Origin of the sequence: Gordonia effusa NBRC 100432, from assembly GCF_000241305.1 — a bacterium.
Taxonomy (GTDB): Bacteria; Actinomycetota; Actinomycetes; order Mycobacteriales; family Mycobacteriaceae; genus Gordonia; species Gordonia effusa.
The window spans coordinates 1-43,708 of sequence record NZ_BAEH01000069.1 but is presented as its reverse complement, the minus strand read 5'-3'; the positions used below and the strand labels follow the sequence as shown (position 1 = coordinate 43,708).

The 43,708-nt window shown below is 63.0% G+C and carries 41 protein-coding genes and 1 pseudogene; 24 read left to right on the top strand and 18 right to left on the bottom strand.

Annotated elements, in window-relative coordinates; all coding sequences use genetic code 11:
• The first annotated feature begins 160 nt into the window (after positions 1-160).
• From hsaA to GOEFS_RS12325, 9 genes are read left to right on the top strand one after another with little or no spacing between them, the layout of a single operon-like run.
• Positions 161-1,351 (top strand): 3-hydroxy-9,10-secoandrosta-1,3,5(10)-triene-9,17-dione monooxygenase oxygenase subunit, encoded by a 1,191-nt coding sequence (gene hsaA, locus GOEFS_RS12365; RefSeq protein ID WP_007318252.1) that lies wholly within the window; start codon positions 161-163, stop codon positions 1,349-1,351.
• A 51-nt stretch (positions 1,352-1,402) separates the two neighbouring features.
• A complete protein-coding gene (gene hsaC / locus GOEFS_RS12360; RefSeq protein WP_007318251.1) occupies positions 1,403-2,320 on the top strand; it encodes an iron-dependent extradiol dioxygenase HsaC in 918 nt (305 codons plus the stop codon).
• Positions 2,317-2,922: a 3-hydroxy-9,10-secoandrosta-1,3,5(10)-triene-9,17-dione monooxygenase reductase subunit gene (gene hsaB, locus GOEFS_RS12355; RefSeq protein ID WP_007318250.1), complete on the top strand. Its 606-nt coding sequence runs from the start codon at positions 2,317-2,319 to the stop codon at positions 2,920-2,922. Before hsaC ends, hsaB begins: the two co-directional genes overlap by 4 nt.
• Positions 2,913-4,139, top strand: coding sequence for a hypothetical protein (locus tag GOEFS_RS12350; RefSeq protein WP_007318249.1), 1,227 nt, complete (start codon positions 2,913-2,915; stop codon positions 4,137-4,139). Before hsaB ends, GOEFS_RS12350 begins: the two co-directional genes overlap by 10 nt.
• 15 nt (positions 4,140-4,154) lie before the next feature.
• A complete protein-coding gene (locus GOEFS_RS12345) occupies positions 4,155-4,934 on the top strand; it encodes an SDR family oxidoreductase (RefSeq protein WP_007318248.1) in 780 nt (259 codons plus the stop codon).
• Complete coding sequence (locus tag GOEFS_RS12340; RefSeq protein WP_040525041.1) at positions 4,927-6,075, top strand: sulfotransferase family protein; 1,149 nt, start codon at positions 4,927-4,929, stop codon at positions 6,073-6,075. The genes GOEFS_RS12345 and GOEFS_RS12340 overlap by 8 nt, the downstream gene beginning before the upstream one ends.
• A 59-nt stretch (positions 6,076-6,134) precedes the next feature.
• A complete protein-coding gene (locus GOEFS_RS12335) occupies positions 6,135-6,512 on the top strand; it encodes a YbaB/EbfC family nucleoid-associated protein (protein ID WP_040525046.1) in 378 nt (125 codons plus the stop codon).
• 12 nt (positions 6,513-6,524) lie between these two features.
• Positions 6,525-7,136, top strand: a complete 612-nt coding sequence (gene recR / locus GOEFS_RS12330; protein WP_007318245.1) for a recombination mediator RecR — start codon at positions 6,525-6,527, stop codon at positions 7,134-7,136.
• 4 nt (positions 7,137-7,140) lie between these two features.
• The gene (locus GOEFS_RS12325; RefSeq protein ID WP_040525040.1) at positions 7,141-7,683 is read left to right on the top strand and encodes a uridine kinase family protein; all 543 of its coding nucleotides are present in this window, start codon (positions 7,141-7,143) and stop codon (positions 7,681-7,683) included.
• 350 nt (positions 7,684-8,033) lie between these two features.
• Here GOEFS_RS12325 and GOEFS_RS12315 read toward each other — a convergent pair whose 3' ends face one another.
• The 3 genes from GOEFS_RS12315 to GOEFS_RS12305 all read right to left on the bottom strand — a co-directional run bounded on the left by GOEFS_RS12315 (position 8,034) and on the right by GOEFS_RS12305 (position 10,634).
• On the bottom strand, positions 8,034-8,762 hold the full coding sequence (locus tag GOEFS_RS12315) for a type 1 glutamine amidotransferase (protein ID WP_007318243.1): 729 nt from the start codon (positions 8,760-8,762) through the stop codon (positions 8,034-8,036).
• The gene (locus tag GOEFS_RS12310) at positions 8,759-10,045 is read right to left on the bottom strand and encodes a Mur ligase family protein (RefSeq protein ID WP_040525038.1); all 1,287 of its coding nucleotides are present in this window, start codon (positions 10,043-10,045) and stop codon (positions 8,759-8,761) included. Before GOEFS_RS12310 ends, GOEFS_RS12315 begins: the two co-directional genes overlap by 4 nt.
• A gap of 190 nt (positions 10,046-10,235) precedes the next feature.
• On the bottom strand, positions 10,236-10,634 hold the full coding sequence (locus tag GOEFS_RS12305; RefSeq protein WP_007318241.1) for a RidA family protein: 399 nt from the start codon (positions 10,632-10,634) through the stop codon (positions 10,236-10,238).
• A gap of 130 nt (positions 10,635-10,764) precedes the next feature.
• On the opposite strand from GOEFS_RS12305, the gene GOEFS_RS22910 reads away from it, so the two are divergent.
• Together GOEFS_RS22910 and GOEFS_RS12295 are read left to right on the top strand one after the other, a co-directional pair.
• Positions 10,765-11,232, top strand: a complete 468-nt coding sequence (locus GOEFS_RS22910) for a LuxR C-terminal-related transcriptional regulator (RefSeq protein WP_245549832.1) — start codon at positions 10,765-10,767, stop codon at positions 11,230-11,232.
• A 4-nt stretch (positions 11,233-11,236) separates the two neighbouring features.
• On the top strand, positions 11,237-12,022 hold the full coding sequence (locus tag GOEFS_RS12295; RefSeq protein WP_007318239.1) for a tetraspanin family protein: 786 nt from the start codon (positions 11,237-11,239) through the stop codon (positions 12,020-12,022).
• 4 nt (positions 12,023-12,026) lie between these two features.
• Here the strand turns inward: GOEFS_RS12295 and GOEFS_RS12290 are convergent, their stop codons facing one another.
• Complete coding sequence (locus GOEFS_RS12290; protein WP_007318238.1) at positions 12,027-12,440, bottom strand: helix-turn-helix transcriptional regulator; 414 nt, start codon at positions 12,438-12,440, stop codon at positions 12,027-12,029.
• 97 nt (positions 12,441-12,537) lie between these two features.
• Here GOEFS_RS12290 and GOEFS_RS12285 point away from each other — a divergent pair, with 97 nt between their 5' ends.
• From GOEFS_RS12285 to GOEFS_RS22905, 3 genes and pseudogenes are all read left to right on the top strand, one after another.
• On the top strand, positions 12,538-13,047 hold the full coding sequence (locus GOEFS_RS12285; RefSeq protein WP_007318237.1) for a hypothetical protein: 510 nt from the start codon (positions 12,538-12,540) through the stop codon (positions 13,045-13,047).
• Positions 13,048-14,112: a hypothetical protein gene (locus tag GOEFS_RS12280; RefSeq protein WP_007318236.1), complete on the top strand. Its 1,065-nt coding sequence runs from the start codon at positions 13,048-13,050 to the stop codon at positions 14,110-14,112.
• A 148-nt stretch (positions 14,113-14,260) separates the two neighbouring features.
• Positions 14,261-15,121: pseudogene (locus GOEFS_RS22905) on the top strand (alpha/beta hydrolase); the annotation flags it as partial.
• On the opposite strand, the gene GOEFS_RS12265 reads toward GOEFS_RS22905, so the two are convergent.
• Positions 15,017-16,120 (bottom strand): EamA family transporter, encoded by a 1,104-nt coding sequence (locus GOEFS_RS12265; protein WP_007318234.1) that lies wholly within the window; start codon positions 16,118-16,120, stop codon positions 15,017-15,019. The pseudogene GOEFS_RS22905 and the gene GOEFS_RS12265 sit on opposite strands and share 105 nt — an antisense overlap.
• 200 nt (positions 16,121-16,320) lie before the next feature.
• Positions 16,321-17,799, bottom strand: coding sequence for an MFS transporter (locus GOEFS_RS12260; protein WP_007318233.1), 1,479 nt, complete (start codon positions 17,797-17,799; stop codon positions 16,321-16,323).
• Positions 17,800-17,920: 121 nt separating this feature from the next.
• On the opposite strand from GOEFS_RS12260, the gene GOEFS_RS22510 reads away from it, so the two are divergent.
• Complete coding sequence (locus tag GOEFS_RS22510; RefSeq protein WP_007318232.1) at positions 17,921-19,051, top strand: helix-turn-helix transcriptional regulator; 1,131 nt, start codon at positions 17,921-17,923, stop codon at positions 19,049-19,051.
• Positions 19,052-19,160: 109 nt separating this feature from the next.
• Here the strand turns inward: GOEFS_RS22510 and GOEFS_RS12250 are convergent, their stop codons facing one another.
• On the bottom strand, positions 19,161-19,775 hold the full coding sequence (locus tag GOEFS_RS12250) for an ASCH domain-containing protein (protein WP_007318231.1): 615 nt from the start codon (positions 19,773-19,775) through the stop codon (positions 19,161-19,163).
• Between the two features lie 36 nt (positions 19,776-19,811).
• On the opposite strand from GOEFS_RS12250, the gene GOEFS_RS12245 reads away from it, so the two are divergent.
• A complete protein-coding gene (locus tag GOEFS_RS12245; RefSeq protein WP_007318230.1) occupies positions 19,812-20,681 on the top strand; it encodes a LysR family transcriptional regulator in 870 nt (289 codons plus the stop codon).
• Between the two features lie 69 nt (positions 20,682-20,750).
• On the opposite strand, the gene GOEFS_RS12240 is transcribed toward GOEFS_RS12245, so the two are convergent.
• From GOEFS_RS12240 to GOEFS_RS12220, 5 genes are all read right to left on the bottom strand, one after another.
• Positions 20,751-21,152, bottom strand: coding sequence for a YchJ family protein (locus GOEFS_RS12240; protein WP_040525033.1), 402 nt, complete (start codon positions 21,150-21,152; stop codon positions 20,751-20,753).
• On the bottom strand, positions 21,149-23,002 hold the full coding sequence (gene leuA, locus GOEFS_RS12235) for a 2-isopropylmalate synthase (protein ID WP_040525032.1): 1,854 nt from the start codon (positions 23,000-23,002) through the stop codon (positions 21,149-21,151). Before leuA ends, GOEFS_RS12240 begins: the two co-directional genes overlap by 4 nt.
• A 263-nt stretch (positions 23,003-23,265) precedes the next feature.
• Positions 23,266-24,669 (bottom strand): condensation domain-containing protein, encoded by a 1,404-nt coding sequence (locus tag GOEFS_RS12230; RefSeq protein WP_007318227.1) that lies wholly within the window; start codon positions 24,667-24,669, stop codon positions 23,266-23,268.
• Entirely contained in the window at positions 24,666-26,126 is a 1,461-nt protein-coding gene (locus GOEFS_RS12225; RefSeq protein ID WP_007318226.1) for a condensation domain-containing protein, read from the bottom strand. Before GOEFS_RS12225 ends, GOEFS_RS12230 begins: the two co-directional genes overlap by 4 nt.
• Positions 26,127-26,379: 253 nt before the next feature.
• Positions 26,380-27,675 (bottom strand): hypothetical protein, encoded by a 1,296-nt coding sequence (locus GOEFS_RS12220; protein ID WP_007318225.1) that lies wholly within the window; start codon positions 27,673-27,675, stop codon positions 26,380-26,382.
• Between the two features lie 259 nt (positions 27,676-27,934).
• On the opposite strand from GOEFS_RS12220, the gene GOEFS_RS12215 reads away from it, so the two are divergent.
• Positions 27,935-28,375, top strand: coding sequence for a hemophore-related protein (locus tag GOEFS_RS12215; protein WP_007318224.1), 441 nt, complete (start codon positions 27,935-27,937; stop codon positions 28,373-28,375).
• 35 nt (positions 28,376-28,410) lie between these two features.
• Here GOEFS_RS12215 and GOEFS_RS12210 read toward each other — a convergent pair whose 3' ends face one another.
• Positions 28,411-30,057 carry an FUSC family protein gene (locus GOEFS_RS12210; RefSeq protein ID WP_007318223.1) on the bottom strand — a complete coding sequence of 549 codons (1,647 nt, stop codon included), beginning with the start codon at positions 30,055-30,057 and terminating at the stop codon, positions 28,411-28,413.
• A 4-nt stretch (positions 30,058-30,061) separates the two neighbouring features.
• Positions 30,062-31,552 (bottom strand): MFS transporter, encoded by a 1,491-nt coding sequence (locus tag GOEFS_RS12205; protein WP_007318222.1) that lies wholly within the window; start codon positions 31,550-31,552, stop codon positions 30,062-30,064.
• A gap of 120 nt (positions 31,553-31,672) precedes the next feature.
• On the opposite strand from GOEFS_RS12205, the gene GOEFS_RS12200 reads away from it, so the two are divergent.
• A complete protein-coding gene (locus tag GOEFS_RS12200) occupies positions 31,673-32,251 on the top strand; it encodes a TetR/AcrR family transcriptional regulator (RefSeq protein WP_007318221.1) in 579 nt (192 codons plus the stop codon).
• Positions 32,252-32,745: 494 nt separating this feature from the next.
• Here GOEFS_RS12200 and GOEFS_RS12195 read toward each other — a convergent pair whose 3' ends face one another.
• Positions 32,746-33,960 (bottom strand): glycosyltransferase 87 family protein, encoded by a 1,215-nt coding sequence (locus GOEFS_RS12195; RefSeq protein WP_007318220.1) that lies wholly within the window; start codon positions 33,958-33,960, stop codon positions 32,746-32,748.
• 224 nt (positions 33,961-34,184) lie between these two features.
• On the opposite strand from GOEFS_RS12195, the gene GOEFS_RS12190 reads away from it, so the two are divergent.
• Both GOEFS_RS12190 and GOEFS_RS12185 read left to right on the top strand, forming a co-directional pair.
• Complete coding sequence (locus tag GOEFS_RS12190; protein ID WP_007318219.1) at positions 34,185-35,450, top strand: aspartate kinase; 1,266 nt, start codon at positions 34,185-34,187, stop codon at positions 35,448-35,450.
• Entirely contained in the window at positions 35,450-36,475 is a 1,026-nt protein-coding gene (locus GOEFS_RS12185; protein WP_007318218.1) for an aspartate-semialdehyde dehydrogenase, read from the top strand. The genes GOEFS_RS12190 and GOEFS_RS12185 overlap by 1 nt, the downstream gene beginning before the upstream one ends.
• A gap of 311 nt (positions 36,476-36,786) precedes the next feature.
• Here GOEFS_RS12185 and GOEFS_RS12180 read toward each other — a convergent pair whose 3' ends face one another.
• Positions 36,787-37,674: a formylglycine-generating enzyme family protein gene (locus GOEFS_RS12180; protein ID WP_040525031.1), complete on the bottom strand. Its 888-nt coding sequence runs from the start codon at positions 37,672-37,674 to the stop codon at positions 36,787-36,789.
• Between the two features lie 117 nt (positions 37,675-37,791).
• Here GOEFS_RS12180 and GOEFS_RS12175 point away from each other — a divergent pair, with 117 nt between their 5' ends.
• Together GOEFS_RS12175 and GOEFS_RS12170 are read left to right on the top strand one after the other, a co-directional pair.
• Positions 37,792-39,066, top strand: coding sequence for a lipase family protein (locus GOEFS_RS12175; protein WP_007318216.1), 1,275 nt, complete (start codon positions 37,792-37,794; stop codon positions 39,064-39,066).
• A 129-nt stretch (positions 39,067-39,195) separates the two neighbouring features.
• Positions 39,196-40,590, top strand: coding sequence for a hypothetical protein (locus GOEFS_RS12170; protein ID WP_138917991.1), 1,395 nt, complete (start codon positions 39,196-39,198; stop codon positions 40,588-40,590).
• A gap of 13 nt (positions 40,591-40,603) precedes the next feature.
• Here the strand turns inward: GOEFS_RS12170 and GOEFS_RS22505 are convergent, their stop codons facing one another.
• Positions 40,604-41,254, bottom strand: a complete 651-nt coding sequence (locus GOEFS_RS22505) for a TetR family transcriptional regulator (RefSeq protein ID WP_007318214.1) — start codon at positions 41,252-41,254, stop codon at positions 40,604-40,606.
• Positions 41,255-41,432: 178 nt separating this feature from the next.
• On the opposite strand from GOEFS_RS22505, the gene GOEFS_RS12160 reads away from it, so the two are divergent.
• Together GOEFS_RS12160 and GOEFS_RS12155 are read left to right on the top strand one after the other, a co-directional pair.
• Positions 41,433-41,840 carry a DUF5360 family protein gene (locus tag GOEFS_RS12160; RefSeq protein WP_007318213.1) on the top strand — a complete coding sequence of 136 codons (408 nt, stop codon included), beginning with the start codon at positions 41,433-41,435 and terminating at the stop codon, positions 41,838-41,840.
• A gap of 64 nt (positions 41,841-41,904) precedes the next feature.
• Complete coding sequence (locus GOEFS_RS12155; protein ID WP_007318212.1) at positions 41,905-42,576, top strand: hypothetical protein; 672 nt, start codon at positions 41,905-41,907, stop codon at positions 42,574-42,576.
• A 238-nt stretch (positions 42,577-42,814) separates the two neighbouring features.
• Here GOEFS_RS12155 and GOEFS_RS12150 read toward each other — a convergent pair.
• A partial coding sequence (locus GOEFS_RS12150) for an aldehyde dehydrogenase family protein (protein ID WP_007318211.1) occupies positions 42,815-43,708 on the bottom strand: 894 nt, incomplete at its 5' end.

The following is a 43,708-nucleotide window of genomic DNA, read 5'->3' as shown; positions in this document are numbered from 1 at the left end:
GCCGCAGCGTCGTGGCGGTAACCTGCGGTTTCGCCGAGTGCTCGACAGAAATAAGAACGTGTTCTAATCTTAGCCACAGGCCAGTTCACGCTGGCGTCGAGTATGTGACGCGTCGAAGCGTCGTAGAGGCCAGTTGTAACAGGGACAAGGAGCGAGACGGATGTCCGAATTCGTGAGTGCGTCGGAGCAGGGACAAGCTGTTCTGGAGAAGATCAATGCGCTGCTGCCCGAACTTGAGCAGCGTGCGCAGGAGACTGAAGACGCGCGCCGCGTGTCCGACGAAACCGCGAGCAGCCTCGACGGCGCCGGATTCTTCAAACTCATGCAGCCCGAGCAGTGGGGCGGATTTCAAGTCGACCCGGTGACCTTCTATGAGGCGGTCCGTCGTATTTCCACCGCCTGCGGCTCGACCGGTTGGGTCTCGGGCATCGTCGGCATCCACAACTGGCATCTGGCGCTCTTCGACCAGCAAGCACAGGAAGATGTGTGGGGCGCCGATCCGTCGGTGCGCATCTCGTCGTCCTACGCGCCGATGGGGATGGGTGAGGTTGTCGACGGTGGCTACAAGGTCAATGGTTCGTGGGCGTGGTCGTCGGGCAGCAATCTCGCCGACTGGGTCGTGGTGGGCGGGCCGGTCATCAAGAACGGCAAGCCCGTCGATTTCGTGAGCTTCCTGATTCCGCGTTCGGACTACAACATCAAGGACGTGTGGAACGTCGTCGGACTGCGTGGCACCAGCTCTAATACCATCGAGGTCAAAGATGCGTTCGTGCCGCGTCATCGCATGCTCTCGTTCCGAACCATGAGCGTCGGCGAAGCGCCGGGCCTCGAGCGCAATACCGCGCCGGTATACAAAATGCCATGGGGCACAATCCATCCCAGTACCATTTCGGCCCCGATCGTCGGGATGGCCTACGGCGCCTACAAGGCGCATGTCGAACATCAGGGCAAGCGAGTCCGCGCGGCCTATGCCGGCGAGAAGGCGAAGGACGATCCATTCGCCAAGGTTCGTATCGCCGAGGCGTCCAGCGACATCGACGCCGCGTGGCGTCAACTGTCGGGCAACCTGCAGGATGAGTACGACTTGATCGTGGCCGGCCGCGAGGTCCCGATGGAACTGCGTCTGGCCGCTCGCCGCGATCAGGTGCGGGCGACGGGACGTTCCATCTCCGCCATCGACCGTCTCTTCGAGAACTCTGGAGCTCATGCGCTGGAGAACGGCACCCCGATCCAGCGCTTCTGGCGTGACGCCCACGCCGGTCGGGTCCATGCCGCCAACGACGCCGAACGAGCGTATGTCGCCTACGGAAACGGCGAATTCGGCATTCCCATCGGCGACACGATGGTCTGATCTGAGTAACGCCTGACGAGATCAACTCCAGCCCCAGAGGAATTACCTTCGATGACTTCAGAATTCGGGCCGATCCGGTCCCTCGGCTATATGCGGATCGACGCTACCGATATGGCCGCCTGGCGTGAGTACGGGCTCAAGGTGCTCGGCATGATCGAGGGAACGGGTAAGACTGATGGCGCGCTCTATCTGCGGATGGACGACTTTCCGGCGAGGCTGGTGATCGTGCCGTCCGATCGCGATCATCTCGCGTCCTCTGGCTGGGAGTGCGCGAATGCCGCTGGCCTGCAAGAGGTTCGGGACCGGCTTGAAGGTGCGGGAGTCTCGTTCCGGGAGGGCACCGCCGCGGAGAAGACCGACCGTTGTGTCGACGAACTCATCGTATTCTCCGATCCCACCGGTAATGTGCTGGAGGCGTTTCACGGTGCGGCACTTCAACATCGACGGATCGTAAGTCCGTACGGACACAAGTTCGTGACCGGCGAACAGGGCCTCGGACACGTGGTTCTTACCACCGATGACGATGCCGCGTCGCTGAAGTTTTACCGCGACGTGCTGGGCTTCCGGTTACGGGACTCGATGAAGTTGCCGCCCCAACTGGTCGGGCGCGAGGAGGGCGACGACCCGCCGTGGTTGCGATTCTTCGGCTGCAATCCCCGCCATCATTCGTTGGCATTCCTGCCGATTCCTAACAGCACCGGGATTGTGCATCTCATGGTCGAAGTGGAAAACTCCGACGATGTCGGGCTGGCCCATGATCGCGCCCTACGCAAGAAGGTGCCAATGTCGGCGACGCTCGGTCGCCATGTCAACGACCTCATGCTCTCCTTCTATATGAAGACACCGGGCGGATTCGACGTCGAATTTGGTTGCGAGGGAAGAACTGTCGACGATCACGAGTGGATCGCTCGCGAGTCGACCGCGGTGAGTCTCTGGGGCCACGACTTCTCCATCGGGTTCAAAGGATGAGCGTCAACGGTCAGCCCCGTCCGTCCGGAGTGCCCGGCGGGCCTTACGGCACAAGCGATTTCGACTCACGGCAGTTCCGCACCGCGATGGGGCAGTTCTGCACCGGGGTCACGGTCATCACCACACTCGACGCAGACGGAACGCCCGCGGGTTTCGCCTGTCAGTCGTTCGCGGCGCTGTCGCTGGAACCGCCGCTGGTCCTGTTCTGCCCGATGAAGAAGTCGCGCAGCTGGCCGATCATCGAGGCGCACGGCAAGTTTGTGGTGAATGTGTTGTCGAATCGGCAGCAAGATGTCTCGGCGACCTTCGGGGCGCCGGGTGACGACAAATTCCGTTCGGTCATCTGGGACCCGTCACCGGGTGGCCTGCCGGTCATTCGACACAGCCTGACCTGGGTCGAGTGTGAGATCGAGAATGTCATCGACTCCGGCGATCATTTCATCGTCGTGGGCCGGGCCCTGACATTAGGTGATGTCCTGCAAGACAAACCGCTGCTGTTCTATCGGGGCGGCTACCTGTCCACCGAACATCCACGGGTGACGCCGGCTCAGGCCGAACTCGACAACTTCCTGACCTATACCGGAGGTGACACGTGGCTGTGACTGACGAACGTTCCGATCCGGCGGCTGAACAGGGGCAGCGTCCGTTGCTGACGAAGCCGTTTACCGATGCGGTTGCCGAAGCCGAAAAGCTCATCGCGTCAGCAGAATTCATCGAAACTGACGCGGACCTGGCCGAGGGCTACGACTATTTGGCCGGTAGCGTGTCGGCGATCTTGCAGTTGTCGCGAGCCCACAGCAAGAGTCACCCCTATTTCGTCACCTCTACCGGTCCGTACGCGAAGATGGGCTTGGACAATCCCGATACCCTCTACTACCACGCCACCGTCGAGCCCGACGCGACCTATATTGTGCGTGGAAAGCGCGGCAGCACAGTCGATCTCAGCTTCCAGGTGCTGCGCGGTGACTATACGCCGAGTGAGGTGCCCGGCGGCGACGATGCCTTCGACGATCGCCGACTGACGATCGCCTACGACGGCTCGTTTGAATTGACCTTCGGTCCCGCACTCGACGGAACGCCTCCGCCGAACTATTTCGTGCTGGGTGATGGCGCGTCGATGCTCGCGGTACGCGAGGTCTATAGCGACTGGCCGAGTGAAACCAAGGGGTCGGTCACCATCGAACGAGTCGATTCGGTCGGCACCGCGCCGACCGAACCCGACGTCGCGCGGATGGCGAAACGCTATGCGATCGCCGCGAAAATGCTTATGGCACGGGTCCATACGTGGTTCAACTTTCCCAAGTGGTTCTACCTCGACGAACCGGTGAATACCTTCACCACGCCGCGTCGCACTCCCGGTGGGTTGTCGACGCAGTACTCCTCGGTCGGGCATTTTCGACTTGCCGACAACGAGGCCATGGTGATCACCGTCCCGAAATCTGCTGCGCCCTATCAGGGATTCCAACTCGGGAGTATGTGGTACATCTCGCTCGACTACGTTAACCACCAGACAAGCCTGAATTCTGCTCAGGCACAGGTGGATCCAGACGGCATGATCCGCCTGGTGGTGGCTAACGAAAACCCTGGCGTCGCCAATTGGGTTGAGACGACCGGACGTCGCAGCGGCATCCTGCAATTTCGTTGGCAGCGAACAGATGAGGCGATCGGCCCCGAGTTGGGCCCGACGGCGCAGGTGATCGATATCGGTGATGTGGAAGCGCATCTGCCGTACTACGGCGAGAACAAGATCGATGCCGCTGGCTGGCGAAATCGGATCGCGGTGCGCCAGAGAGCATTCGCGCAGCGCATGCTCGGCTGAGGAAAGGAATATCCCGTGGGGATTCTCTCGGACAAAGTTGTCGTCGTATCCGGCGTCGGGCCGGGTCTCGGACGCTCGATCTGTCTGCGCGCCGCGGCAGCCGGAGCAACCGTTGTGCTCGCCGCCCGTACCGAATCGAGATTGCAAGAGGTCGCGGCGCAGGTACAGGCTCTTGGCGGGAAGACGTTGGTGGTGCCCACCGACATCACCGATGACGCCGCCGTGGACAACCTCGTCGCACAGACCATCGGCGAACTCGGTCACGTCGACGTGGTGGTGAATAACGCTTTCGCGCTGCCGTCGATGAAACCCTTGGGCCGCACGGACTTCGACCAGATCACCGCCAGCATCGAGTTGACCGTACTGGGCACCTTGCGGGTGATCAAAGGCTTCACCGAATCGCTCGCCGAGAGTAAGGGGGCGATCGTCAACATCAATTCGATGGTGATCCGTCACTCCGAACCGCGGTACGGCAGTTACAAACTCACCAAGTCGGCATTGTTGGCGATGTCTCAATCGTTGGCTACCGAGTTGGGGGACAAAGGGATTCGCGTCAATAGCGTTGCCCCGGGGTATATCTGGGACGATCAGCTCAAGTGGTATTTCGGAGAGGTCGCCAAGAAGTACGGCATCACCCCCGAACAGGTTTACGAGCAGACGGCCAGTAAGTCCGACCTCAAGCGTCTGCCCGAGCCCGATGAGATCGCCGAAGCCGTAGTCTTCCTCGGATCGTCGATGGCGAGCGCGATTACCGGCCACACCCTTGATGTGAACTGCGGTGAGTACCATGACTGACACCAGCTTGCGGACATCCGTGGGGAGCGTCGACGAACTCCACGAATCAGCCACGCGCGCAACTGGATTGAGCGACTTCGGCGGCGACGATTACCGTGAGCCGTTGGAGATTTTGCTCCAGTCCTATCGGGACGATGCCGAACTCACGCCGTTGGGTTCCAAGATGTTTCGCTACTTCCTCAAGGGTGCATTGGTCGCCCGTCTTCTGAGTGAGGCGTCGTGGCAGGCGAATCCCGGCTATGTCGACGTGGAGGTCACTCGGCCGATCTTCGTGACCGGGTTGCCACGGACGGGGACCACCGCGTTGCATCGGCTGTTGACCGCGGACCCGGGCCATCAGGGGTTGGAGATGTGGCTGGCCGAGTTCCCGCAGCCGCGACCGCCGCGCGAAACCTGGTCGGAAAACCCGGTATATCAGCAGATCAACTCGGGACTCGAACTCCATCACGTGGAGAACCCGGAGTTCATGGGGCTGCACTATATGGACGCGGGCGAGGTCGAAGAATGCTGGCAGTTGTTGCGGCAGAACGTCATGTCGATTTCGTACGAGTCGTTGGCTTACCTGCCAACGTATTCGCGATGGCTCGCTGCCCAGGATTGGACACCGGCTTACGCACGGCACCGTCGAAACTTGCAGCTGATCGGGATGAATGATCCCGGAAAGCGTTGGGTGCTCAAGAATCCCAGCCATCTGTTCGCGCTGGATGCGCTGATGGCGACGTATCCGGATGCTTTGGTGATTCAGACTCATCGCGCGCCGGAGACGATTATCGCGTCGATGTGCAGTCTCGCCGAACATGCGACACCGGGGTGGTCGACAAAGTTCACCGGTCCGGCCGTGGGTGAGACACAGTTGGAGTTGTGGTCGCGGGGATTGCGGGCATTCGAGGAAGCCCGAGCCAACTACGATCCCGCGCAGTTCGTCGACGTCGACTTCAAAGACTTGCGCACCGACCCGTTCGGAACCGTCGAGCGGGTGTACCAGGCACTTGGTGCCGACCTGTCCGACGCCGCTCGCAACGAGATGGTGCGGCTCGACGAAGAAAGTCGCAGCGGTGACCGAAAGCCGCAGCACAAATACGAACTGAGCGACTATGGTTTGACCGCGCAGCAGGTCGCGGCGGCGTTTGGAACCGCTTAAGCAGCTATCCGCGCATGTCGATCGGCCGATCAGATGCGGCCGCCACTATCCTGGGTGCTGTGAACCAACCTTTTGATCCTTCCGAGCTGTTCGGCGGCGGCGCTGGCGGCGATAATCCGATGGCGGGTCTGCTAGCTCAGGCGCAGCAGATGCAGGAGCAGCTACTCGCGGCTCAGAACGAGCTGACCGCCGCAGAGGTCACCGGTACCGCGGGCAATGGCCTGGTGACCGTGACCGGTACCGGTGGTGGTGACATCACCGCGATCACCATCGACCCCAAGGTCATCGATCCCGACGATGTCGAGACCCTGCAGGATCTGGTGCTCGGAGCCCTCGGCGACCTGGCGGCAAAGCGAGACGCGCTCGCCCAAGAGAAGATGGGGCCGCTCGCCGGCGGGCTCGACGGTCTCGGTGGCGGATTGCCGGGACTGGGATAGCAGTATTCAACGATGTACGAGGGACCGATTCAGGATTTGATCGACGAACTGGCTAAGCAGCCAGGTCTCGGTCCCAAGGGTGCCCAGCGGATCGCCTTTGCGCTCTTGGCAGGCGAGAACGCGCAGATCGATCGGCTGATCGCGGCGTTGGGGCAGGTGCGGGACAATGTCACGTTCTGCGCTGAATGCGGCAACGTGTCGGCCGATCGACTATGCCGCATCTGCTCTGACGCGCGTCGGGACGCCACCAAGATCTGCGTCGTCGAAGAGCCCAAGGATGTGCACGCCATCGAGCGCACCAAGGAGTTCAATGGTCGTTACCATGTGCTCGGCGGTGCGTTAGATCCGTTGTCGGGTATTGGCCCCGATCAGCTGCGCATCCGAGAATTGTTGCGACGCTTGGCAAATCAGGACGACGGGGTGGACGTCAGCGAGGTGATTGTCGCGACCGATCCGAATACCGAGGGGGAGGCCACCGCGACCTACCTCTTGCGGATGCTCAAGGATTTTCCCGGCCTGTCAGTGACGCGGCTTGCCTCCGGCCTGCCGATGGGTGGCGATTTGGAATTCGCCGACGAGCTCACTCTGGGTCGTGCGCTGTCGGGTCGACGAGTGCTTGCTTAGCCCGATGAAACCGCGTGACGCCGCCGAAGTTATCGCGACGGAGATCGGGGCGGGGATCGTTGCCATCGACGGCCCGTCGGGTAGCGGGAAATCTACCTTTGCCGACGGCGTGGTGTCGGAGCTGGGGCGGCGTGGGGTATCCACGATGCTGATCCGCACCGATGACTTCGCGACCTGGGATAATCCGGTGGCGTGGTGGGACGAGCTGGAAAGCGATGTGCTGCACGCTTTTTCACGCGGGCGTGATGTAGAGTATCGGCCGCGGCAGTGGGCCGACGGCGTCGCGCGGCCCGGGCCGCTGGTGTGGCTCCGCTGGCAGCCGCTGTTGATCATCGAAGGAGTGTCGTCGGCGCGGCGTCAGATCGCCGATCGCCTCGCGGGTGCGATGTGGCTCGATGGGCCCACGCGCGAAGAGCGGTTGGCGAGGTCGGTGGCCCGCGACGGAGAAGCCGATCGCGCCAACCTGCAACGATGGCAGGCATTTGAAGACGGCTGGTTCAGCGTAGACAGAACCCGTGAGCGATGTCGGGTGATCGGGGAGACGTAGCAGTGCCGAGCGGGGTGGGAGGTGCCGCTGTGGGTGGTCGAGTGCGCCCGCCGAGCGGAGCGAGAGGTGCCATGTGGTTGGTCGAGTGCGCTCGCCGAGCGGAGCGAGACGCGCGTGTATCGAGACCTGGTGACCCGAATGCTGTTGTGCGGTAGGGGTGTTCGTCTTGCGGGGTCTCGATACACCCGGCTCGGCTGGCGCCTCGCCGGGCACTCGACCGGCGGTGGACTGCCGGCTGGCGGTGAATGTGGGTGGTCGAGTGCGCTCGCCGAGCGGAGCGAGACGCGCGTGTATCGAGACCTGGTGACCTGAATGCTATTGTGCGGTAGGGGTGTTCGGCCAGCGTCCATCTACCGGCGCGCAGCCGCCAACCGCTCCTTGCGTAATTGCCCCACCTCGGGAAGGTCAAGTGGTGCAAGGGTTTCGGTTCCTAGCGCGCGAGCAAGTAGATAGTCGGCCAATTGTGGATTGCGTGCCAACGCCGGACCGTGCATATACGTCCCGATGACCGAACCCTGTATCGCGCCTTCGGTTCCGTCGCCCACTCCATTGCCGACCCCGTTGCGAACGCGGCCGAAAGGTGTCGCCGCTGGGCCGAGAGTTGTTCCGCCACGGTGATTTTCAAACCCAGACAGCGGATCGGTCAGGCCGTCGAGGGTCGGAGTGGTTACCAACTCCCCGATGCTGCGCGTCGGTTGCGGGGACGTCGTGGCGTCGAGCATGGAAATGCCGTCGACGCGTTCGCCGGCCGACGTCTCGTACCAATGGCCAAGTACCTGGATCGCCGCACAGATCGCCAGCACCGGTCGGCCAGCTTCGGCCGCGCGCTGAAGGCCGGGATAGCGCGTGAGGTGCCGAGTGGCCAGACGCTGCGCGAAATCCTCTGCGCCGCCGAGTGTGTAGACGTCGAGCGATTCGGGTACGGCGTCGTCGAGAGTGATCTCGACAATTTCCGCATCGATGCCGCGCATTCGTGCGCGTTGGCGCAATACGAGAGCATTACCGCCGTCGCCGTAAGTTCCCATGACGTCGGGCAAGACGAGCCCGATCCGCAGCGTCGACTCGCTAGCCCCGGTCATCGTGGTCCCCCTTCGTCTTTCGCGGCGCGTTCCAGGGCGATGCCGAGGTCACGGAACGCGGTGTAGTTGGCGAGCACTTCGACCCGTCCCGGCGGACAGGATTCGATGGCGGCCAGGGGATCTGCGATGGTGGTGTGCTCGGCGCCGGCGTAGAGCAATCGGACGCCGAGGTCGGCCGCACGCTCGCCCGATGCGACCACCTGCATCGTTTCGAATGCTTCGAAACGTACATCCCACAGCCACGACAGGTCCTCGCCGTCGGGAACTTGCCCGTTGACGGCGATCACCAACCCGTCGGCTTCCTGATCGATCATCGACAGCGCTTCTTGCCAGCCGGCGGGATTCTTGGCCAGCAGAGTTCGCACGCGGTGGCTGCCGACCGTGGTGACGCCGTAGCGACCGGCGACTTCGCCGACAGTGCCTACTGCGGCAACAGCTTTCGCGGGATCAGCGCCCATGACGACCGCCGCGGCGACGGCCTGCGTGGCGTTGCCGCGATTGGCGCGTCCCGGCACGGATAGGGTAAGGGGAGCGGTGAACCCGTTGGGGCCGTAGATGTTCCCGTCATCGAACCACCAATCCGGTTGTGGCCGACGGAAATTGTCGTCGCCGGTGGACCGCCAATCGACACCAGCTTCGGTGCTCGACCGGACGATCGGCTCGCCGGTACGCGGGCAGCTCACTGAATCACCGACCCAGCTGGCGCCAGCGGCCACCCATACGACCTTCGGTGCGTCGAACGCCGCCGAGGTCACCAGCACGTCGTCGCAATTGGCGATGACGGTTGCGTCGGGATGTCGTTCGATACCTTCGCGGAGCCGCCGCTCGATAATGTTGATCTCGCCGACGCGGTCAAGCTGATCGCGGGATAGATTGAGCAGAACCAGGACCTCGGGGTCGACGGCGTCGGATACGTGTGGGACGTGCAGCTCGTCGACTTCGAGTGCGGTGATGGGCGCCGCCTGATCGAGGGTGAGCGTCGCGATGATGCCGGCGTCCATATTCGCGCCATCAGCTTGCGTGGCTACGCGGCCCAACTCGCCCAGTGCGGCCGCGGTCATCCGGGTCGTCGTCGACTTGCCGTTGGTGCCGGTGATAATCGCGGTGCGCTTACCGGCTGCCAGCCGAGACATGACCGAAGGATCGATCTTGGCGGCGACCAGCCCGCCGATCATCGAGCCCTTACCGCGGCCGGCGGTCCGGGAGGCCCAACGTGCTGTCGACGCGGCCGCGAGGGCGAGTCGAGTGCGCGCGGGTAAACGGGAGGAGATGTCACCGGCCATGCTGACGAGTTTTCCACACGGAATTGGCGGAGTATCCGCCGCGGGGCGTGACCTGCGACGCATGTGCCACCGAAGGAGCCGCAATAGGCTCCTGTCGTGAATTTTCGTCCCCGTGGATGGCGCCCAAGGGCAATATGCCCTTCCCTGCCTCTCACGGGGACGACAATCGCTGACTGGCGTGATCCGTCAGCTACCGAACGATCGCGGCCGTCGCGCTCAGTTCGACGAGCGCGCCGGGCACTCCAAGGTCGGCGAATAGTGCCGACACCAACGGCGGAATCTCAAGTGTGCCAAGCGTTTCCAATGCCGCGCCGTAACCCGCATTAATATCGACACCTTTGGCGAGCACTAGCGAGATATGGACGACATGCTCTAGTCGGGCACCCGCGGCGTCGAGGGCGGTCAGCAGATTCGCCATGACTTTGCGGACTTGAGCCGCGACGTCGTCGCCCCCGACCAACGCGCCGTCGGCGTCAATCGCGTTCTGGCCGCCAATGAGAATCGTCGTGGCGCCCGGCGGGATGATCGCGACGTGGCTAAAGGCCGGGCTGTGCACTAAGCCCTCTGGGCGGAGCAGTTCAACGGTCATGGCCCGAGACTATGCCGCGATCCGGACATCGGATGTCCGGATGACCCAAGACTCGCCAACCCGAGGTAACATTAGTATTCTAACTGTCGATCTAGGATACGACTACAGTTTCAGGGCGAGAGGCATGGATATGACTGTGACAGCTGCCGACGCACACATGTGCGAGGAATCGATCCGTCGGAACCGGGATGCACTGGAGCGGCTTGCGTCGCGCCGCACAATTGCGCCCGGTCCCGTGCAGACGGTGTGGCCCGTTGATATTTCGCGACACCGTCTCGGGGTCGTGGGCGGCGGTCAGGTCATTCGGCGATTTGTGCACAGCTCAATCTCCGACGATGCCGTCAGTCGTGGTCTGGGGCCTGATGACCTGCTGCGTCCTGCCTTGTCGCCTCGTGAGATTGAGGTGTTGCGCGCATGGTTGGTACTCGATTCCAAGTTGGCGGTCGCTGAGTCGCTGTTTATAGCGATGGGCACGGTCAACACGCATCTGACCCGAATTCGCACCAAGTACGCCGACGTCGGTCGGCCGGCGCCAACGAAGGCTTCGTTGGTAGCTCGCGCGGTTCAGGATGGGATTATCGCGCTCGAAGATCTGTGATTCGATGATCGAATCCACCTCGCATGTACGCGGGACCGACAGGCCGACGTTGGCGCGAGTAATCCAATTAGTCGACGCCTACGCTCGTGAACTGGACCGACGTGCCGTGAATGGTCAAACCAGTGGTCGGTTAGCCGTATCCGATGTTGATCGCGATCCCAGTGGTTCGGCGACACATGACTCTCCGAACGCATCCGGTGACGGCGTTGTCTACACCGCGCCCGAAGTGCTCATGGGCGCGTCAGCGGGCCCGTGGTCGGATCAATACGCCCTCGCATGCGTCGCGACTCAACTGTTGACCGGTACCGACGAGGTGGATGTGGTCGGGTGGCGCCATGGTGTCCTACGGCAACCAAAGCGACATCCGATCGATGTTGCTTTGCTGCGTGCCACCGACCCCGATCCGGCGCGACGCTTCACGTCATCGACGGAGTTCGCTCACGCCCTTGGCGGTTCGAAGCCGAGTGGGCCGGGCTGGGAACAGACAACGCCACCGGCGACCACCCAACGGGGACCGGCTTTTGCCCTGGTGTCCTTCGTCGTCGGATTGTCGTTGGTATGCCTTCGGCTGATTCCCGTGGGGCACTTGGGAACTCTGATTTTCGACTCGTTTCCGTACTCATACCTGATTATTCCGCTGGTCTTCGGAATGCTCGGTCTCGCCATCGGAATTGTCGGATGCGTAGGACCACGCAAGATGAAAAGCGTTACCGCCGTTGGCATCTTCCTGTGCGCGTTATGTGTGCTCTACGGCGGGGCAAGACTGATTCTGGTGCTCACCGGGTCTTGACCGGCTAGTTGTTGTCCGATGCGGGTGGCAGGTTCCGTCGGGCGCGGAATGCCGTGATCATATCGTTGATGACATCGAGATCTTCTGACGGCAACCCGGCGAGTCGGTAGGCGGTCCGTTCCACCCCGGCGTCGTGAAGGACACCACCAGTGGGCTCGACGACGGCGAAGTACTCGATGTCGACGCCGAATGCGGCAGCCAACCCCTCGACTGCCTTGAACGAGGGCGACTTAACGCGTCCGGTTCGCAGATGTGACAGGTATCCTTCACTGAATTCGACGCCGACCGCCGCTGCCCGCGCGACGACTTCGGACTGTTTGATGCGCGATCCGTCAGGATTGCGCACAACCGTGAAGAGGTGCTCGAGCTTGTTGGAGATGTCGGAGGACGCCGTGGTGGGCGCCGGTTCCTGCGTCATGTTCGGCCTGTCTGAAGTCGATGGCAAATGGTTGAATAATCGCAGCAAGCGATAGTCTTTTCGTATTTCTAACTATAGCGTCAAACATCGGAGAGAGATGCCCCCACCGGCCGTTGTGCTCCTTCCGTTACCTGACGCTAATGCCCCACTTCGCCAGCGACGCATACGCCGACGGACGCGGGCGGTCCTGCGTGGGCTCGATCTCCCGGCCTACGGCGTCACACCCGAAGTGCTCGCAGAGGCTGTCGCCGCGCGGCTCGGAACCGTAATTGAGCTGGTAGAGCACGCATTGCCGGCGCGCGGCCCGAGTGGGGCGACATTTGCCGACGCCAAGGGCTACGTAGTGTTCTTCCAGTCGCAGACCTCGGTGACCCACCAGGCCCACCACATCACCCACGAACTTGCACACATTCTCACCGGCACGCTCGCGTCGGTCGCAGAACATACATCGCCACCGGATCCAGACTGCGAGGAAGACGCAGAACTGGTGGCGTCGATCATCGCCTGCCTCGTCGGGCTCCGGGCCGAACGCGTACGTCCGCCCGAGCCGACGCCGACGCTGACCCGGTTAGCGGCGGCACTCGACGACTACGCGGAGCGCTGGTAAATGACCCCAGCAGTTCAGGCGGTGCTCCTGCCGATTGTTGTCGCAGTCTTCGGATGGCGGCTGGCTGTTCTGTTGACACAGTCACGTAGCCCGTCGCAGCGGACTTCCAATCCAACGTGGCGCACTGTGCAGACCGTTTATCTCGCCCTGGTCGGGTTCGCGGTGTCGACCTACTTTGGCTTGGTTCCGGTAACCGACGTCGTCTACCACTTCCATGTCTGGCTGATCTGGCTGCAATATTTGGCGGTCATGCTGCTGGTACGTGCACTGGCCGAGGCCTATGGCGTTGCGGTGTCCGGTCACTTGGCGGTGATCGCTTTTGTGGCTGTCGTTACCGCGTGTTTTGCCGCCGTCACGCCAGTTTCCTGGACCGGGCGATTTGTGGATGCTCCGGCGTCGTTGCTTTGGCTGTACGCGCTGTCGGCGGCCGCCTATATCCCGGTCTGTCTTCTGCTTATCGGCATTCGAATCGTCGCGGAGCCGAAGCCGCGCGGAAGCATGTGGGTGAGCACGGTCGCGATGATCCTGGCGACCGGGTCGCTCGCGATCGGATTCGTACTGAATGCGGTCGAATTCGGTATCTATCTCAATCGTGAACTGCTGCCGCCGGGCATTGAGCCGTTATCGCGGGCGCTGCTGGACGCTGGATTATTGCTGCTGATCATAGGAACTCTGACACCGGCTCTGGTGAGCCGCGCCGCGTATTTGCGTCGGACTTTTGTGTTGGCGCGAGAGCTGCGGGCGATGAGAAAACTGGCCGGCGACATCGCAATTGCGATACCCCAACTTGGCGCCGCACCGTGGCCGCGGCGTCCTATTTCGCCGGCTGGCATTCGCTTGGCTCACTATCGCCGATACATTCTCATTCGAGATGGCCTGATGAGGCTCAGCGAAGACCTCGGCGTCGCCGGTTCGGCAGCTGACGTCGGGTCGCGGTTGCGGACGGTCCTGCGTGAGCCGATTCCGTCGGGACGAGAGACCGCGATACCAGTACTCGCGGCGGCCGACGACGATGTGCGTGCTGTTCTCGACATGTGCGCGGTCTACAACCGAATTTCGCGCTGAGATATGCCCCCAGGGTTACTGAGATGGCATATACGCGGCTGAGTCACTGAGGGGACATATCGCCGGCAGCACTCCGGTAGCATGACCCGCTGTGAGCCGTGCCACCACAGTTTCGTTGCCCTTCCATGCCCGTATTCAACGCTCTGCGATGAGGTTCGTTGGCCGGCTGCCCTCCGGGGTGTTCGGTTTGCTTGCATCACGAATGCCGATTAATGCCGCAGGTGAGAGGCTGAGTCCCGAGGTCGCCGGGATCGCGCTCGCCGCCGACAAGATCCCCGCGTTCAGCATGTACGACCCATCGCCGGCGAAGGCGCGGGCAAAGATCGAAGTGTCGTCGGCGACGCTGGCGGCGTCATTTCCACCCTTCGCCGTCGAAGAAGATCTGATCATCGACGGCCCGGCCGGGCCGATACCGGCGACGCGGTACCGCTTCGGGGAGACATCGCGCGGGCTCGTCGTCTTCTACCACGGTGGTGGCTTCGTCATCGGGAGTCGGGCCAGCCACGACGGCGCGGTACGCAACCTCGCCATCGACGCCGGCGTTGACGTGTTGTCGGTCGACTATCGACTGGCACCGGAGAACCCGTTTCCGGCAGCCGTCGACGATTCGGTAGCGGCTTGGCGGTTCGCGGTCGAGAAAGCACCGAGCTGGGGACTATCGCCTGACCGAATTGGTGTCGCCGGCGATAGCGCCGGGGGTAACCTGGCAGCCGTTGTGTGCCAACAGGTTCGGGGCGACAAGGTAGTGCCCCGCCATCAATTGCTGATCTATCCCGTCGTGGACGCGAACGCGACCACCGCTTCCCGTGATGAGTTCGCGACGGGCTATTTCCTGACTCGCGAACATATGGATTGGTTCCACGACAACTACGTACCCAAGGACCAACGCTCCGATGTCCGGGCGTCACCCCTGCTTGCCGACGACCTCTCGGGCCTGCCGGCCGCGCACGTCGTCGTCGCCGGATTCGATCCGTTGCGCGACGAGGGCATCGCCTACGCGGACGCGCTGCGTGCGGCCGGCGTCTCGGTGACCTTCGAGCGTGCGGGCGGAATGATCCATGGTTTCCACAATATGACTCTGGTCAGTCCGACGGCTCGCGAGATCGCGCGGCGGATGGGTGACGCCGTCGTCGCCGCGTTTGGCGAGTAGGCCTGCTGCGCAGCCGATTATCACGATTACTGCGCCAAGTAGCTCCACGAGGGTGGGGCGTTCATCGAAGATGGCCCATGACGCGCTGATCCCGACAATCGGCACCAGCAGTGACAGCGGCGCGACACGGCTAGCCGGATATTTGGTAAGTAGATAGCTCCACACCCCAGAGCCGGCGATGGTGCCGAGTATGACGATGTAGGCCAACCCGGCGAGTGCGAGCATTCCACTTCGGGTGAAAAGTGTTGCAAGGGAGTGGAAGTCGGCGTCGGGGCCGTCGATGATCAGGCTCATCGCCAACATCGGCAGCGGCGGGATCACCGACATCCAGAGAACCATATTCAGTGCGTTCGACGGTGTGGCGAGACGTCCGCCGATGTTCCCGAAGGCCCAGCCGAGACCGGCCAGAAGTGTGAGTAGAACCGGCACCAATGCGGCGGTGGCGCCGTGATTCATTCGGTCGGCGGCGATAACCGCCATGCCGCCCACTGCTACGAGAATTCCGGCGAGCTGGGTTTTCGACATGCGCTCACGGAGGAAGAAGACCCCCAGCAACACCGTGAACGGCGCTGAGCTTTGCAGTACCAGCGATGCCAGCCCCGTCGGCATGCCAAGATTCATCGCTAGGAAGAGAAGCGCGAACTGCGCGACGCCAAAACCCAACCCGTACAGCAGAAACCATCCCTTGTGGACCGTCGGGAACTTGACGAACAGCATGACCGGGATAGCCATCACCCCGAACCGTAAGGCTCCCAATAGGAATGGCGGGAAGTGGTCGAGGCCGAGGCGGATCGCGATGAAGTTGAGTCCCCAGAGTACGACGACGGTGAGGCCGAGAAGTCGGTCGCGAGTGGTCATGGAGATCATCGTGGCCGGTCACGTCAGTTCAGGACAAGCGAATTGTTTTGGATAGTTAGTGTAGAGAACCTTAAGTGTTGGCCGCCGCCCGTCGAAAATCGTCCGAATATCCCGGCACCAAGGGCAAGTTGCCCTTGGTGCCAAAGTATTCGGACGATTTTCCCGAAAGCGGGGCGGCCCGACGACGGCGTCAGAAGCCGTCAGTCGGTCTGTGTGGCATCTGACGCTGGGCGCTGCCGCGGCATCGACTGCGCGACGATGGCCCCGGCCGCCACCAGACCAATCATGATGTAGAGCGCTGCGCGGTAACCGGATTCGAATCCGCCGGACTCACTGACGCCGCTGTAGACGGTGCCGATCACCGCCGCTCCGACGGCCACCGACAGGGCCTGAACGGTGTTGAACACTCCCGACGCCGCTCCGGCAAGTGCGACCGGGACGTCATTGAGCACCAGTAGACCGGCCGAGCCGACGATCGCGCCGAAGCCCAATCCGGCGATAAACAGCGCGAAGCAAAACCATAGCGCTGGATTCGACGATCCTTCAGCGAAGTACATGGCAATCATGCCGGCGATGAGAACCGCTGCGCCGCCTTGCAATACGTGCTTGCCCAAGCGTGGTGCGAGAATGGTCGCAGCCAAGCCGGCTGCGATCGGGACGGCGAGGGAGAACGGTATCCACATCAATCCGGTGTGCAGAACAGACCAGTTCATCGCCAATTGCACCTGGAGTGACTGCACCAGAAAGTAGCCGCCGGTTGGGATGCTCAACGCCGCGAACGTGGCCAAACCGGTTGCAAAAGAGCGTGTTTGGAACAGTGCCGGTGGAACCATCGGCTCAACGCCGCGTCGTTGTAAGCTCAATTGCTGCTGGGCGAATGCTGCCAGTCCGAGGACTCCCGCCGCGATGAGTCCGAATCCCCAAGTGGGCCAGTCGTGTTCGGGACCGATGGTGATCGGGAGCATGATCGCGGCTAGCGCTGCGCCGAGTAGGACGGCAGACCCGAGGGTGACCGGAGCGGGGTGTTCGGCACGCGTTTCCGGGATGAATGCCCGGGCTGCGATGATCGCGACTACAGCGAGCGGCACGTTGATCAAAAAGATTGGCCGCCAAGACATTCCGAACCAATCCCCGCTGGTGATGACTGCGCCGAGCACCGGCCCGCTGACTGCGGCGAGGCCGATGACCGACGTGAACATCCCCATCGCCTTGCCGCGTTCCTCTGGCGAATACAGCACCTGGATATTTGTCAGCACCTGCGGCACCATCAACGCAGCGGCGGCTCCTTGGATAATGCGGAAGCCGACCAACTGGCCGGGATCAGCGGCCAAGCCGCATGCCAGCGACGCTGCCCCGAAGGCGGCGAGACCCAGGATGAAGAGTCGGCGTCGACCGAATCTGTCGCCGAGCCGTGCGCCCAAGATGAGCCCGATGGCGTAGGAAAGCGGGTATCCGGCGACGACCCACTGGAGCGCGCTCGACGTCGCGCCCAGGTCGGCCTGCATGGTCCGCAGCGCGACATTCACGACGGTCGCGTCCATGAGTTCAATGAACGACGCCGCGAGTAAGCAGATGAGCGCGATGGTCCGTGCGCGCCCGGAAATGCTGGGCACCCATGACTCGGGCGTTGAGGTGTCGGCCGGCTGCGGCTTAGCCGCGGCCTCGGTTGCGATGGTCACTGGCTGCTCCTTCTGATCGGGTGTGACCATTACGTTAGGAAGGTAAGCGGACAGAATCAGTCCGCAATTGAAATCAGATTTCCGGACACTTTTTGTCCGCTGAATCGGGCACTATGACTGCATGGCCGATACGACGACGCGCACTTTGAAGCTTCTCGCGCTCCTGCAGGCACATCGACTGTGGGCGGCGACCGAACTAGCGGACCGCCTGGACACCACCGAACGCACGGTACGTCGCGACGTCGAACGGCTACGTGAACTCGGCTATCCAGTGGAGTCGGTTCGTGGGAGCGGTGGCGGGTATCAACTGGCGCCGGGTGGATCGATGCCCCCGCTCGTCGTCGACGAAGAGGAGGCGGTAGCGATCGTGGCCGCGTTGCGCGGCGCGGCATCGGGTTCGGCCGCGGGGCTGGCCGAGGCATCGGTACGCGCGCTGGCGAAGGTGACACAGGTGCTGCCGCCGAAATTGCGCAAGCGGGCAGATGCGCTGCGGGCGATGAGCGTGGTGATGCCGGGCGATACCGCGCCCTCGCTCGATGCGGAAGCGCTGACCACTGTCGCGTTGGCGTGCCGCGACGCGGTCGAGTTGGAGTTCGAATACGTGTCGCCCGCGCGGGGAGGGGCAGCCACGAACGGCGCGCGAAGCGAGCGGGTCGAATTAACTCACCGACGCCGGGAGCGAAGCGAGCGGGTCGAATTAACTCACCGACGCCGGGAGCGAAGCGAGCGGGTCGAATTAACTCACCGACGCCGGGAGCGAAGCGAGCGGGTCGAATTAACTCACCGCAGGGTAGAGCCGTTGCGGCTGGTGCCGATGGGGCGACGTTGGTATCTGCTCGCCTACGATCTCGATCGCCTCGACTGGCGTACCTTTCGAGTCGATCGACTGCGAAATGCCAAGCCGGGCAAGCGAAGTTTCCGTCCGCGCGAGGTTCCGGGCGGCGATGCCGGGGAGTATGTCCGCGCGAGCCTGCGGTCGGTGTGGGAAGCACATCAGGTCAGGGTGCTGGTGCAAGCGCCAACCGACGCGGTACGCGAAAGGATCGGTCGTTGGGCGCAAGCGGAGGAGCAAGACGGGGGCACTCTGGTGACGATGCAAGTTGAGGACGCGCGATGGGTGGCGATGGCGATGGGTTCGCTCGACGCCGACTACGAGTTCGTCGAGATCCCACCGGAGTTGCTACGCGAGATCCGCGGTCGAAACGCTCGTGAATCGCGGGCGCTCTATTTGGTGGACCGGGGAACGTCGTAAGCCACCTTCCGCAAACCCGACCCGGCGCGACAAACCCGACGTCGAAATCGGGTCGGGAATGTCCGCGCGGGTCGGGTTTGCGGGTGGGGCGGGAGGCCGGGTGCGGCGGTTACCTTGTCGACAACCATTCGAGGTAGGCCGCGCCGCGTGGCGACAATTCATAGCCGACGTCGTGACTTATGGTCAGTCCCAACGCCTTCAGCTTGCGGATGTCGACCTTCATCGGCAGCAGCTCGACACCCCGCAGCGCTGCCAGTTCCTTGGAGACCACCCGCGGATTGTCCGCGATCCACTCGAGGATGTCGCGGGTCCACGGTCCCGTATCGCGCTTGTCGAGGCGTGCGAGGCGGGTGGCGATGTCGTCAAGTTCTGCCGGCGTGGGTATGGCGTCGCGTAATGCGAGGCGGGGATCTTCGCCGGCCCATTCCAGGTTGATCCGGTACACGGTGTCGCCACCTTTGCCGCCGCGCTCACTCGGCTTTCGATTCGGCTTGGGTGCCAACGCTTTTCGCAGAGCGTCGGCATCTTTCATGCCGGCGGCACGCGCCGCGCGGTCGGTCAGCTTCGACAGGTCGCTCACCCGGGACACCCGAGTGAAGCGAACCAGGCCCGACGACGTCAACTGTGTCGAACCGACTTTGACGCGCGGTGCGTCCCAACGTCGGTACTGGGTGGTTACCGCTCCCGTGCGGATTGCCTCGGCGATAGGTTTGGAGATCAGCACACAGCGATTCTCGCATTGTCTGGGAAGGTGGTATGCGTGGATATCAAACGGCTGCGGATTCTGCGCGAGTTCGCCGACCGCGGTTCGGTCGGCGCGGTAGCGCTGGCAATGCATATGACACCGTCGGCCGTCTCGCAGCAGTTGAAGGTGCTGAGCAGGGAAGTGGGGGTAGAAGTCACCGAGCCGGCCGGGCGCAACATCAGACTCACCGACGCCGGGCGCGCACTTGTATTGCGGGCCGACGCGATCATCGCCGCGGTCGATCACGCCGACGATGAGATGCGTGCCTATCGGGGAGGCAGTTCTCCGGTTCGGCTGGCGTCCTTCCCGTCGGGGGCGGCGTTGTTGCTGCCGAAGGTGCTCACATCGGCGCGTGCCGACGACGTCACCGTCATCGCATCGGAACTCGACGTCGGCTACGCTGATGCACCAAAAGCCCTGGCGGACAACCATATTGTCGTCACGCACCGAGACGAGCGGGCGCCGTCGGTGTCCGATGCCCGACTTGCGGTGACCGAGCTGACCCGCGAACCGATCGACGTCGTGGTAGCCCGCGATTCTCCTCTCGCGCAACGGGATACCGTTGAAGTCGGAGATCTCGCCGACTTCAATTGGATCAGCGTCGAAGGCGGGTTCCCGGTCGACGACGTGTTGCTGTCGGTCGCTGCGGTAACTGGCGTCCAACCGCGGGTTACCCAGCGGTTGTTGAACTTCGACACGATCGAGGCGATCGTTGCCGCCGACGGCGGTATCGCACTGATGCCGCGCTACGTGATCCGCCATCCCGGCGTAAAACCGTTGACGCTCAAGGGAGTTCGGGCCGCCCGGGTGTACGAGGCGCTCACGCGGCCCGATCCGTCCGCGTCGGTGCGACGAGTGCTTGGGTATTTGCTCGACGCGGTCTGACTGGAAATGTCCCCCTCAGCCGCGCAGACGGCGATATAGCGCCTGCTGGGCTGAGGGGGACATTTCCAGTCAAGAACTCGGCAACGCTGTCCCGTCCACGTAGAACCAATCCCTACCCTGTTTCACAAAGCGGCTCCGCTCGTGCAACGATCCGCGTCCGTCGGGGCCGCGATAGAAGGCCTCGAATTCGACCATGCCGGTCGTGTCGAAGGGTCCACCGTGTTGTGTCGCAAGGACATCCAGCCGGCGCCAGGTCAGCTCATCGTCGAGGACGAGCTGCGACGGGCGCTTGGCCCGATGCCATGTCTCGAGTAGGTATTCCGCGTCGTCGACGACGAAAGCCGTGTAGCGCGAACGCATCAACCTCTCGGCGGTCGGCGCCGGTGCGCCAGCGAGGAGCGGACGGCAGCAATCGCCGAACACCTCCCCGCTGCCGCACGGGCACCGGTCGCCCGGGACGAGAGATGTCACGGCGCCCAGGTACGCGCGGCCTGTTCGGTACCCTCGACGTCTGCGGCGTTGGTCACGCGGTAAGCACGGTTAACCGCCGACACCACTGCCCGCAAACTCGCGGTGGTGATCGACGACGCCACACCGACGCCCCACACGATCTCGCCATTCACCTCGGCCTCGACATAAGCCGCCGCGCTCGCGTCATCACCGGCGGTGAGTGCGTGCTCCGCGTAGTCCAAGACCCGGACGTCGTAGCCGACGGTGCTCAGCGAGTTGACGAACGCCGCGAGCGGACCATTGCCGACGCCGGAAATCTCCTTCTCCACGCCGTCGATTTTGACCACCGCGGTAATCGAGTCGTCGCCGTCGTCGGTCTCGGCGGCATCGACCTTCTGCCGCATCCGCTCGAGGGGCTTGACCGGATTCAGGTATTCCTCGGCGAAGACGTCCCACATCTCCTTGGGTGACACTTCGCCACCTTCGCCGTCGGTCAGCTTCTGGATTTCGCGGCTGAACTCGATCTGCAGCCGTCGCGGCAGATCCATTCCGCGATCGGATTTCATGATGTAGGCGACGCCGCCCTTGCCGGACTGGCTGTTCACCCGGATCACGGCCTCGTAGGTGCGGCCGACATCTTTCGGGTCGATCGGCAGGTAGGGCACTTGCCAGAGGATGTCGTCGACGTCGGAGTCGGCGGCGTCGGCGTCGAACTTCATCTGGTCGAGACCCTTGTTGATCGCGTCCTGATGGCTGCCGGAGAACGCGGTGTAGACCAGGTCGCCGCCATAGGGATGGCGTTCGGGAACGTTCAGTTGGTTGCAGTACTCGACGGTGCGTCGGATCTCGTCGATGTCGGAGAAACTGATCTGCGGATCGACGCCGCGACTGAACAGATTCATCCCGAGCGTGACCAGACAGACGTTTCCGGTGCGTTCACCGTTGCCGAACAGGCAGCCTTCGATACGGTCGGCGCCGGCTTGGAAGCCGAGTTCAGCCGCGGCGACAGCGGTGCCGCGATCGTTGTGCGGATGCAGGCTCAGAATGATCGAGTCACGCCGGGCCAGATTGCGGTGCATCCATTCGATGGAGTCGGCGTAGACGTTAGGTGTTGCCATCTCGACGGTCGCGGGCAGGTTGATGATCATAGGCTTCTCGGGTGTCGGCGCGATAATCTCGGTGACGGCGTCGCAGACTTCTTTGGCGTAGCTCAGTTCGGTGCCGGTATACGACTCGGGCGAATACTCGTACCGCCAGTTGGTATCCGGGTACTTGGCTTGCTCGGTCAGACACAGTTGCGCGGCATCGGTGGCGATCTTGGTGATCGCGGCCTTGTCCGCGCGGAACACCACCCGACGCTGCAGCACCGACGTGGAGTTGTAGAAGTGGACGATGACATTGGCCGCGCCACGGCATGCCTCGAAGGTCCGGACGATCAATTCTTCACGGCACTGGGTCAGTACCTGAATGGTGACGTCCGACGGAATGGCGTCGTCTTCGATGATTTCGCGTACGAAGTCGAAGTCGGTTTGGCTCGCGGACGGAAAGCCGACCTCGATCTCCTTGTAGCCCATCCGGACCAGCAGATCGAACATGCGACGCTTGCGCGCGGGACTCATCGGGTCGATGAGGGCCTGGTTGCCGTCGCGCAGGTCGACTGCTCCCCACATGGGAGCGCGGTCGATGATCTTGTCCGGCCACGTGCGGTCGGGAAGTGCGATTGTCTCGACTTCGTCGGCGAACTGTCGGTAACGATGCACAGGCATCGCCGAATTGCGCTGAGTGTTCCAGCCAGGCTGGCCCGCCGGAATCGGACCGGTGGGTTCGACGATTCGGCTAACGCCAGAGGAAAAAGAATCTGCGGGTGTCATTTAAGGTCAATCTCCGTATGGGGGTAATGGAAGATGACCGGCACATAAAAGGGCCCCGCGACGGAGAGCCGGTCGGTCAGACCCCGCCGCGGCAACCGAGAAGGAGCGCACGCTGCATAGAGCCCACCCTAGCTGACCGGCCGATGTGGGCCAAGCCGGACCGCAGCATCAGTAATTTGCGATGTCACCCATCCCCGTCAAATAAGAGCGGTCACGGACCGAACTCGAGGGTGGCTCGAAGATCTCGATGGCTTACGTCTGGGCTACGCCGTCGCTTCCAGGTCTGCCCCCGCTTTGACGTCGATTTCCAGCAAGTAGTCCGCCAATACCTCGCGAAACGTGTCGAAGTAAGTCGAGATCGCCTGTGCGGCAACTGGATTATCGGGATGTTGCGACCCGGCGTGCAGTCCGTCCTCGGTGCGGAATATCCAGATCGACGCGTGGTCGGTGACGCCCTCACCGGTGAAGATGATGGCCTCGCGCAGCTCGTCGGCCGCGGGGAACCAGCGAAAGTCCAGATACGACACCATCTGCGGATTAGTGATGACCGACGGATCGAGTTCGCCCGCCATGATCAGCGCCCCGAGTGCGCCATGCACCGGGTCGGCGACCATCGAGCGCGCCGTCGCCAATCCGTGCGCCGCGTCGGCGGCAACATCGGACAATCTCGGACCACGTACCGGGAACGACACTGGCACGAAGTTTATGTACCAGCCCTGCGCGCCGAGATGTGCGCCCGCGCGGGTACTGAAGACGGTCGCGGTTGTGTAGTGGTCTCGCCCGGCCAATTGTCGTTCGGTGGCGGCGAGCGCGGCGAAGACCATCGAGCTAAAGCCGATGCCAACAGCGCGGGCCGCATTGGACAACTGCTCGGTCGACACCGAATCGGCGATATGCTCCAGAGCGATATGTACCGGCTGCGGTTCACCTGCCACGATGCCGAGGTCGAGTGGGAAGTCGGGGAGGTGATTGTTGTTGCGCTGCAATATATTTCGCCACACTTGCACCGATGGCGTGTCGATAGTCAGAGCGGCGGCGCTGGCGAACTCGGCTGCCGTGTGATCCAGGTGGCTCGCGGGTGCCCCCGCGGGCCACGGCTGTTCGGACGGTCGGTGGTAGCGAGCCAAGATTTCGGCCAGCCCGATGGCCTGCGAACTGGCATCGCCGAAGGCATGGTCGATAGCGAAGTACAGGTCGAACGAATCTTCGCGTGAGACAACACCGAACGCGACCGCCGGGAAGGCGTCGAATATCGCGTCGGTTGGTAGACGTTGAGCAAGATGTGTTGCGGCGTTGGTACTTTCGCGAGTCAGCGGGACCACGGTGACGTCGGCGGCGTCAACGACCCGGCGGCTGATGTCGTCGCCGTCGGCGCGAAATGTGGACCGCCACCCCTCGTGATCGCGCAGAAATCCGTTCAGTGCGAAGGTCATTCGGTCGACGTCGAGTGGCTCAGCGACAGGCACCGCGGCGCAGGTGAACGCGCGATGTTCGATGCCGGCCGCACGTTCGGCGACGACCGTGTTGATGTGATCGCGCTGCAGGAATGACGGTCCGATCGGATGAACCGATGCGGCAGCCGCGGCAGCGACGGTTTCCGGCGTTGGAACCCAGTCGATGAGAATGCCCGGCCGCGGCTGCCAGTCGCGAGCGGCCGCGATCCTCATGCGACTTCCTCCGCCGCACCAGCGCGCCCAGGAAGACGACCGAGGAAAACCGACGTCTCGCCGGTGGCCGCGACATCACGAAGTACAGTCGAAAACTCCGCGATGAATGCGTGGATCGATGCCGCCGCGATCTCGTTGGCCGGGAAGCGGGCGGAGAGGTTAAGGCCGTCGACGGTGCGGTTGATCCAGAGGTAGACCTCGGTGTCGCTGCGCATCGTACTGCGTAGTGCGCGTTCATGTTCGGTCCATGCGGCCGCACCCGGCAGGTAACGGCCATCGACGAACGAGATGACGAACTCGGGTGGTTGTGTGACTCCCAGCAATTCGGCGACGCGCGCGTAAGGGTAGCCGATCAGATCCTTGTTGACCTTCAGTGCCTTCGCCGTATCAGCGACAGCAGCGGCGAATGTGGTTGCTTCGCCCAGTGCATCGTCGACCGGCATCAGCCCGACGAACCACCCGGCCGCCGCCGCGTAGTCGAGACTGGTGCGGGTATGCATTGGCATGAGGTAGCGCGTCGATCCGCTGTTGCCGAGCCTGCCCAGCGCGATCTTCGCCGCGGCGAGGATGGCACTCGTCTGCGACCCGCCCTGCGCCTTCGCGTTTCCGGTGAACGATTCGGTTTCGGCGGCATCAAGTAGCCACAGGGACAGACTCGCCTGCTGATTCGGTTGTGTGCCAACAGTTTCGGTGCCGGTCACCGGTAGTGGAAAACGTGGCACGCCCGGCAGGGCCGAGTCGGCCGTCAGATAATCGCGCCAGCGTGCGATGTCGCTGTGATCGGCGGTCAGAGCCGCCGCGTACTCGCGTTCCCCGACGCAGTAGTCCACATATGACGCCGTCGGCGGTAGTTGTGGTTCGCGTCCGGATTCCACCGCACGGTAGATCTCGGTGAGTTCGGCGATGGCGAAAACCTGGGTGTAGGCGTCCATGACCGAGTGATCGGCCGCGAAGACTACGGTGAACCATTCCTGTTCAGCGGTCGAAATGTTGGGCTCGACCGTGGTCACCACCAGGTGGGGCCAGGAGAACGGCGAGATCTGAGTGGCGAAGAACTTCTCGATGTGGTCGTGGATTTCGGTTCCGCCACGTGGTCGACCGTAGCGTCGTGAATCGATGGTCACCGATTCTGCTGCTACACAGTATCTTTCGAATGTTCGGCCAGTGTCGGACTCGACTGCGCGGGCGGTGGTGCGGTACGCCTCGTGACGCCCAACCCATAGCCTCAGGGCCTGTGTGAACGCCGCTGTGTCGAGTGGTCCGGATATCCGGAACGCGGTACCGATCCAGCAGTTCGGTGTGTCGTCGGTCTGATGCGACGAAAAGGCGAGGTGTGCCTCATGATTCGTCGACAGCGGTCGCGGGTCGCGGCGCCAATCGGCGCTTGTGGCCGCGGGCAGCCATTCGGTGACAGTGCCGGAATGTATTGGGTAATCAGCGAGCTCGGTGTATTCCATCGAACAATCTCCCCAGCGGATTGATGATTGATATGTGACGCTTAGCGCGCCTAATGGAGAAGATAGGACTACCGGCGGGTCGGCACCAGAGGAGACTATCGGTTGACCAGGTGGAACTGAGTTTGATTCATCGTGTACGAATCCAATTGGTACACAATATGATTGGCGTCACGTCTGTGACCTAAGGGTTTGCCTGGCTGTAACCTGCGCACTGGACCAAAAGATGGTCGCCGTGAACTCCGTCACTAAATCGTTATAGCCAGGGGGTAGCGGTGAGATTCCATCTGGATAACTCGGCGTCGACCAGTTGTCGCAGAACGCCGTCGGTCGGCACGGTGACTGGATCGAGGGACCCGACGCACAGCGTGACCAGCCCGGCGCTCCGCGATGCCCACGCGCTGATGCCGCCGCGCATAGCGGCGAGTTTTTCAGCGGGCACCCCGACCGGGAGTGAACGCATCGCGACCGGACCGGCGGTTGTGCTGCCGAGGCTCGCGAAGGTGGGGTCGAGTTCGCCGAGGTTCGACGCGAGGCATTGCGGTGTGCTCATCGACGCTGCGAGCCGTCGAATCACGGTGTCGGGCAATGCCTGCGCGAGTACCACGAGTTGCCCCATCGCGTCGGGACCGTCGTCGAGTCCGGCGAAGGCCGCCTTGCTGGCCCGCCGGATTGCCGAAAGATCGGTATAGCGATCGTCGGTCACCACAATGTCGGCGACGACGCTGGTGGTTGCGTTGGCGCGGTCGTCGCCGGTGGCACGAGTGGAGACCGGAAGTGAAAGGGGCACGGTGTCGCCGGATTTCACACGTCCAGTGCCGGTTAGGACACCGAGCACGATGGCACTGAACAGGGTGTTGGGTGTTCCGCCCGCCGCGGCGGCCACGGCGTCGAAGGTCGCGGCGTCCAGGGTCACAGCGATGGACGCGGGGACGGTTAAGGTACCGGTGGTCGGCGAGTTGTGTTCGAGCTCCGGTGGTGTGCTCGGTGGTCCCCCGGCACGCAGAACCCGCACCGCAGCGCGTGCCGCCGACCTCAGGAGGTCGGCACCGTCACGAAAGTCATCAACCAGCGTGGGCGCCGCCGTCGGCGGCGTGACCCCGGCGGCTTGGACAGCTTCGTTGACTCCGGTCACGAACGCGGCACCGTCGCCGACGACATGCGAAACGACCAAGGACACCAGGGTGTTGCCGTCGGTGGTGCGCGTCGCGGTGAGCGACCAGGCCGGTCCGGTCGCGCTGTTGATCTTGGCGTCGAGTTGCGCGCGCGCCCAATCGCTGACGGCCTCGGGGGAGACCGGAACGGAGTCGAAACGGTGGATACCGGCCGATGGTGTGTGAATCCACCTGTCGCGTAAGGGAAGTCGTCGTCGGATCACGAGCCGGGATAGTCGGCCGGTTCGAAGGTTCGCCGCGAGGTTGGCGACGAACGCCTCATCGACCTCGGGTCCCAGTCGCCATATCGACTGGTTGATCACCGGGATGCCGAGTGCGTGCTCCATAACGACGAAGAGGTTGTCGTCGGCGGTCAGGCGGTGCGCGGAGGTCCCCATGAATCGTCAACGTACTTCGAACGAGCATCGAGCGCCGGACTCGACATGTGGAACGTGGTGAGATTCACTGCTTGGGCTCGGCGGTGCTACTCATGGTGGCCGGTTTTCGCTATACGCGGCCTTCGTCCGATATTCCCGAATACAGCAAACCCTACGGTGATTCACAGTTTCAGGTCTCGCCTGGCGATTACGGTAAATGTTGGTGTGCGCGGGAGGTGCGCGCGTCGTCTCGCTACCTGGCGAGTTGTGAAAGGAAAGCATGAAACAGTCCACTGCTAGTACGTCGTCACTGCGCCGCCGAATCGCCATCGCGGTCGCCGGTGCCGGAGCCGCATCGGTGCTGATGACCGGCGGGATGGCTCAGGCCGCCCCGGCGCATCCCGGCCCCGCGAAGGTCGCGCCGGCCCCGCACACCAAGGTGCCTGGCACCTCGTGCACCCTGGCGCAGGTCGAGAAGGCCCTCGCCAAGGAAGATCCCGCGCTCTGGAAGAAGATCAGCGCCAATCCCAAGCGTAAGAAGCTCTTCGAATCGATGATCGTGAAGACTCCTGAGCAGCGCAAGGAGTTGCGCGCCCAGTGGAAGAAGAAGCACCCCCACGCCAAGGGGCATCACCGGATGAATAAGCAGAATCGGGCTCAGCATAAGAAGGAGTTCCAGGCTCTGCGCGCGAAGGTGAAGGCCACCTGCGGCCAGTACTGATCTGGTCGTCGGTACTACTTGACTTCTACGGGGAGTCAATCGCCTGGTTGGCTCCCCGCGTTGAGCGAGGACAGTCGTTCGGTCAGCGTCTGCCCATCGGCGGCGCTGACCGGTTTCCCCGTCGGTGCCTGCCAGCACGCGGCGAGGACGTCGTAACCGGCACCGCACACCGAAAGATGGTGTGGCCATTGCTTTTTCGACCAATGTGGTTCGTCGAGTGCCGCATTGGTACCCGCGGTATCGGCGCCGAGTAAGGTCCATTGCAGGTCCCGGCGCATCGCCGAAACCGGTGGCGTTAGCGGCGACTGCGTTATGGCGATATCGAGCACATCACGTGATTCGGTCAGAGTTCGGCGATGGGCGAGCTCCAGCGTCGCCCGATGGCCTTTCGGCCACAGCGCCCACAGCGATGCGATCGCTAGCAGCACTCCAATCATAGTCTCCGCCAAGCGATTTCCGGCCGTCTCCCAGACCGCCTCGGCGCCTCGCGGTGAACTCATCAGCAGTGCCAGCGGCGTGATGAATGTAGCGGCCAATCCGTAGTTACTCGCGACCGTGAGTTCGATGAGGAACTGCAGCGCGATCACCAGCAGGATCAAGATCAGATGGTTGGGCTCGGCGAGTGCGACCACGACGAACAGCACCAGACCCAGCGAGGTCCCGAGCATGCGCTGCGCGCCGCGAAGCGAGCCACGCACCCGGTCGGGGCCCATTTGCAGAACCAATACAACGGCGATGATCGCCCAATCCGGCCTGCCCAGTCCGAGCAGAATCGACAGTCCGCCCGCGATCAACGCCGCGATGATGGCGCGGCCGGCGATATATGCGGGCAACGTATGTGCGTGCGCCGATTTGGGGAGGCGGTGGACGACCGACGGTCGGGGGAGCGGCGGCGCGAAGTCCGACGCCGCTACTCCCGCTGCCCCCGCTAGCCGACGGTGTGCGGCCCACAGTCGATCGGCGAGTATGCCGTCGGTCTGAGCGGCATCGTGCAGGACAGTCCAGGCGTTGTGCATCTGTTCGCCCGCGATGTTGCGCGACGCCTGGGCGGCTAGTGCGGCGGTGTTCGACGAGGCTGCGTCGAGGTAGCTGTCGACGGCGGCGATGGCCGCGTCGATCGCTACGGTCTGCGGCGTGTGGCGGGCCCAAAGCATCGGGGTCATCGACACCACCAGCGAGGACGCCACACCCAGAGCCGTGCAACCGATCACGATCTCCGGCGCGACGCCGTGCGTAACGATCACCCAGCCGACTCCCGCGGTGAGCACGACGAACATCGGTCCGGGTGGACCAGCTCGCAGCGAGGTTCCGGTGAACACCGCGGCGCCGGTCAATGCGGCCATCACCGCGACCAGGACGGACTCGCGGACATCGGCACTGGTGACATGGGACTGGAGAAAATGAGCGAGGTAGGCGCTCGCCGCAACCGAGGCGATCAGGATGGCGCCGACAATCGTCACCACACGCCATCGGATTCGGAATGGGCGATCCTCCCCATAGAGCATCGCGAACGTGCCGAGCGCGACGAGCAGTGCGTAGGCTCCCTGCCCTGCGACCCAGAGTGCCAGTGCGGGAATAGCCAGGGTCACCGCGGCGCGTACCGCCACCGGCCAGCGCGTGCCGAGGCCGGGCGTCGACAGGAATGCGCGGCCAATATGCGGACGGGAAGGTGGTGCGGTCACGCGACTATCGTGCCTGCTTCTTCTCCCGCGGCAGAATCCACGCGACGATTACCGCCATCATGGCGAGCAAAATGCCGGCCAGCCCGGTCGCGATGTGGACGCCGTTGACGAAGGACTGCTGGGCCGCCGTGATCGTCGCCGGGTCGGTGGCAGCCGAGACCACCTGGTCGAGCGTGCCGTCGAAGCGCTGTCCCGACGGGCTCACGCCGTGCTGGAAGACCAGGGAGGCCAGCGAGCCGAGTAATGCCAACCCCAGCGCGTTACCGAGTTCGAAACTGGTTTCCGAGAGGCCTGTCGCGGCCCCTGCCCGCTCCGGTGACACCGAGGACACCGCGACGTCGGAAACGAGGCTGAACGCGATGCCGTAGCCGACGCCGGCAATAGCCGAGCCGACGAGGTAGGCCCATACGCCACCGTCGACGCCGATGCCGAGTAGTGCGAAGTTACCGAGGGCGGCCGCGCCCAGCGCGACGATGAAACCTGTTCGTGCACCTAGTTTTTCGGTAATTCGCGCGGCCGACAACGAGAATACGAACACGGTGACGGCCATCGGGATACCGAGGATCGCGGCATCGAGTGGATCGCGGCCGGTCACTGTCTGCAGGTAGATGCTCGTGAGGTAGCCGAGCGCGGCGAGTGACATCATGCCGACCAGACTCGATCCGATCGCCACTGCAAATCTCTTGTTGGACAGTAGTTCTAGGTCGAGGAGCGGATTGTCGACGCGTTGTTCGTAGGCGACGAACAGTGCCAGCATCGCCACACCGATTACGCCGGTGATCACGGCGGTGGCATCCACACCGTCGACCGCGGCGTGTTTGATCGCGTACACCGTCGGCAAGATGCCGGCGAGGGATAGTGCGACGCCGACGACGTCGAAACCGCCGGTGGCGCCAGCTCGGTGTTCGGGGAGTAGAAATGGTCCGGCAAGCAGCAGAATGGCAAGCACCGGCAAGTTGATCAGGAAGACCGATCCCCACCAGAAGTGTTGCAGCAGAACGCCTCCGACGATCGGTCCGACCGCCGCTCCGCCGGCGAACGCGGCCGTCCAGACGCCGATTGCGCGGGCGCGCGCTCCGGCGTCGGGGAACATCGTGGAGATCAGTGACAGGCTCGATGGCAGTAAGGTCGCTCCGCCGATGCCCATGAGGGCGCGTGCGGCGATCAGCATGGTCGGATCGACGGAGAGTGCGGCGACAACCGAGCCCGCACCGAAGATGGTCGCGCCGATGAGGAGAAGCAGGCGTCGACCTATCCGGTCACCGAGATTGCCCATCGTGATGAGCAGACCGGCGAGGAGGAAGCCGTAGATGTCGAGGATCCATAGCGACTGAGTCGCTGTCGGATGCAGTTCGTGCGTCAGCGTCGGCATCGCGAGGAAAAGCACCGACACATCCATTGAGACCAGCAGTACGGGTAGCACGAGGACAGCGAGACCGAACCACGCGCGACGCGTTCCACCCGTGGTGGGTGCTGCGGGTGACTCGACCACCATTTGGTCCTCCTTGACTGGGTTGCGTACGTTGTACGCGTTGGGATGCGCTCTCGAACTCTAATGATTGAGTACGCTGTACGCAATCCAGTTATTCCAGCTTGGAAAAGAGTGACGCAGAACATGGCCGCACCCGCGAAACTGACGATGCCGGCGATTGTCGACGCAGCCATCGATTTGGCCGACGTCGATGGGCTGGCAGCGCTGTCGATGCGCAAACTCGCCGACCGGCTCGGCGTCGGGGCGATGTCGTTGTATCGGCATGTCGCCGACAAGGATCAGCTCGTACGCGAGATGGCTGAGGAGGCCGGCCGTCGATTCCGATACCCGATTGACGAGCCGGGACCGTGGACCTGGCGCGAGCGGGTTCAGATCGCGGTCGACGTCGACTGGGCGCTTTATGAACGGCATCCGTGGATGGTTCTGGCCTACGCTTCGCCGCGATTCACCTTCAGTAAGACATCGGTGGAATGTTTGCGGTGGTTGGCCGACGGCCTGGCCGAGCTTGGCCGTGGTGAGGACAAGTCGATCGATATGGCGCTGGCGGTATGGAATCTCATCAACGGTGTCGCATTGGCGATGGTCGCGGACAGTTTGATCGCGGAGCAGGGGTTGGAACGATCCGACGTCGTGCCGCAGGTGGACCTGAAGGAACGTTTGGACAGCGGAATCGAGTACCTGTGTCGGGGTTTTGTGGGATGAGTGGAGTTGAGCAGATGGCTCGTCGAGCGTGGTTGACTTAAGGCGTGACCAAGGGTTTTAGGCGTAGGGAGCACGCGAACTCCGAAGAGTCTGCCGGGGAAGGGCGTCATCGTCGGGTGCCAAATGGTCGAGTCTGGGAATGGATGACGAGGCGGAAATGGCTGCGGCGAGTAGTCGATGTTCTTAGCGCGCTCGTTTGAGTATCGCGTCGCGACATCGATGGTCGAGTGCCCGGCGAGGCGCTAGCCCGCCCACCGATGGGTCGAGTGCCTGGCAGGCGTTAGTCCGCCCGCGGATGGTCGAGTGCCCGGCGAGGCGCTAGCCGAGCTGGGTGTATCGAGACCCCGCAAGTCGAATTCCATTGGTGGGCAATAGTTTTTGGATCGGTAGGTCTCGATACGGGCGCGTCTCGCTTCGCTCGGCGTGCACACTCGACCATCCGGGGACGGGCGCGTCTCGCTAGCGCTCGGCGTGCCCACTCGACCATCGGGTGACTACACGGCGTGCGGATAGACCGTCAGCATATGTGCGCCGAACCAGGAACTTCCGACGACGATAACCAGCAGCGTCGCCACTGCGTGCGACGTCCGCCATCGGGCGATCGCGTAGGCGACTGGAATCAATAAGACGAAGGCCGGCAGCAGCAGTCGCGCTCGGCTCATCATCAGACCCGACGACAATACGATTGATGCGACGACGAGGATGCCGTAGACGAGCACCGGCCACGGAAGCCTGTTCCAAACCGCGACGACCACCAATCCGATAGTCGCGATGATGATCCACGACGTCGCGACCGGTGCGATCTCGCCGGAGTTGAGTAGCGAGTCATTTATGAAGGTGTAAGTGGCTGCGCCCCAGTCGAATTGAGTGCCCCAGCCCTCGGTTTGGATGCGGAACCAGCCGGTCGGAGAATCGGTTTTCGCCCACACGTAGCCGAGGTAGCCGAGGTAGCCCAGGGGACTCAACGCGATGGCTGCCCAAGCGCGCGGACTGTCGCGGCGGGCTATCAGCGCGGCGAGCATGACCACGCCGACGACGACGATCGCTGTCGGACGCGTCAGCCCGACCAGCCCTGCGCAGCATCCGGCAAGCAACCACCGATGCTCGACGACGCCAATCAAGGCCCACACGGCCAGTGCGCAGAACAACGCCTCGGTGTAGGCCATCGACAGGACGATGCCCATCGGCGCCGCGGCGAATAGCACGGTGAGGATCAGCCCGACCCGCGTCGGGTCGGGTGAGGTGGCCTCGTCGGACCTGGCCGACATCGTGCGCGCGCAGAAGGCGGCCAGTCGTGCCGCACCAGCGGCGGCTACACACCCGAGAACGACGTTGATCGCTATCGCGGCGCCGTAGGCGGTGACGAACGGCAACTTGTCGAGCAGGCGTACCAGGTAGGGATAGCCGGGGAAGAACGCGTACGCGGTCTCGGTCAGGTGGATTCCGCGAGCGTCGGTTTGGCTAACCGGCACGCCCGCATAGCCGTTCTCGGCGATGGCGAGCATCCACTTGCCGTCCCAGGCGGCGAGCGCATTGCCAAGATTCATACCGCGCAACTGCGCGAAGCGTGCGAGAACCGCCAGGCCTATCACTCGAACCGCGAGGAAGACCAGGCACGGCAGTAGCCAGTCCGCATGGCGCACGATGAACGGCGACGTCGGCGACGTCGAGTCGGTTTGGACGGGCGCGACGGCTGCGGTTCCGGGCACAACGTGATGGTAGGCGGTGTGCCTGGCGGTGCGTATTCAGACACGGGCGCCTGCGAAATTCGTCCGAATAGTGACCCGCCAAGGGCATAGTGCCCTCGGTCGCGCACTATTCGGACGAATTTCCCGGCACCGGGTGAGCGGGCGTAACGGCGGTGTTCGCCCGATCGAGCAGACCGGTAAGGTTGCAGGGCGTATCTGAATCGGCAACGGAAAGGTTCAACGGCGTGGCACTGGTCGTGCAGAAATATGGCGGATCCTCGGTCGGAACGGCCGAACGGATTCGTCGAGTCGCCGAGCGCATCGTCGAGACCCGAAAGCAGGGGAACGACGTCGTCGTGGTGGTGTCGGCGATGGGCGATACCACCGACGAGTTGCTTGACCTGGCCGAACAAGTCAATCCGACGCCACCGCCGCGTGAGATGGATATGTTGCTCACCTCGGGCGAGCGCATCTCGAATGCCCTGGTCGCGATGGCCATCAGTTCGTTGGGTGCGCAGGCGCAGTCGTTCACCGGCTCGCAGGCCGGCGTGATCACGACGAGCAGCCACGGATCGGCGAAGATTATCGACGTCACGCCGGGTCGGGTACGCAGTGCGCTCGACGACGGCAAGATCGTGCTGGTCGCCGGCTTTCAGGGTGTGTCGCAGGACACCAAGGATGTGACGACGCTGGGACGCGGCGGGTCCGACACGACAGCTGTGGCCCTGGCGGCCGCCCTCGAAGCCGACGTCTGTGAAATCTATACCGATGTCGACGGCATCTACACAGCCGATCCGCGCATCGTCTCCGACGCCCGGCACCTGTCCACAGTCTCCTTTGAGGAGATGTTGGAAATGGCTGCCTGTGGCGCGAAGGTACTGATGCTGCGGTGTGTGGAATACGCCCGCAGATACAACGTTCCCGTACATGTGCGCTCGTCGTACTCGAATAAACCCGGCACGATGGTCGCCGGATCAATGGAGGACATTCCCGTGGAAGAGGCAATTCTCACCGGCGTCGCACACGACCGCAGCGAAGCCAAGATCACCATCGTCGGCCTCGACGACACTCCAGGCAATGCCGGCAAGGTATTTCGCGCGGTCGCCGACGCGGATATCAACATCGACATGGTGTTGCAGAACATCTCCAAGGTCGACACCGGCAAGACGGATATCACCTTCACCCTGCCGCGCGAGCTGGGACCGCTCGGCGTGCAGAAGTTGACCGCGCTCAAGAACGAAATCGGTTTCTCCGAAGTCCTCTACGACGACCAGATCGGCAAGGTTTCGCTCGTCGGCGCGGGTATGAAGAGTCATCCGGGCGTGACCGCTACGTTCTGCGAAGCGCTGGCCGACGCGGGTATCAACATCGAACTGATCTCGACGTCGGAGATCCGTATCTCGGTGCTGTGCCGCGACACCGAACTCGACGACGCCGTGCGCGCGCTTCACACCGCCTTCAACCTCGGCGGCGATGAAGAAGCCGTGGTCTACGCGGGGACGGGTCGATAATGGGCGCACGAATCGGAGTAGTCGGCGCGACCGGACAGGTCGGCGCAGTCATGCGAACACTGTTGGCGCAGCGCAACTTTCCCGCCGACGAGGTGCGATTCTTCGCGTCCTCGCGCTCGGCGGGCAAGAAGCTGCCATGGGGCGACGGCGAGATCGTCGTCGAGGATGCGGCCACCGCCGATCCGACCGGGCTCGACATTGCCCTGTTCTCGGCTGGTGCGACGATGTCGCGCGAGCAAGCACCGCGATTCGCCGCTGCCGGGGTGACCGTCATCGACAATTCGTCGGCCTGGCGCAAAGACGAAGACGTCCCGCTGGTGGTATCCGAGGTCAACGGTGAACTGGCGCAGAATCCGCCCAAAGGCATCATCGCCAATCCCAACTGCACGACGATGGCGGCAATGCCGGTGCTCAAGCCGCTGCATGACGCGGCCGGGTTGCAACGGTTGATCGTGTCGTCGTATCAAGCGGTGTCGGGGAGCGGACTGGCTGGCGTCGACGAGCTGGCGTCGCAGGTGCGCGCCGGTATCGACGATGCCGAGAAGCTGGTGCACGATGGTTCTGCGGTGAAATTCCCAGATCCGGTGAAATACGTTGCGCCCATTGCCTTTAACGTGCTTCCGCTCGCCGGGTCCCTGGTCGATGACGGTAGCGGTGAGACTGATGAGGATCAGAAATTGCGCAATGAGTCGCGCAAGATTCTCGGTCTGCCGGATTTGCTGGTGAGCGGCACGTGTGTGCGTGTTCCGGTCTTCACCGGACACTCGCTGTCGATCAACGCGGAATTCGCAGAGCCGTTGTCGGTTGCGCAGGCGCAGCAGATTCTGGCCGGGGCCACGGGCGTCGAATTGGCTGATGTACCAACACCGTTGGCGGCGGCAGGTAAGGATCTGTCGCTCGTGGGACGTATCCGGCAGGATCCGGGAGTGCCCGACGGTCGGGGCCTGGCGCTGTTCGTGTCGGGTGACAATCTTCGAAAAGGTGCTGCGCTCAACACGATTCAGATCGCCGAGTTGCTGGTTTAGCGAGCTGCGTCGCGGGGTCTCGATACACCCGCCTCGGCTGGCGCCTCGCCGGGCACTCGACCAGCGGTGGTTTGGGCTCGGCTGGCGCCTCGCCGGGCACTCGACCAGCGGTTGGTTCGTCGGTCGAGTGCGCTCGCCGAGCGGAGCGAGACGCGCGTGCCCTGGTTGGTCGAGTGCGCTCGCCGAGTGGAGCGAGACGCGCGTGTATCGAGACCCGGTGAGTTGGAAATCGTTGTGCGGCAGGGGTGTTCGTCTTGGGGGGCTCGATACACCCGACCAGCGGTGGTTTGGCCTCGGCTGGCGACGCCTATCTATTCGTCTGCCGCGCAACGGAATCCGAGATGGCAAGTTGCCGAGTCGATAGCCTCCGGTTGGCGCGCCGCTGGCCGGTAGCGCAGGCAATAATTCGGCGCGCAGAGATGCGACCCCCCTTTGATCACCCGCCGCCCGACGTCGTCGCCCGGACCCATCGATCGCTGCATGGCGACGTCGGGGCCGCAACATGGTGAGGTCTCGACGGCGTGATGGTGTGTCCACCACGTGTCGGTCCACTCCCAGACATTACCCGCCATGTCATAGAGGCCGTAGCCGTTTGGCTCGAAGCTGCCGACCGGCGCCGTCGACTCGAAACCATCGGAAGCTGTATTCTGCCAAGGGAATTCACCTCGCCATCGGTTTACACGATAGGGGGGATCGTCGTCGGCGTCGGCACCCCAGGTGTAAGGCTGCGACGCCAACCCGCCGCGTGCGGCGAACTCCCACTCTGCCTCGGTTGGCAGCCGGACGCCACGCCACCGCGCGTAGGCGGCGGCATCGGCGTGACAAACCTGCACGACGGGGTGATCGTCGAGGCCGTGCAGTGAGGACTGCGGTCCGTGCGGGGCACGCCAGTTCGCTCCGGGCACATATGCCCACCATTGCGTGAGGTCGTGCAATTCCACCGGCTCTGGGGTTTGGTGAAACACCAGCCCGCCCGGCTTGAGCAATTCCGGGTCGGCGCCGGGATACCGCGAAGGATCCAAAGGCTGCTCGGCGAGGGTGACATAGCCGGTGGCGGCAACGAACTCAGCGAACTGGGCATTGGTGATCGCCCGAGCGTCGATCCGGAATGACGACACCTGAACCGGCCGGACTGGTCGTTCCTCCGGGTAATGCCGCGTCGAGCCCATCAGGTACTCGCCGCCGGGGATGGTCACCATATCTGCCACGGAGATCGAATTTACGCGTCATTGGCGCGGGCGGTCTGGACGCGCGCGAGTTAGGCGAACTTACCCGCGAGTAGCGTCGGGCGAGGCAGTGGTTTAGATTACTTTTCTGTGAAACAAAATCTCGGATCTATCTCAAGACGGTTCGGCAGACTAGCCTCGGCCGCGACGACCGTCGCGCTTGCGATCGGGGTTGCCGGGGTCATCGCGCCGCCGACGTCGGCCGCCGATTTCTACACGCCGCCAGCCAAGTTTGACGCCACGCCGGGCGCGGTCATTCGCAGTCAACCGTCGCCATTGCTCCTGCAGATTCCCGGGATCGCGAACCAATGGCCGGGGACCGCGACACGGGTGATGTACACCTCTACCTACCAGGACGGAAAGCCTGCTGCGGTAACCGGCACCGTCATCGAGCCGACCGCGGCGTGGCGAGGCAGGGGACCGCGTCCGACCGTCGTGCTCGGGCCCGGCACCGTCGGGCAGGGTGACCAGTGCGCCGGTTCGAAAATGATGGCGTTCCCGCTGAGCATTGATCCCACCAAACCCTCCATCGCGGTCAATTACACCGGTTTGGAGATGAATCTGCTTCTCCTCAATGGTGTTCGAGTAGCGATCACCGACTACATCGGTATGGGGACCCCTGGTATTCATACCTACGTCAATCGTGCCGAGTCCGGCCACGCGATGCTCGACGCCGCACGTGCCGCACTACGAGTTGCGAAGGCGCCCAAGGGGTCTCCGATCGCTTTCTCCGGATACTCACAAGGCGGAGGTGCGGCCGCGTCGGCTGCTGAGCTGGCATCGAGCTATGCACCCGACCTCGCGGTGAAGGCGACCTATGCGGGTGCGCCGCCAGCGGACCTGTCGAAGGTCATCGACCGAATCGACGGCACCTTCATCGCCGGTGGAATCGCCTACGCCATCAACGGACTCGACGCTCGGTACCCCGCCCTGGCTCCGATTCTCGCCAAGGAAACAAACGCCAATGGCAAAGCCGCGCTGAAAAACACTGCGACACAGTGCATCGGCGACACCGGACTCAACTTCGGATTTCAGCGGACCAGTCAATGGACACGGTCAGGCGAGTCGTTGTCCTCGGTCATCAAACGTTATCCCGAGATTCAAGCGATGATCGCCGATCAGCGAATCGGCAAACTCAAGCCGAATGCCCCGGTACTAATCGAAGGCGGCATCAGCGACGACGTGATTCCGTACGGACAGGTGAATCAGCTATACAAAGACTGGAAACGGCAGGGCGCCAACGTCACCCTGGTGACCAACACCATCCCGCCGATCTTCCCGGGGCTGGTGGTTAATCACGCACTGCCGATGGTGACCACGCTTCTGCCTGCGACGAATTTTCTGCTGACTCACCTGTCTCAGTGAAGATTTGAGCGGACAACACGGTCAGGTTGATTGCCCGAACCAATCAACCTGACCGTAACGTGGCCGGCGGTGTATGCCATATGTTTGCATAGTCAAATGCGTTGTCACACTGCGATTATCAATCGCGCAATGACTGCTTTGTTGGTGTGTTCGGTAGTGATGGGCCTTTCCGCGACGACAGCGGCGGCCGCACCCGGCCCGACGTCGGGTGTTGGGCCCGCCGGAACGTCGTTGATGCACGGCGATCCGCAGTCGGCCGATTCCACCGGTAATCCGGGACCCGGTCGTGCCGCCCGGCTCGCGGCGTCCTCGATATCCGGCGGTGCATGTGCGGCGACTTTTGTTGGTTCTGATGGGCTTCCAGTGTCGTTGTGCACCAACTACATCGGCGCGGGCGGCTTCGCCGTTCCGACGGTGACGTTATTCGACCCACGGACGGCGGCGGTGCTAACACGTCTGCCGCTAGCCAAGGGCGGCTTGCTCGGTGGCGTCTACGGTTACCTCGATGATCACGATCGGGTGGTCGTCGCTGATGGCTCGGGTGCGATTCTGCGGGTGGCTCATCGTCGGACTGGACGCGGCTGGCAGCTCTACGTTTCCGAGCGAACTGATGTACGGCAACACCTTTCGCCCGCCGATGCCGTCACCGGGCTTGCTCCGGATTGGCAAGGCCGAGTGTGGTTCGCTACGACCAACGGAACTGTCGGCACGGTGACGTACCGAGCTGGACGGCGTGTCGTACGCTCGACGAAACTCCCTGCGGGAGAACAACTCGGCAACGGTTTGACGATCCGGCCCAGCGGGGCGTCGATCATCACCACCCACGCCCTCTATGAGATGACGGCCGGCGTCGACGGTGTGCCGCGGACCGTGTGGCGTCGGGCATATGACCGTGGGCCGGCACGTAAACCCGGGCAGTTGACCTGGGGATCAGGCACCACGCCAACGTATTTCGGTCCAGGCGGAGATAGTTGGGTTGCCATCGTCGACAATGCCGCTCGACGACCGAATCTCCTCGTCTACCGAAGCGACGACGGCTCACTCGTATGCCGGACACCGGCGTTCACGACGTCGGGTCAGGGCACCGAAAACTCCCCGATGGCGTGGGGCAATTCGCTGGTGATCCCGTCAACTTACGGATACCAGTATCCACCGATGGCGGTGACCGGGCCGAGTGCGCCGGCCAACGCCGGATTCCGGGGCGGAGCAACACGTATCGATGTGTCCGAGCACGGCTGCAAACGGATCTGGGAGAACGGCGACCGAATCGCGACGCTGCCGAAGTTGTCACGTGCGGACGGGCTGATTCACGCCGTCGGGTATGGCCCGTACGTGCCGGGAGCTATCCAGCAGTTGGGTCCCGTCTACTACATCGCCACCGACTTCGCGACTGGGGCGCGCGTCAAAACTCGCAAGGTCGGCGACGCGCCCGTCGATGAACCGTTGGAACTGACCGGCACCATAACGTCGGACGGCACGTTATGGCAGGCGACGGTCGGAAGGATGCTGAAGATCAGTCGCTAGCGGTCAGGGTGAATTATCCCATTGGTTCTGCAGAATTTTGCGATCGCTTGGTGAGGTCGACGTCGTTGACGAGTTGTTGCCATGCGACTACCGACTGGCCGCGCTTTTCCGCTACCGCTACGCGATTGATCGTTGTTATCCAAAATTGAAGCAGGGTGGGCAAGATGTCGTCGTAATTCCCGATGGATCGACTGATTGAGAACTGCCCCACGACAAACGTCACGACCAGGGCGGCCTCGACGGCCGGGTCTGCGTCCGCGACGAGATCGCCTTGCTCACCCGCCGAAGCGAAAAGTTCCGCCAAAACCCTCCGCCACTCGCTGAGCGGCCAGGTGATGTCACCGACTTCAGGCCGAGGTCGGTCCACGACCAAACCGAATGCGGCCCGGAACTCTGGCTCACCAACTAGGGCCTGTACTGCGTTGAGGGTGACTTCAGCGATGTGGAGCAGAGGCTCGCCATCCACGGTCGGCCTAGTGAGAACGGGCGCGAACTGGTCGTCTACCAGAGCGCGTGCGAGCGCGGCTTTGGACGGAAAGTGGTGGTATAGAGCACCTTTGGTGACATCCGCGCGGTCGATGATCGATGCGACCGACGCCGCGTCGTAACCGGTTGCTTCGATAGCGTCCGCCGCGGCCCGCATGAGCGCTGTTCGGGTCGTCATCGACCGTTCTTGAGTCAAAGAGTCGTCCCTGTCGGTAGGTACTCGGAGCCCTGCTAGGTCAGCGCGGTGGTGGCTAGTCGAGTACCGTAGAAACATACCAACCGGTCTGTATGTGCGCAAGCGTCTCAGGACTGGGGCGAGACAACCGAGTGTCGGACGAGGAACCTTGGGAGCCCGAATGCCATTGAAATTCAGCAAAGTTGTTCTACTGGTCGTTGACACCGCGCTCGTCTTGTATTGGGTAGCGGTCAGCGTCGACGTGATTCCAAAAGACGCGGCATTTCGCGACTACTCTAATCCGATCGTCCAGGCCTGGAACTGGTCCTTCTTACCGCTCGATATCGCCGCCACCGCAGTTGGATTCCTCGGTGTGTACCTAATGAGAATCGGCAATGTCCACGGCAGGCTGGTTCTCGCCTGCGGTCTCACACTTACTTTCTGTGCGGGATTCATGGCGATCGCATTTTGGGCCTTCCGAGGAGACTTCAGTACCCTCTGGTGGGCGTCAAATGTGCTCCTCATGGTGGTACCTGTTGTCGTATTCAGTGCGCTGGTCCGTGAACCGGCGCGAAATGAATGTGCGTAGGGGATCCGGCGGTCGGAAGGATGCTGAAGATCACTCGTTAGCGGTCAGGTGGCAGTATCGAGATATGGGCTCGCAGATTTCCCCCGATCCCGACCAGCCGGATCGTATCCCGACGCAGGCCGAACTCGACGCCGACGACCTGGCCGAGATCGCCCGAACGTCGAAGGACCGTGACGTCTCGTCGCTGTACCCGGTGCGCCCCGTCGACCCAGGTCCACCGCCGGTCGCCCTGGCATTGCATGCTCGCGTGGCGTGGTGGGGCGCCGCGGCGATGGGGTTGATCACCGTCGTCTACGGCTTCCTGAATCTAGGTCTGATCTCGGATCTGCTTCGCCAGCGCCTCATCGACGGCATCGCGCAGGATCCGAAGAACGCCAGCCCGGCCGATCAGGTCGACTCAATCGCAGGGTTTTTTCCGCCGTTCATGCTCGTGATGATCGTGGTATTTCTGGCGATCGAGTATCCGTTGCTGGTGGGTGCCGCGAATCATCACAGTCGGCATGTGCGCAACTTCTTCGTCGCCACCGTCGTCGTCAATATTTTGAGCGTGCCGATCGGCATCGATCTGCTGTTGCGCTATCCGGACGTGTCGTCGGTGATGATTCTGGTCGCCTGGATACAGGCCGGATTGCTGGCTATCTCGGCGTTGTGCGCGATGCGACGTCCGGTCAATCGCTGGCTGCCTGAGTCGACCCGGATGAAACCGTCGAAGATGTTCCGGCCGGGGTCGCGCTAGGGTTGGTTCTGGGGTTAAAGGCGTTGGATGCGTTGGCATTTCGGGCGTCGGAGGTCTCGATACACGTCGTCTCGCAAGCTCGACGACGCACTCGACCATCGGAGGTGGTTGCGGAGGCACTCGACCATCGGAGGTGGTTGCGGAGGCACTCGACCATCGGAGGTGGTTGCGGAGGCACTCGACCATCGGAGGTGGTTGCCGACGCACTCGACCACCGGAGGGCGTCGGCGCGAGCCATCTAGCCCACCGTTCGGATCATCTTCTTGTTGATGAATTCCTCAATGCCGAATCGGCCTAGTTCGCGGCCGAAGCCGGAGCGCTTGATGCCGCCGAATGGGAGTTCGGCTCCTTCGGCGCCCACGCCATTGATGAACACCATGCCCGCCTCGATCTTCGCGGCTACGCGCTGCGCCTGCTCGCGGTCGGTGGTGAACAGATAGGAGCCGAGGCCGAAGGGGGTGTCGTTGGCGACGGAGATGGCCTCCTGTTCGTCGGCTACGCGGTGCACGATCGCGACTGGACCGAATAGTTCCTGGTGGTAGGCGTCGGTACCTGGTCGTACGTCGGTCAGTACCGCAGGCGGGTAGAAGGCACCACGACGTTCACCGGCACTGGTTAGCTGAGCACCCTGCTCGACCGCGCGGGCAACCTGCTGCTCAAGTCCTTGGGCAGCGCGTTCAGATGACAGTGGCGCGATCCCCTCACCCGCGGCGAGCATTTTGGCGGTGAACTTCTCCAGAAATGGGTCGTACAGGTCGTCGGCGACGATGAATCGCTTAGCGGCGTTGCACGCCTGGCCGGTGTTATCCAGTCGCGCGGCGACCGCTGAGTCGACGGTGGCGTCGAGGTCATCGGACGAGAGCAGAATGAACGGATCAGAGCCGCCGAGCTCGAGGACGACCTTCTTGAGGTTGCGTCCGGCGATCTCGGCGACGGCAGCACCCGCCCGTTCGGAACCGGTCAGCGACACCGCGGCGACACGAGGGTCGGCGATGATCGTCGCCGCCTGGTCGTTGGTCGCCCGAATGTCCACGTAGGCGCCCGCCGGGAATCCGGCGTCGAGGAATATCTGCTGCAACGCGAGCGCGGACTCGGGGCATTGCGGCGCGTGTTTGAGCAAGATGGTGTTGCC

Bases quoted from the DNA above. Each gene is read 5' to 3' on its own strand.
- GOEFS_RS22505 (WP_007318214.1), bottom strand. From the start codon at position 41,254: ATGACGACCCGAACAGCGCTCATGCGGGCCGCGGCGGACGCTATCGAA.
- GOEFS_RS22910 (WP_245549832.1), top strand. From the start codon at position 10,765: ATGACTGTGACAGCTGCCGACGCACACATGTGCGAGGAATCGATCCGT.
- GOEFS_RS12315 (WP_007318243.1), bottom strand. From the start codon at position 8,762: ATGACCGGGGCTAGCGAGTCGACGCTGCGGATCGGGCTCGTCTTGCCC.
- leuA (WP_040525032.1), bottom strand. From the start codon at position 23,002: ATGACACCCGCAGATTCTTTTTCCTCTGGCGTTAGCCGAATCGTCGAA.
- hsaA (WP_007318252.1), top strand. From the start codon at position 161: ATGTCCGAATTCGTGAGTGCGTCGGAGCAGGGACAAGCTGTTCTGGAG.
- GOEFS_RS12305 (WP_007318241.1), bottom strand. From the start codon at position 10,634: ATGACCGTTGAACTGCTCCGCCCAGAGGGCTTAGTGCACAGCCCGGCC.
- GOEFS_RS12280 (WP_007318236.1), top strand. From the start codon at position 13,048: ATGACCCCAGCAGTTCAGGCGGTGCTCCTGCCGATTGTTGTCGCAGTC.
- GOEFS_RS12230 (WP_007318227.1), bottom strand. From the start codon at position 24,669: ATGAGGATCGCGGCCGCTCGCGACTGGCAGCCGCGGCCGGGCATTCTC.
- GOEFS_RS12225 (WP_007318226.1), bottom strand. From the start codon at position 26,126: ATGGAATACACCGAGCTCGCTGATTACCCAATACATTCCGGCACTGTC.
- GOEFS_RS12205 (WP_007318222.1), bottom strand. From the start codon at position 31,552: ATGGTGGTCGAGTCACCCGCAGCACCCACCACGGGTGGAACGCGTCGC.
- GOEFS_RS22510 (WP_007318232.1), top strand. From the start codon at position 17,921: ATGGCCGATACGACGACGCGCACTTTGAAGCTTCTCGCGCTCCTGCAG.
- GOEFS_RS12200 (WP_007318221.1), top strand. From the start codon at position 31,673: ATGGCCGCACCCGCGAAACTGACGATGCCGGCGATTGTCGACGCAGCC.
- recR (WP_007318245.1), top strand. From the start codon at position 6,525: ATGTACGAGGGACCGATTCAGGATTTGATCGACGAACTGGCTAAGCAG.
- GOEFS_RS12340 (WP_040525041.1), top strand. From the start codon at position 4,927: ATGACTGACACCAGCTTGCGGACATCCGTGGGGAGCGTCGACGAACTC.
- GOEFS_RS12215 (WP_007318224.1), top strand. From the start codon at position 27,935: ATGAAACAGTCCACTGCTAGTACGTCGTCACTGCGCCGCCGAATCGCC.
- GOEFS_RS12285 (WP_007318237.1), top strand. From the start codon at position 12,538: ATGCCCCCACCGGCCGTTGTGCTCCTTCCGTTACCTGACGCTAATGCC.
- hsaB (WP_007318250.1), top strand. From the start codon at position 2,317: ATGAGCGTCAACGGTCAGCCCCGTCCGTCCGGAGTGCCCGGCGGGCCT.
- GOEFS_RS12155 (WP_007318212.1), top strand. From the start codon at position 41,905: ATGGGCTCGCAGATTTCCCCCGATCCCGACCAGCCGGATCGTATCCCG.
- GOEFS_RS12325 (WP_040525040.1), top strand. From the start codon at position 7,141: ATGAAACCGCGTGACGCCGCCGAAGTTATCGCGACGGAGATCGGGGCG.
- GOEFS_RS12185 (WP_007318218.1), top strand. From the start codon at position 35,450: ATGGGCGCACGAATCGGAGTAGTCGGCGCGACCGGACAGGTCGGCGCA.
- GOEFS_RS12295 (WP_007318239.1), top strand. From the start codon at position 11,237: ATGATCGAATCCACCTCGCATGTACGCGGGACCGACAGGCCGACGTTG.
- GOEFS_RS12290 (WP_007318238.1), bottom strand. From the start codon at position 12,440: ATGACGCAGGAACCGGCGCCCACCACGGCGTCCTCCGACATCTCCAAC.
- hsaC (WP_007318251.1), top strand. From the start codon at position 1,403: ATGACTTCAGAATTCGGGCCGATCCGGTCCCTCGGCTATATGCGGATC.
- GOEFS_RS12170 (WP_138917991.1), top strand. From the start codon at position 39,196: ATGACTGCTTTGTTGGTGTGTTCGGTAGTGATGGGCCTTTCCGCGACG.
- GOEFS_RS12310 (WP_040525038.1), bottom strand. From the start codon at position 10,045: ATGGCCGGTGACATCTCCTCCCGTTTACCCGCGCGCACTCGACTCGCC.
- GOEFS_RS12265 (WP_007318234.1), bottom strand. From the start codon at position 16,120: ATGACCACTCGCGACCGACTTCTCGGCCTCACCGTCGTCGTACTCTGG.
- GOEFS_RS12180 (WP_040525031.1), bottom strand. From the start codon at position 37,674: ATGGTGACCATCCCCGGCGGCGAGTACCTGATGGGCTCGACGCGGCAT.
- GOEFS_RS12160 (WP_007318213.1), top strand. From the start codon at position 41,433: ATGCCATTGAAATTCAGCAAAGTTGTTCTACTGGTCGTTGACACCGCG.
- GOEFS_RS12220 (WP_007318225.1), bottom strand. From the start codon at position 27,675: ATGGGGACCTCCGCGCACCGCCTGACCGCCGACGACAACCTCTTCGTC.